The sequence below is a fragment of the Deltaproteobacteria bacterium GWA2_45_12 genome (assembly GCA_001797365.1).
In the GTDB taxonomy this organism is placed as follows: domain Bacteria; phylum UBA10199; class UBA10199; order UBA10199; family UBA10199; genus UBA10199.
Genome location: MGPH01000034.1, coordinates 1 through 41,274, shown reverse-complemented (window position 1 = coordinate 41,274; position 41,274 = coordinate 1). Strand labels below are relative to the sequence as shown.

Here is a 41,274-nt window from a genome sequence, read left to right as displayed (position 1 = left end):
GACAGGGGAGCATAATACTCTAGTTGCTTGCGGGGTGGAACTGAAAGGTTCCCATGAAATACATCATCCTATTATGGATTGCCACTGTCAGTTTGGTTTTGTCCCCCGTTTTGGCAAAAGCTGAATCCACAACATCACAACCTCAATCTTATTTAACTCAAGACACATTCTGTTACCCCGCACTTGATGCGAGGCCTAACATGGCGCCAAGCGAGCAAGAAAGCTTAAATGCCAACAACTGCACTCAAGAAAATCCAACTCTCATAGCCCGCAGCGGATGTTGCTCATGGCACGGCGGTGTTTGTGGCTGCGATGCAGCCTCGGATCGGATTGTATGTTGTGACGGAACTTTGAGTCCGTCGTGTACTTGTGGGGGGTATTAACAATAAGGAGGGTAATATGGTTACAAATGACGAACTGAAGAGTAACCCCATGCATTTATTTAAAGCTTTTAGGTGTCTTGATCATACTCACGATTTTTTAAATGGATCATTTTGGATGGGAAATATTAATTACTATAAAAAAATTGAAGATGCTACTCGCCAAGACATCACAGAAGGTGAATCCTGTTATAAAAAGTATACTGCAAAAGCAACAGAAAACATTGTTAATAGAAATACCCAGCCTGGTTATATTAATTGTACAGCCAATATATTAAATCCTATTCATCTTCTGTGTTGTTCAAGTCCAGAAGTAGATTTGGAATTTTTAAAAAAGAAGTTTGGTATCTATGTGGTTCGAATCAATAACCCAGAACAATTGCTGATCGATTTAAATAATTTCTTCAGCCATGGAAACTTAAAAACCGTTGGTCCAATATCTTTAAAGAAAGTGGAATACACTAAAGGTAATATCTTGCCGGCAGATCCAGAAGATGAAACGAAGTTAATATACACACAAAAATCGCCAAAATTTAAACCTGAATCAGAGTTTCGATTTATAGTCACCCTAGATCATAAAATGAAACGGGAGGATTTTTTAAAAATCATTTTAAACAAAAGATTAGATTACGTGGAACAGGTATGATGCCGAGTGAAATAACTCCCCCCTGCCCCCCTCTTATTTTAAGAGGGGGTAGAAGAAAGGGAGAAAAATCAGTTTTTTCTCTCTTATCCCCCCTCTTAGAATAAGAGGGGGTTAGGGGAAGTTACTTTCCGTATTTAGTTTTTGCCAAATTGTTTCCAAAACAACATCCATGTCCTCCAAAACTTGGTTATTCCAAAAGCGGATCACATCAATGTTATTTTCTTTTAAGTATTGTGTTCGAACTTTGTCATAAAGCTCTGCAGCTAAATGCTGGCTACCATCTAGCTCAATAGCCAAGCGCTTCTCGGAGCAGTAGAAATCCAAAATATAAGGCCCACAACTGTACTGTCGAAAAAATTTAAAACCATCCAATCGTTTATTTCTTAATTGTTGCCACATTTTGGCTTCGGCATCGGTCTGATCTTTCCGCAATTTACGGCGGAAGGGTTTTAGAGATGGATCGTTGGTTAGATGGGGCATAGATGCCGAGTGGGATAACTCCCCGTTTTTATCTCCACCCTCACCACTTTATTTTTTTCATCCACATGCACCACCTTTTGCTTTATCTGGGCGGCGTCTTCGCGGGGGATTTGTTCGAGTGAAAGAATGATGACCTGATCTCCTGGTTTAAAAAGCAGGGCAGGGCAGCCGTTCAGGCAAATCTCCCCGGAACCGGATTTTCCGGGAATGGCATAAGTTTCCCAGTGCGCGGCATTGGCCATGCTGTTGATGTGAAGAAGTTGGAAAGGGGCAATGTCGGCGGCTTTCATCAAAAGAGGATCGATGGTAATGCTGCCTTCATAATCAAGCCTTGCCTGGGTTACATGAACACGATGAAGTTTTCCCGTACAAACGGTGATTGACATAGAACCTCCTTTCCGTAAAATTGCCCTTTATCATTATTAACCTCAAGGAGAAAAACTCATGCTCATTCATAAAAAAATTCTTGTTTTAATCGCTTCGTTGTCTTTTTCGCTTATGGCCCATGCAACTTCAACCCCTGTCGCTGACGCCACTAAAACTTACACGCTCACCCAGCTCCATCAGGTGGTCTCCAATCACAAAGAATGTTCGGCTTTTTATAAAGAATTGAAGCAGCTCACAAAAAACCCCGTAACCTTGCAATTCACTCCGGCTTCCAAATCACAAATAGCAGCCCAAGACTCTTCAGGGCAGATAAACAATCATAGCCATTCCATCATGAATCAAGAAGTAAACGGGGGCATTGTCAACCGGACCATTTCAGGAAATTTTACAATGAAGGACCAGCAAATAGATTATGTGGCTGCCATTTCGGCCAATCTTAATAACCCCGATCACAAATATATTTATCCCATTCTCTTGGCCAGCCACAATGCCCAGTGCTATTACACGGCTTTGGTCAACCCCAGTGATGAAACCGTGGCAGCCTTTAAAAAGAGTATCCAGGCAGGACATGCCGCCAAGGGAACTGATATCCATCAAAAGTAACTCATGCACTATCGAAGAGCAAACGATGCCGATTTCGAAAAAATTTTTGAACTTCAAAATAAAAACCTGTTGTCAGCCATAAACCCATCGGAGCGTTCTGATGGGTTTCTTGCCACCGTGTTCACCATTGAACAATTCAGGGAAATGAATGATGCCCTTTGCGTTGTCGTTGCCGTGAAAGGGAAAAAAGTCTGTGGCTATATTTGCACCAGCCCACCTGACTTCTTCAAAAAATTCCCGCTCCAAAAAGCCATGCTTGAACGTTGCTCCCAAATTTCCCACAAAAATAAACCCCTATCGTCCTATCAAACTTTTGTGGCAAACCCCATTTGCATTGATAAAAGTTTTAGGGGAACCGGGGTCTATTTGGGGCTATGCAACAAGGTGCTCGAGTTCATTCCAAAAACCTACCAATTGGCCGTAGGTCTCATATCACCCGAAAATAAGAGACATTTAAAGGCCATCCGGCAGGGTAAAATGGAAGCTGTCGATCAATTTCAATTTGAAGAAAAAACATACCTTTTATTTGCCCGTTTTTTCTAAAAAGGGCCCCTCTTTACCCTTCAAATTCTTGTTGTTGTGGGCTTTAAGGTCTGATAGGGGGAAATGCCCTTTTAGAAAGAGGTTTACTTTATGAAAGCAGGAATCAAAAAATTGTCCGGAACAAAGAAAAAAATAACTATTGAAGCGGATGTGGCTGAAGTAGACCACGCCTTTGAAGAAGCCCTGAAAGTAGTTAGCAAACAAGCCAATATCAAGGGGTTTCGCAAAGGGAAAATTCCCAAGAATGTTTTACAAACCTATTATCCGGGTGAAATTCTGCGCGAAGCTGTCAATCATTTGGTCAATCACACCTACCCCAAAGCCCTGGACGAACACAAATTATCCCCCGTTCTTGAACCCCATTTTCATATTGAAAAACCCATGGAAGAGGGCAAAAAATTTGAATACGAGGTTGAAGTTGAAATTAAACCCGAATTTGACCTTAAAGATTATAAAGGCATCAAGCTAAAGAAACGAAAGACCGAAATAAACCCCAAGGATATCGAACAAGAACTCAGCCGCATCCAGGAAGCCAAGGCCGAACTAAAACCGGCGAATAAGGAAAGTGTATTGCAAGATGGTTTGGTGGCCACAATCGATTTTTTCGGCACCATTGATGGCAAGCCCTTTGAAGGCTCCGAAGCCAAAAGCTATCTTTTTGAATATGGCAAGGGCCACTTCCTAAAAGATTTTGAAGCCCACATCAAGGGGGCCAAAGAAGGAGAAGAAAAAACTTTCGACCTTACCTTCCCTTCCGACTATTTTGCCGAAGCCCTCAAAGGTAAAATAGCCGCCTTCAAAGTAAAAGTGGTGGCGTTGCACGAAAAACTCCTGCCCAAATTGGATGACGAACTTGCCAAAGACCTTGGCAAAGAAAGTTTGGAGGCCATCAAAACCGAGGTAACGACCTTTTTGACCAAACGAAAGGAACGGGAAATCCGTCAGGAATATGCTAAAGACGTCATGGATCTTTTGGGAAAGGAATACAAGTTTGACGTACCGGAAGGGCTTATTGATGCCGAAGTAAAAGCCGGCAAAAAAGACAAAAATGAAGTAGAAAAAAACTTAAGACTTCAATTTGTCTTGCAGGAAATTTCGGTGAAAGAAAAAGACAACATCAAAATTGATCCTAAAGACGTTGAAGAACGGTTTCATTCGCTTTCGCACATGTATCGTCAGCCGGTGGATGTCATCAAAAAATATTACACCGAAAATAAAATGCTTCCACAGCTTGTAAGCCAGATTCTGCTGGAGAAAACTCTTGATTTTGTGATCGACAACGCTACACTCAAAGAATGATTAAAACACCTGAAACGCTCAACACTCTCATCCCCATGGTCATTGAAAACACGCATCGTGGGGAGCGCGCTTACGATATTTATTCCCGCCTGCTTAAAGACCGCATCGTTTTTATCGGCACCGCCATTGATGACAACGTCGCCAATCTGCTTATTGCCCAATTACTTTTTTTGGAATCAGACGATCCCGAAAAAGACATCTTTATATATATCAATTCACCAGGGGGTTCTGTCACAGCGGGGTTGGCTATTTATGACACCATGCAGTACATTCGTCCCGATGTGGCCACTTTTTGCATGGGGCAATGCGCCAGCATGGCTGCCCTTCTTCTTTCAGCCGGAACCATAGGTAAACGTTATGCGCTTCCCCACTCGCGCATTCTGATCCATCAACCCTTGGGTGGCGTTCAGGGTCAGGCAACCGATATTGACATTCAAGCCAAGGAAATTTTGCGTTTAAAAGAAGCCCTCAACCAGATTTTAGCCAAACACACCAAACAGTCCATCAAACGTATCCAAATGGATACCGAACGTGATTATTTTATGTCTGGACCCGAAGCAAAAGAGTATGGAATAATAGACGAAGTTGTAGAGTATCGCGGCAAAGACAAAAAAGTAAAATGACGCGTTCCGTCACACTGTTTCCGGGCTTTTCCCGGAAATGGGAAAAAGAAGGAAAACAAAAAAGTGGCAAAAATCTTTAACGAATCGATGAATCTTTCATGTTCTTTTTGTGGAAAGTCGCAAAGAGAAGTAAAAAAACTCATTGCCGGCCCCACGGTCTATATTTGCGATGAATGTATTGACTTGTGCAACGACATCATTGCCGAAGAAACTGTTAAACAAGAACGCTTAAAGGCCCGTTCGTCGATCCCCAAACCAAAAGAAATCAAAAACATTCTGGATGAATATGTCATTGGTCAGGAACACGCCAAAAAAATTCTTTCTGTAGCCGTGCACAACCACTACAAGCGGATTGAATCCTCCTCAATTTCCAAAGATGTCGAACTTCAAAAATCCAACATCCTTCTCATTGGGCCCACAGGTTCCGGCAAAACCCTTCTGGCCCAAACATTGGCCAAAATTCTTAATGTCCCCTTCACCATTGTGGATGCCACAACGCTTACTGAAGCAGGTTATGTGGGGGAAGACGTCGAAAACATCATCTTAAATCTGTTGCAAGCGGCTGATTTTGACAAAACCAAGGCCGAAAGAGGTATTGTCTACATTGATGAAATCGACAAAATTTCGCGTAAATCCGAAAACCCTTCCATTACCCGTGATGTTTCAGGGGAAGGGGTGCAACAGGCCCTGCTAAAAATTATTGAAGGAACCGTGGCCAATGTCCCCCCCAAGGGCGGTCGAAAACATCCCCAGCAAGATTTTATCCAGGTAGACACCACAAATATTCTTTTTATTTGCGGGGGCGCTTTCTGTAATTTGGAAAATATCATTGAAAGACGTTTCAACCAGAAAAGTATCGGGTTCGGGGCCACCATCAAGTCTAAAAACGAAAAAAAAATTGGTGAGATCTTAAAAGAAGTTGAAACGGAAGATCTTCTGAAGTTTGGACTTATTCCTGAATTTGTCGGCCGTCTTCCCGTTATTGCCACTTTGTCTGAATTAGATGAGGCGGCTCTTATCGACATTCTTGTAAAACCCAAAAATGCCTTAAGCAAACAGTATCAACGCTTGTTTGATTTTGAAAAAGTAAAGCTTACCTTGACTGCCAAGGCCCTGGAAGCCGTCGCTTCAGAAGCCATCAAGAAAAAATCGGGGGCCCGTGGCTTAAGAGCCATTTTGGAGAACATTATGCTCGACATTATGTATGAGATCCCTTCGCAGGAAAACGTGGAAGAAATCATCATTAACGAAGACACCGTTTTGAAAAAAGCCGAACCCATCATTATTTACCAGAAAAAAGCCGAGTCGGCTTAAGATTCATTGGATTGTCTTGACAAGCTTCTGAAAGCCACTAGGATAACCTCTGTTTATACCCCTTTTCATGAGGAAAACCACATGGATGAAACAAGATTTTTCGATAAAGGCCCGGGCATCAAACAGGTTCCCCTTCTTCCTTTAAGGGATATTATTATATTCCCCCACATGGTTGTTCCGCTTTTTGTGGGCCGCGAAAAGTCTATTAGTGCGCTTGAAGAGGCCATGAATACCGAAAAGGACATTCTTTTGGTGGCCCAAATCAACGCCAAAACCAACGATCCAAAACCAGACGACATCTTTAAAGTGGGCACCTTGGGCACCATCATCCAAATGCTGCGCCTGCCCGACGGCACAGTAAAAGTTTTAGTCGAAGGAAAAAAACGGGCCCGTATTCTGCGTTATACCGGCATGGAAACTTATTTCACGGTTGAAGTGGAAGAAATTTTAGAAGATCGCAACATTAATATTGAAGTCGAAGCGCTCATGCGTTCCTTAAAGGCCACTTTTGAAACCTATGTAAAGCTCAATAAACGCATTCCCCCTGAAATGCTGGCCTCCGTTGCTGTTATTGATGACCCTGCCCGCTTGGCGGATACAATTGTGGCCCATCTTCACCTAAAACTTTTGGATAAACAAAAAATCCTGGAAATCGATTCGCCCAAAGAACGTTTGGAAAAGCTCTATGGCCTGATGCAGGCAGAAATTGAAATTTTACAGGTTGAAAAGAAGATCCGTACGCGCGTCAAAAAGCAGATGGAGAAGACGCAAAAAGAATACTATCTCAATGAACAGATGCAAGCCATTCAAAAGGAACTTGGCGAGCGCGATGAATTCAAAACCGAAATTCAAGAACTTGAAGAAAAACTTAAAAAGAAAAAACTGACCACTGAAGGCATGGAAAAATGCCGCAAAGAAATCAAAAAACTGAAAATGATGTCCCCCATGTCGGCGGAAGCCACTGTGGTTCGTAATTATATCGATTGGATTTTGGTCCTGCCATGGGATGAACGAAAAGAAGAAAAACATGAAATTAAAGATGCCGAAAAAATCCTTGAAGAAGATCATTACGGTCTGGACAAAGCCAAGGGCCGCATCATTGAATATCTTGCCGTCAACAAACTTGTCGGCAAAATGAAGGGCCCCATCCTTTGTTTGGTTGGCCCTCCGGGCGTTGGTAAAACATCATTGGCCCGTTCCATTGCCCGCGCAACTGGACGTGATTTTGTACGGCTTTCCCTTGGGGGCGTCAGGGATGAAGCAGAAATCCGTGGTCATCGTCGCACTTATATTGGCGCCATGCCTGGAAAGATTATCCAATCACTGAAAAAAGCCGGTTCCAGCAACCCTGTTTTCCTCTTGGACGAAGTAGACAAGATGAGCATGGATTTCCGTGGCGATCCATCAGCCGCTTTGCTCGAAGTTCTTGACCCTGAACAAAACAATGTCTTTAACGACCATTATCTTGATTTGGACTATGATCTTTCAAACATCATGTTCATCACCACAGCCAACACGCTGCAGTCAATTCCGAGCCCACTTCAAGACCGTATGGAAATCATCCGTATCCCGGGCTATACCGAAGACGAAAAACTGACCATTGCCCAAAAATATCTCATTAAAAAGCAGCGCGAGGCCAACGGCTTAAAAGAAGAAGACATCCAATTTGCCGATTCGGGCCTTAAAATGATTGTCCGGCGTTACACCAAAGAAGCGGGCGTGCGCAATTTAGAACGCGAAATCGCCACTGTTTGCCGCAAAGTCGCCAAGGAAATTGCCGAAAATCCCACAGAAACTCGTTTGAAAAAAGTGGCCACAGCCAAAAACATACCCAACTTCCTGGGCATTCCCAAATTTCGTTACGGTGTCATGGAAGAAAAAGACGAAGTGGGAATTACCACGGGGTTGGCCTGGACCGAAGTGGGGGGAGAACTTCTTTCAACCGAAGTTACCGTACTTCCCGGCAAAGGGAAGCTTACCATCACCGGCAAATTAGGGGATGTCATGCAAGAATCGGCACAGGCCGCCATGAGTTATGTCCGTTCACGCGCCCTCCAATTTGGTCTGGATCGCGATTTCTACCAGAAGGTGGATATTCACATTCACGTGCCCGAAGGGGCCATCCCCAAAGACGGGCCATCGGCAGGGATTACCATGGCCACCACCATTACTTCGGCCTTGTTACGCATTCCTGTGCGTAAAGACATTGCCATGACGGGTGAAATTACCCTGCGTGGAAAGGTGCTTCCCATTGGTGGTTTGAAAGAAAAATTATTGGCCGCTCATCGTGGGCAAATCAGAACCATCATCATCCCGAAAGAAAACGAAAAAGACTTAAAAGATGTTCCTAAAAAGATTTTAAGTACTCTTCACATTATTTGTGCAGACCACATGGATGAAGTCTTAAAAGCCGCGCTTAAAGTGGATAGTCAGGACCGTATTTTTAAGAATAAAGATTTCAACATTGTCATGGAAGAAATCTATTCCAAAAAACCTCCCGTTGTTGAAACCAAGCCCCAAACTGAAATCGTGGCGCATTAACCATCCAAAATAACGGCGCAACCTTTTATAAAAAATGCCGAAATAATGCGGTAATCCATCATGTACCGCATTCATCCAAGATTTGGCGTGGGGTCTTCCCCCGCTTTACGACCTTTAACGGGTTTAAGAATCCCGACAGTTGCCACCACACGCCCTGCCATCAGGAAGGCCCTGCCCACCCATGTTTCCTCTTATCGCAAGGCATCGCCCCAACACTTACGACAAATCATTGATGGAGGGGAAAGTGAACCCATTGTGGAAATGAAGGACTATGATTTAGAACACCTTAACACGGGCCTGCACTCGGGAATTTTTCCTCCCGGATTTTTCGGCCTTCCAAACCCGCAAGAATGCTTTGTTAAAAAAATAAAAAGGAAAGTAAGTGGAACGCAAATTCTGAACATGCAAGCCTACCTTACTTTGCAAAGGGCTAAGTTGAAGGGTTGGGCTCAAAAATTTCTGGACCAACGAAAAACTGCCGGCATTTCTGAGCGACCAAAAATTTATTTCCTTGCCTCCGGGGATGGCCTTGAAATTGACTTGCCATGGTTTACCCTTTATTTCGACGTTTACCTGATAGATCAAAATGCCGAAGGATACGAAAAGCTCGTTCAATCCATGAGCAGGCATCATTCCGATAGGCTCAAAAATCTTCATTTCATACAGCGCAATTTCATTGTGGGAATGAAGCAAAGACTTGAACCCGGAGATTGTGAATCTTTGATTCATAATCCTGTTTCCTTACGATTTTTAAGGCCGGATGAAAATGCAGACTTGATTGTTTATCATTTTGGATTAAGGCCCGTGGCCAATTCAATAGAAGACGCTTTAAGAAACGTCCATCCTTTAACCATACCGCCCACAAGTGACCCTCTATGGGACCAGGTTTCAGGCCTGAACATGTGCTTTCAACTTAAAGCTCTTATCCAACTGGCTCAAAGCGGCGCCAGGGTTTTTGTAACCACCGACACTCTTTTGGTCACGGGAAATCCCCGTGATGGATATGATCTTCATCCCCTACTTTTTGACGCTGCTGGGAACCCCGCCCCTTCTGTAAAAACTATCCTTGGCAACCCTAAAGATGTTGGCATTGAAGAATACCCTTTTCTAGCCGTAGGACTCCCTCATGACCATGCCCATGTTGAAACACTTATTCTTTCACCGGCTGGGAAAACGTTCTATTCCCTTGTTCGGGATTTTCCTCCGGATGGTTTTGAGCTTCTTGATTGGGCAGAAATGGACAATGCCATTGGAGTCGCCGCTCAAGCCGAAGATTCTCACCAATGGTATGACCATTGCCAACAAAACCAAGGGGGCATATGCGCCACCCTCATGCCCTGGCTTGAAGGGCAAAAAGCAAAAAATGGCAAATACCCCACAGTGGAATTTTTAGGTGCCGGTGTCACCGCTGACATTCCTCTTGAAGAGATTAAAGCCCCGTTTCACCTGGTCGACTACAATGAATGCGCCTTAAAATTAGCCTACGATAAAATCAGGGGCAAAACTCACCAACAGCAGAATCTTCATGTAAAAGATTTATTGGGCGGGGCCATGTTTGAAGTCTTAAGGCGTCTGAAAGAATTTTTGAAAATTCCCCATCCATCCTTTGAACAAAGGATTCAATTTTTGTTGGAAGCAAGCCGTGTGGTTTATGAATATAGCGTTCCTCCCATTGCCGAGGAAACAAGGGCCATTGTCTCTTCGATGGTTTTAAGCCAACTAGGAACGTTTCTAAAAAGGTCTTTCATACCGGCAACGGGTCTTGCCATCCCTCAAGCGCACATACGCAACAAGGCTTTCAATATTTTTGATGGCATTTCTCTCCATAAACATTGGGAACAAGTTCTCAATTTCCTAAAACGAGGGGGTACTTTTGTTTATGTAGCTACCGATAGCATGACCACTTTCAATGAGACTCCTGTCCCGCTTCTTTACAACCCCCGAGGGAATGCCGTTACCCTTCGTAATCTCGTGGAACCACTTTCATCTACGGTTAGGGTGACCCCCATTCCCCCCTGGGTATGGGACTATACCCCTGAGGAAACTCGTATTATCGAGGCTTACGCTCTGGCTTCACCAGCAGATATTGATCTTGCCGCCATGGAAGAAGCTATCCAACAATCAATGGGGAGTGCCTGGTTAGTCCTTGCCAACCCAGATACCTTTGAAGAAATAAGTTGTGTCCTTTGCGCGATGGGGAATAACCCGGATTTGGGAAATGATTCTGATGGCCCTGCGCCCATTGGTTTTCGTGAAAGATGTCAACTAATTTTAGGCCCCCTTATGAATGTTTTGGGCCGGTTTGTTTGAATGTTTTCCAAAATTTTTTAAAGGTACTTCTTAAACCAACCCATCATCGCCTCGGCGGCGGAGGGTCTTGACAAAGCCAAGGCTTGCATCCTACGCCAACGAGCGTAAGGGATAAAAACAAAAAGATTCCCATGACAAAAATAAAAAAATCCACTTATTGACAAGAACACACACAACTGATGAAAGGAAAACTTTCTTTATGGGCACCTCTAAAAACTGTTACAGAGTGACCCTTCGAGAGCCTCAGGGTGTCCCAACTAAGCTATAGTGGACATGGTGAGGTTCTCGAACCATGAACTCGAGTTTTTAGAGGTACCCTTATGCCAATGACCCAAAAAGAGGCCCAGGAAATGGGAAAAACTGAAGAAGAACTTTGGCAAAGAACACATGCCGCCATTTTAAAAGAGATCCATCAAACTTCAAGTGATCTAAGAGCAGACCGCATAACCGCCCGTGACCTCACCAGCCAGATTGTGGCCGCCCGCAGGGATGAAGACAAAGCCGCCTTGGCCAGTGACGAAGCTGTCGCCCATGGGTTGGCTCGTTTAAGAGAACACAAATCAAATGACCTGGAATCTTTGGCCGAACAACCCTACTTTGCGCGGGTCATCACAGACGAGGAAGATCGCACCATCGAATTTAAACTGGGGACGGCCAGTTTTCCCGCCGAACGCATTATTGACTGGCGTAAAGCTCCCATCAGCAAACTTTATTATGATTATCGCGAAGGTGAAGAATTTGCGGAAACCATTCAAGGTCAGGAGCATTATGGCACCATCCGTCTAAGACGCGCCTATCAAGGTGTGGAAAATGAACTCCATCGAATTGAAACCACGCAAGGGGTCATCACCAAAACAAAAAGTGGCTGGGAAATCAAATCACAAACCCAGGCCCTTTCACGAACCGAAGATCATGATGGGCATCTTCCGCCCATTCTTTCGCTGATCACTTCCGAGCAATTTGCCCTCATCACCAAAAATGCACAAAAGCCTATTGTCATTCAGGGTATTGCCGGTAGCGGCAAAACCACCGTCGCCCTGCATCGGCTGGCCTGGTTGCTTCACGAGGACAATAGCGATGCTCGCGCTAAAAATTGTTTGGTCGTCATGTTTAACCGTTCTCTTAAAGCCTATGTCGAAACCACTCTGCCTGAACTTAAAATCCCCGGCGTTCAAATTCGCACCTTTTCACAATGGATTGGTGAACTGACCACGGACCTTTTAGGCCCGCGACCCGTGGGATCGTTTGAAAAAAGTCGTGAGCTGGAACTTTTTAAATCATCCCGTCAGTGTTTAAAACTTCTTTTGGAATATATTTCAAAAAACCCCCATCAAGAAAACAAAAGTTTCATTGACGACCTGTTTGGTTTTTATGCGAGCTTGGTTAAACAAGACATTCTCTGGCGACGATGGAATTTGGTGCAATCCCAACTCAAGGAACAGGTGGAGAAAAAAATCTGTGATCATCAAGATGATGCCCTGCTCCTTCATTTGATTTATGCCGAACACGGTTATTACCCTGGCAAATCATCCAAAAGCCTGGGCATGTGTGACCATATTGTCATCGATGAAGCCCAAGACTTCGGCAGTGTTGAAATTCGCGCCCTCTTAAATGCGTTGGATGTTGATCGCACTGTCACCATTGTGGGGGATATGGCCCAAAAAATTGTGGTGGGAAGGGATTTTGGCGGATGGGATGAACTCTTAAAAGACGCCGGATTCACGGATACCATGCCCATTTCGCTGACAGTTTCTTTTCGTTCGACAAAAGAGATCATGGAAATTGCCGAACATTTGCGCGGGCAAAAATTTTCTGAAAAAGAAAACACGTCTTCGGGCCGTCGCGGAGCCATCCCCACCTTTCAACGCGTTGAAAACCCGACCTTGCTCGCACAACGTGTCAGCCAGTGGATTGACGCCAGGAACAAGGACAGTGCCAAGGCGCTCTCCGCCATCATTTGCCGCTGGCCAAAGCAGGCAGTGCAATTGGTGGAAGATTTGCGCAAACTGGGTTTTAATTCTGTGCGTTTGGGACACCGGGAAAAATTTGATTTCTCCCCCGGCATTACCGTGACCAATGTGCATCAGGTAAAAGGTCTTGAGTTCCGAAATGTTTTGATTGTGGAGCCTTCCGAAGAAAATTACAAAGCCGCAAGTGAGGAAGAACAAAACCTGCTGTATGTGGCTGTGACACGTGCTGAGGAGCGGCTGGATTTTATCGGCGTTCAGAAACCAAGCTCTTTATTGCCACCGCTGACCCGTCCATAAAACAGACGCCGACCGTCTCGTTTTCGGACGGTTGAAAAAAACCAACCATTACTTTTCAACTATTTATCTCTGGCATTGAAATTGCTTAGCCATGGGCTGGAGGTTTTTATGCTTATTCCCCACCACGGAGGATACCGCAAGTTGCGCAGCTTTCAATGCGCACAAGCCGTTTACGATGCCACCGTTCTTTTTTGTAAGCGTTTCATTAACAAATTTTCGCGGACGCACGACCAAATGGTCCAAGCCGCACGGAGCGGCGTGCAAAATATAGCCGAGGGCAGCATGGCTTCGGCAACTTCGAAAAAAACCGAACTTAAATTAACCAATGTCGCCCGCGCCAGCCTGGAGGAGCTCTTGCTCGACTACGAAGACTTCTTGCGCCAACAGCGCCTACCCCTTTGGCCAAAAGATTCGCCCAAAGCGCTGGTCGTCCGACAAAAGCTTCGGTCAGACCTGTCGGACCTGTCAGACGCGTCGGACGAGTCAGACATGTCCGACCCCGAACATGCGGCCAACACACTTATTTGCTTAATACACCAAGCCAGTTATTTATTGGGGCGACAATTACGCACTTTAGAAGAACAATTTTTAAAAGAAGGCGGGTTTACAGAAAAGCTTTACAAAGTAAGAAGCCGCTTAAGGTAATTGCGCTTTAATTTTTTCATAATGCGCCACGGTGTCGCAAATAATATCCCGTACCGACTTCACCTTGTCGATCAAGCCCACACCCTGGCCCGCAGAGTAAACGGTCTTGTAAGAAGCCTTTGACTTGGGGTTTCCAAAAAGAGAGCGCGCCGCGCGGGAAAGGGCGATCCATTTTTTAATCTTTGGGCTTTTAGAAGCGATCTCCTCAATCAAGCTTTTATCCAGGTCAAGTTTCTGAAGCGCGGGCGTCAAAATGAAATTTCCCGGGAATCCATCCACCTTGTCGGTGCTGATAATATCTTCGCAACGGGCGGAGACAATCGTCTGCTTGTAAGCCTCATCCACCTCGGCCTCAAAGCTGGCAATAAAACGCGTTCCCATGTAAATGGCCGAGGCTCCAAGCCCAAACGCAGCCACCATCCCAGCCCCGTCCACAATGCTCCCCGCGGCTACTACCGGTAATTTTGTTTCGCGAACCAAATAGGGAATCAGCGCAAACGCCGAAATATCCCCCGCATGCCCACCGGCACCACTCCCCACGGCAATCAGCCCATCCGCCCCGCTGTCAGCCACTTTTTTCGCGTGCTCCAAATTGACGACATCGCAATACACTCTCGTCCCCGTCTGATGGGCGAGCTTGATGATTTCCTTGGGGCTCCCCAGCGAAGTGATCAAGAGAGGGACTTTTTCTTCGAGACACACATCCATTTGCTCGCTTTGAAACTTGTTTGATTTCTGAACGATGATGTTCACGCCAAAAGGGCCATCCGTCGATTTCTTGATTTGCTGAACCGCTTTCCTAAACTCCGTAGTGGGCCGGTAATTTAGCGCAGGAAAAGACCCCACCCCTCCAGCATTGCAAACAGCCGTCACCAGTTTGGTGGTGCTTACCAAAAACATGGGGGCCGCGATAATGGGGTATTTAACGTTAAATTGTTTTGTGAATGCTGTTTCGATTTTGATTTTTTTTTGGGTCATGGAAAAATTTATTCAGGAACCGATGCCAACCTCGGCACAAGCTGCCTTAAAACAGGGGCCACGAAATCACCAACAAATACTGAAGAACCATCCAATAAAGGACCGTTATAAATTTGGCTAAATGACACCCAAGGGACCGCCCCTTCTACTCTGCGATCCGCATTTTGAAAAATCAAAACGACACGCGAACTTCTATCGGGGCTTTCAAACTCACCTCCAACTAAAACATATGGTTTGTCCCCCAGGATAATCGCCGTGCCCTTCAGCAACCACATGCCACGTATCTGTACCTACAGGTTCTCCAAATGAAACAGGATTCCATGTGCCACCCAAAGGTTTTCTCATAGCTACAAGCCGCTCAAAATCTTCACGCAATTGTTGTGCCGATGGAAGACCACGAGGATTTCTGAATACCTTATGCTTGGGAAGAAGGGGAATATGGGGCAGCCCATGAAGGGTAGGCCGAGCCGCATTTAAATATCTAACCAAAGGTGTATAAGGCATAAGGCCACGACTTATCGGGTGTATCTTATTTGTCAATAATTTATTAGAAACTTGTCATCAATCCTCTAGTTCCCATGCCCCATTTTTCAACACAAACCGGCGAATCGCCTCTACACAATTTTACAGATTTTGAGTGTCAATATTTTTGATCAATGGTATGCCCCCAGGGCAAGCCCTGGACCCAAGATTCCGTGGCAAGGCGCGCATCCTGCGCCAACGAGCGTAGGGGATAAAAAGCTCATCCAGCTTGTATTTGCGGGCGATTTTGATTCTAAGCGGCTAAAATTATTATTGATTTAGAATCAACCCTTGACTAAAAAATAGATTGGCGGACAATAATTCTCCAGCAGGAAATAGTTTATTTTTAACTTTAGGAAAAGAGGTATGTTTATGCAATCTACCAAAGAATTATTGGATGGTGGGAATAAGATGGTCCTTATTGTTGACGATGAGGATGATGTCCGTCTATTGTTACGCAAAACCTTAACAAAAAAAGGGTATCAAGTTCAAGAGGCGGCTTCCGTGGAAAAGGCTTTGGAATTTGTAAAGCAAAAGGTTCCTCATCTTATTATTTTGGATTTGGGTTTCAAAAAGGCCAGTGGGTTGGCCTTGCTTGAAAATATTAAAGACTATGTTGGTGAAGGAAAAGAGCCCCCTCCCATTGTGGTTTTAAGTGGCTATAGCGACCCCGAGGTTGTGAATTTCGCTTCCGAGCTTGGTGCTGAAAGTTTTATTGAAAAACCTTTTGATGTCACGCAGGTGGTGTCACAAGTGCAAGAATTACTTCATTGAATACAAAAGTTCTCATTATTGATGACGAAGAAGATTTGGCCCGCATTACCTCCAAGTGGATTCGGTCGGGGGGGTATGATGTTGTCTGCTACCATGAGGGGAAAGGGGCTGTTGAAAAAGTCAAGGAACTCAAGCCCCATCTTATTTTACTCGATGTGATCTTGCCCGATATTTCCGGTATTGAAATATGCAAGGTACTTCAACAAGACAAACAACTTAAAGAAATCCCCATTCTCTTTTTTACTTCATCCCGGCCTGGTGAAACAGAAAATTTGGAAAGTTTGGGAGCTCAGGGTGTTGTCTACAAGCCCTACGAACCACACGACTTGCTCAAAACCATCAAGCAGACGCTGACAAATTTTGCGGAAATGTGATTGAAAAAGTAGAGCCATTCCCAGGTTGACTTTGAACAGTAATTTTTCCACGATGTTGTTCAAGAATAAGCCGGCAAACGGCAAGTCCTATTCCAGAGCCGCCTGTTTTCCAGATGCCACGGGTGATGGCCTGATTGAACATTTCAAAAATCCTGTTCTGATCTTCCTTATCTATCCCGATTCCGTTATCTTTGACCTCGATACAAAGGATGCCGTCGGTTTTTTTAAGTGAAATAATAATTTTGCCACCACTTTCAGTGAACTTGATGGCGTTACTTAGCAGATTGAGGATGACCTGTTTGAGCCTGTCTTCATCGCAGGAACTAAAAAGAGGTGTTTGTGGCAAAATTGTTTCCAGGATCAATCCCTTTTCAAGGATGGCATGCTTCATCGATTGACAAGCCTCATTGACGAGTTCGTTTAAATTAATGTTGGCAAAATCCATTTCCATCTTGCCGGCTTCCAATCGCGTGTAATCCAAAACGTTACTGATAAGACGTGCCAAACGGTCGATGTTTTTCTGGGCGATTAAAAGGGTTTCGCGTTGTTCATCATTAACAGGGCCATCAATGCCGGCCAAAAGCATATCGATACCTGCTTTCATGGAAGAAAGAGGGGTTCTCAATTCATGGGAGACCATCGAAACAAAGGATGATTTTAATTGATTGGCCCTTTTTAAATCCTCATTGGCTTTTTTAACTTTTTCTTCGGCATTTTTTCTTTCGGTAATGTCGATGATGGAGCTTAGGACAAAAACGCCTTCTTCAGTGACCAAAGGCTTCAGCCCTATTTCTACCGGAAATTCTGTGCCATCTTTTCGTTTACCGAACAAATCACGGCCGGCCCCCATCTGACGATCTTGCGGTTCCTGCATGAATTGACTGCGGTAATGAACATGATTTGAATGAAACCTTTGCGGGACAAGGGTTTCAATTGATTGCCCCGCCAGTTCATTCTGGGAATACAGGAACATTTTTTCAATCTGGGTGTTCATGAGAACGATTTTACCGGTATGATCAACCATGATTAATCCGTTGGGTGCGGCCTGGAAGGTAAGACGGAACTTTTCTTCGCTCTTTTTAAGTTCTTCGGTGCGCAATTTTACTCTTAGATCCAATTCGTCTTTTATCTTTCTGAGATCTTCATGGGCTTGTTCCGTTTTTTTCTTTTCAATTAAGACATCTTCAACAACACTTAAGGCGGCCTGACGTGACTTGATGAGTTGTTCATTCCTTTCTTTAAGTTCCTGGGTTCTTTTTGCCACCTTCTCTTCCAGATTAAACTGAATATTCATGAGCTGTTCGGCCATGATTCTAAGCGATTCGGCCATTTTTTTCATTTCCGGACCCGAGACATCTTCCCATAAATTTGTGATTGCTTCGAAATTACCATTGCGGATTTGCTCAATGGCCGTCTGCAATAATTTAATCGATTTGCAAACGGGGTTAAGCAGGTACAAATTCAAGCTGGTGATGATGACGATTAAAGCGATGGTAAGGGCAACCCACCTGTACTTGTCATTTATGGGAAAATAATAATCGGCCATAAGCCAGGATATGCCAAAGAGGATGGGAATGGTGATCAAGAAAACCAGAATAAATCGTATGCGCAAAGACATCATGGTTATGATTCAATTTTATAAGGTTCGGGTTGATTGAATTTTCGACAAAGATCGTTGACTTCGGCTTTTAATTCGAGAATACGCTCTTCGCGGCCCATCATGGCCAGGTTGAATCGTTCCAGTTCGCGGTTGGCACTGTCGAGTTCGAAGGCTTTCTTGTTGGCTTCCTCGGCTATTTTTTGAAGTTTCAGGTTTATTTTTTCAAAATGGGCAGGGGTGGGAATGGCCATGGCCTTTGGTAACAAGGGCCATAAAATAATGGCCGTTGTCAACGAAACGAGGGCGGTAAAAGCCTTGACCAGACCCTCAATGCGATAGGCAGCGCTCCATGTTGTCCACACATCCATGATATGAGTTGTGCCGCAGGCAAGAATGAAAATGGCAAAGAGGAGAAAGATTAAACGAAAAGGAATGTCCTTACGTTTAACGAGAAAGCAAACAAGGGCAAGGGGGATGGAATAGTAGGCCAAAAAAATGACAACATCGGAGATAACGTGCAGCCATAAGATTTCAGGCTCCCAAAAATAGCAATGCCCGTGAGGCATGAAATCACCCTGAAAAATATTTTTGAAGAAAGAAATCATAAATTCTCCAAAGCAAATATGAACTTTTTAAGACTATGAACCCATCCGCCAAGAGCTGTCAAGAGGAGGTGTTTCATTTAAGAAAAATCCTATTGTCATAACCTTTTTAAAGATTTACTCATCATTTTTTTATCCCATGCCGAGGTGGCGGAACTGGCAGACGCGCTGGACTTAGAATCCAGTAGGGTAACCTGTGCGGGTTCAATTCCCGCCCTCGGCACATATCGAATGCGGAATGCGGATTTCGGAATGCGGAATCAAGAGTCAAAATTTTTTTGAGTGTGGCTGCTTTCTTCACCTAGTCCGAAGATGGGCCTTCTTCACCTTCATCATAATGGAACCCGGGTTTCTTTTTGGGATCGTGGGGTTTTTCTTCGTGGGCGATTGCTTTTTTGGCGTTGATCTCGATGTTTTTGATGATGTCGTTCTTTCTGGAATTCACCGTTTCTTTTGTGCCCGAAAGGATTTCGGCTTCACGGTCTTTTTTTAAGTTCTTATCATTCATAAAAGCCTCCTCGTTTCAAATGAAGCTCCCTTATTTTGAAGATGGCAAGCTAAATTTATTTGTGGTTTAAGAGGTTTATGACCACTCCTTTCCAAGACCTGTTGCCAAACCGGATCTGTGATGCTCTTAGCCATCAGGGGTATCAACCTACCGGGCAACTTTTTCAGCTTAACAGCTACGAAAACCGTGTTTATCAGGTTCATCTCGAAGGAAATGTTTCTCCCCTTATTGCCAAATTTTATCGTCCTGGCCGCTGGAAGGAAGAAACCCTTGTTGATGAACATAAAGTGCTTATAGCCTTGGCCGAAGCCGAGGTTCCAGTGGTGCGGCCCGTAAGCTTGGCCCAATCAAAGGGTTTCCCAAGTTTGGGTTTTGATGGGCCTTATTATTATTGTTTGTATCCGAAGTTTGGGGGGCATGAACAAGCCGAGCTTTCGAATGAAAATCTCCGGTGGCTCGGGCGTCTGTTGGGGCGCTTGCATAATATTACTCATTCCTTAAATGTGAAAAATAGACTCCATCTTACTGCAGAAACCTATGGTTGGCGCTCTTTGGATTCTATTTTGGACAAACCCCATGCCCCTGAAAGTTTGCGGGACTCCCTTGAAGATGTCATTTCCCAATGTTTAGAAAAAATAGAGCCGCTTTTCACGCAGGACTGGAAACCCTTTGCCGTGCATGGCGATTGCCATTTTGGAAACATTTTGTGGAACAAGGATGGCCCCACACTCGTTGACTTTGACGACATGGTGGTGGCGCCCGCGATTCAAGACATCTGGATGTTGTTTTTTGGCGACGAAGACGAACAGCGGGAACAGAAGAAGAATTTTTTTGAAGGTTATGAGATGTTCCGCTCTTTCGACCATGCTTCTTTCATCCTGACGGAACCCCTTCGCACGCTTCGTATGATCCGCCATGCCGCGTGGATCGGCGAGCGCTTTGAGGAGGAGATCTTCAAACGCGCTTTTCCTTACTATGCGGAGACGAGGTATTGGCAGGATTTTCTGCTTTCGATAAAGGAGCAGTATTCTTCCCTCCGCTCTTTTTAAATCCATTTAAAAATTTTATTATAAATTAACTTTATGATTTTATTATATTAAAATAATGTATTTACAAAGTAAATATATTAAGTAATATAGATACTCTGATGAGAACGATCCAAGAAAATTTTAAAAATATTTTTGGTCAATTAAATGAGTTTATCGATGCCTTCAATGAAGAGGCCCATGGAATGGGGTCTCCCTCGATTCCAAAGCAGACGGTTCAGATCGTAGGGCAAACGGCCTTGCTTTTGGCTGATTTACCCTTTCCGGTGACGGCCACTATGGACTTGGATGTGGTTTCTCCCTTAAATTATATCGTGCAGAAAAGATTATCAGAGCTTCTCTTGAATGAAGGCATGCGGTTAGAAAATGACGGGCATCTTATTTGGATGCCGCAAGAAACATTGTATCAAAAGATTCTGGATTTTCCATCGGTAGAGGTTTTTATTGCCTTACCCGAAGCGGTCATGGCTTCGAAATTGAAATTTCATAGGCTTAAAGACCAAAAACTTATTCAGACCTATTTGAAATTCTTCCCGGAAAAAGAAGAAGAGATCCGAATCCAATCAAAAAAATAAGACCATGAATCCAACAACTCAACATGTGCTCGAAAGATTGAATTATGAAAAGGTTCTCTTGACCTCGGGTGTGATTCCTCGCCGGAAGAGGGTCACACTCGATGAGATATTCAATGCCGCCTTAGAGGAGCCGCGCATTTATGAGGTTCTCCCAGCGATCCTCATGTATAGGCCGCAGGTCATCCATCGGCAGGATCGTGACCGTAAAAAATATCCGGAATTGGCAAAAGCGATGAAGAACTTTTTCAATCCCGAAAAATTACCTCAAAGTTTTTATGGCGTGGACATGCAGGACTGTTTGAAAACGGCGCTTCGTTATAGGCAGTTTCTAAGCGAGAATGCATCCAAACGAAAATCCCGCACTTTAACCCTGCGTTTGGGCATAGAAGACCTGGAAAGGTTGAAAAGGCTGACTCAGAGGCTGCATACCAAGGGGGTCTCCGAGACAATCCGTCTGCTAGCGAGGGAAAAAGAAGGGGCTTCCTCTTAAAAAAGAGTGGAAGTTTTCCTTGGGTTTCGCCACAATTTTTTAGGATTTGTAAAATTATGGTCACTGAGCGGAGTCGAAGTGATGGCCCCTCGACTCCGCTCGGGGACCTAGCCTATGGCCCTCTCCCCGCAAAAATTCCGTAAGCAACTCCTTTGTTGGTATCAATCCCAAAAGCGGGATCTTCCTTGGAGAAAATTTAAGGATCCTTATGCCATCTGGCTTTCCGAAATCATGCTTCAGCAGACGACGGTGGCGACAGTGATTCCCTATTACAACCGTTTTTTAAGGAAATTTCCGACTTTAAAATCCGTGGCCCAAGCTCCCATCGAAGAACTCCTCAAATTATGGGCGGGTCTGGGATATTATCGTCGTATTCGTCACTTTCATGAGTCAGCCCAAAAGATTTTTCATCAGCATGACGGAAAAATTCCATCCACAAAAGAGGCACTAAAAAATTTGAAGGGGCTTGGGGAATATACGGCCTCTGCTATTGCCAGCATTGCTTTTGGTGAGCCTGTAGCGGTGGTTGACGGAAATGTCATTCGTGTCATGGCTCGTTTGTTTGCCATTCATGAAAGTGTGGATTCCTTAAATGTACAGAAAAATATTGCGATCAAGGCCCAGAAACTTCTAGATAAAAATAATCCGGGAGATTTTAACCAGGCCATGATGGAGCTGGGGGCCACGGTATGTACCCCTTCCAATCCCAAATGTCTTTTATGCCCCGTATTGAAGGGGTGTGCCGCTTTTAAAGAAGGCAGGCCAGAGAGTTATCCTGTTAAAGGGAAAAAGATGGCTTATGTTAAGGAACATTCGATGGCTCTGGTTGTTGAACATGAAGGATGTTTTTTAATGCGGCAACGTACCAAGAAGGAAATTATGGAAGGTTTGTGGGAAGTCCCCACGCAGGTTTGTGAGGGGGCTCCGTCTTTGAAGGCGGTAAAGCAATGGATAGAAGACTTAAACCTTCCACTCAATTTTGAACCAGCACTGATGCGGCCCGTGTCCCATGCCATTATGAATAGACGCATGCAGATCAGACCATTTAAACTTGTTTTGTCAAACCGCCCCAAAAATCTTGTCAAAGATTGGCATTGGGTTTCTGTATGGCAGAAAAACGAGTTACCCCTTTCTACGGTGACCAAAAAGATTTTAAAAGACATTTAGATTTTTTTTAAAACAGATATTGACACACCGAGCGCCGTTTTTTAGCTTTTCTTGTCTGTTTAAAATATATGGAAGTCTTTCAACCAAAAAAAGAGGTTTTGTCCAAAGAAGGGTTTCTTGGGTTTTCCCATCCAGGGAAAGAGTTCAGGTTTGATCGGGTGCGTCTTATTTCAGAGCTTTTGGCTTTGGGACATTCCAAAATAACCCAGTCTATTGCCGAGCTTGTGGCCACGGAGGTTGAAAAAGAAATTTCACGATGCAAGATCGAGTTTTTATCTTTGGAATTGGTGAGTGAATTGGTGGCCTTTCAACTTCATGAACTGGGGCTTGTTCGTTTAAAAAATAGTCCGGTCCTCCATGCGGCTCAAAACGAAAACAACCCCTTTCCCGAAAAAGACGAATCCTTAAACCCCGATCTCTTGGCGGTGATGGCCTTGCAAAAAGAAAGTGTGCAAATGGCCCCTGAAAAAGCGCCATTAAAATCTGTGCGTATTGTGCCCGAATTTGGTGAAGAGGGGACCCAGTATCTTTTACAGCACGTTTTGTTGGCTAACGGGCAGAACGCGGTGCGTGAAACCGTGCAGGAATGTTTTTTGCGTGTGGCTCGGTGTGTTGCTGAAGGAGAAGCCCGTTATCAGCCGATCTCTGTGTTACAGGAAATAGAAGACAAGTTCTATGCGATGATGGCAAGGGGAGAGTTCTTGCCAGAGATAAGCGTTCTTCAAAATGCGGGGAAGCCGGGAAGTATTCTTATTTCGTCTTTTAGTTTTTCAGTGGATAATTCCATTGATTCTGTTTTTGAAACGATGAAGGAAGCGGCCTTTGTCCATCAAAATGGAGGAATGTGCAGTTTTAATTTTTCACAGCTTTATCCCAAAGAAAATGGCTTGTCTCCCCAAGGGTTTTTGAACATTTATCATTCTGTTACCAGCTCATTTTTTAACAAACATCCTGTTTCTGCTGCTTTTTTGCCGGTGGATCATCCCGATATTGTCGAACTTGTTAAAGCAGTCTCTCAAAAACATTCCACAAATTTGAGACTAACAGTGGGGCTTCAAGATTCTTTTTTTCAAGAGTTAAATCGTGATGGCCCTTGGCCCCTGGTTCATTCCCAGTCAGGCAAACCGGTTAAAATGACAAAAGCCAGGGATCTTTTAGCCGTGTTTGTTGATGCCATCTTATCCGGAGCAAAATTAGATTTTGTTTTTATGGATAAGTTTAACTCTCTAAACCCCGTTGCTTCTTTTGGTTCTTACCAAACCGTGGGCGTAGAGGGGGATGTCCCCTTGCTTCATCATGAAGCTGTTCCTTGTGGAGCCATTAATCTTTCAAAATTTGTATTAGAAGGCCAGTTTTCTTGGGATGCTTTGGCGGAAACTTTGTTTTTGGGAATCAGATTTATGGATAATATTTTGGAAGTGGCTTCCTATCCGCGGCCAGAGTTTAAAAACACAGCTTCTGCTTTCAGAAAAATTTCTTTGGGACTTGCCGGCTTTGCCGATGTGTTCTCAGGTCTGGATATCCCTTACGATTCCCAGGAAGCCGTTGATTTGGCAAGCCAGATCATGTCTTTTGTACAACGTAAATCACAGGAAGCTTCTGTCAGATTAGCCAGTCACAGGGGCGTTTTCCAAAAATTTACGGATTCATGGTATGTGCATCATGGGCTTAAGCGGCGTCACAGTTTGATTACCAATCTTTTTTGCACGGATGCACTGGCCTCCATTTGGGGATGCACTCCCGGTTTGGAAGCTCAAGTGCCTATGGCTTCTCTTCAAGGGCAGTTGGCCTTGCAAGCGGCTGTTGAAGAGCATGTGGAAGGGTTGGTGTATAAAAAAATTCTTTTTGATGAAAGTACAAAACCGGAAGACCTTGTTTTTGCCTTGTTGCAGGCCCATCGTTATGGCTTGCGGCATTTGTGTTTTGCCAAGCAGGAAACTCAAAAATGGTTTGTTCGTTCGATAAAGAAAATTGTGGATGACCAAATGGGCTTTTCAAAAGAATATTCCTACTTTGATGTCCCCGAAGATGGAACTTATTAATTTGGTCTTAGCACGAAGACGACTTCGTCGGGATAAACATAGCCCAAAACCTCACGAGCTTTGTGCTCCAGGTTTTTTTTGTCATGAAGGGACGTTATTTCCTGAGTGAGTTTGAGGTTTTCTTCAAGGATGGATTTGTTTTTCTCCTCTAAGGTTGTTTTTCTCTGCCTTAATTCCATCAAACGGCTTAAACCATCCTCACTTCCAAAGGTTGCAGACATAAATCCGCAAAAAATGACCACAGCCAAAATATAAAAAATAAGATTCGAATCTTTTTTGCTGATGAGTTTCAATTTTTCCTGCCTGCAAAATAAAGAGAGTATAAGCTAAAAAATACTTAATAATATACAGGTGGTTATAGGGAAATAAAAGAGAAACTTCAAAAAATTGAAAAATACATCCTTGGAGAACCTTAAGGCACGCCGCTTTTTGTAAGGGCAATTCATGAATTGCCCTTATTACAACAATTCCGTCTGTCCTTTATTAATAAAGGGTACCTGCAAATGTTCAAAAGCCAGCCTTGTGGCTGTGCGTCCCCGAGGGCCACGGTTGACAAAACCCTGCTGAATCAAAAAAGGTTCATAAACATCTTCGATCGTGTCTCTTTCTTCATTAATGGCGGAAGCGATCGCCTCCACGCCTACGGGCCCCCCATCAAATTTCTGGATGATCGTTCTTAAAATCTTTCGGTCCATGGCATCAAAACCTTGTTTGTCCACCTCGAGCATTTCAAGGGCCTGGGAGGCAATGGGGGAAGAGATGATTCCTTTCCCTTTCACTTGAGCAAAATCACGCACGCGACGTAGTAAACGATTGGCGATGCGGGGTGTGCCACGTGAGCGCTTGGCGATTTCACGGGTCCCTTCGTTTTCCATGGGAACTTCCAAGATATTTGCTGAGCGTCGGAGAATTTGTTCCAAATCTTTCGGGTTATAAAAATCCAAGCGCTCCACAATCCCAAACCGGTCGCGAAGAGGGGATGTGAGTAAGCCTGCGCGCGTTGTGGCTCCCACCAAGGTAAATCGAGGGATATCCAGTTTGATGGAGCGGGCAGAAGGTCCCTGACCGATCAGGATATCCAATTTAAAATCTTCCATGGCCGGGTAGAGGATTTCTTCCACCATCGGGTTTAAACGATGGATTTCGTCGATGAATAAAACCGAATTGGGTTCAAGATTGGTGAGGATGGCCGCCAGATCGCCGGCCCTTTCAATCACGGGGCCGGAGGTTGACTTGATCGGCGCTTCCATCGCATTGGCAATAATATTGGCCAGCGACGTTTTTCCCAATCCCGGAGGCCCGCAGAAAAGGCAGTGATCCAGAGTCTCTTTGCGCTGCCGGGCGGCTTGGATGAAAATTTTTAATTTTTCTTTGATATTGGCCTGGCCGACAAATTCATCCAAACTTTTTGGGCGCAGTGAGAGATCGAGATGCAGCTCGTCATCTAATGTGTTGGGAATGATATTTGAATTTTCTCTGTTGATCATGATTCTTTCTCGTTCCCACGCTCCTGCGTGGGAACGCAAGTTCCCGACGCTCCTGCGTCATCCCCATCCCCTACATCTTCGACAATTCTCCTAAAGACACTCTCAGCAATTCTTCCACTCTCGCCCCCGCATGGTGCTTCACCTTCCCCAAAGCTTGCTCCGCAATATTCCGCTGATACCCCAAATTCATCAACGCCGAGAGCGCTTCATCATAAGTTTTTCCAGGAGAAACGTGCCCTTTCCCAAAAGAAGTCACATCCAGCTTAATCGTATCCGCCATTTTAAAAACCTTATCTTTGAGCTCCACAATCAGTCTCTCCGCCGTTTTCTTGCCAATGCCGCTGATGCCCGTGAGCTTGGCCAAGTTCTCGTCGATCAACGCCTGGATCAATTCAAAACTGGTAAGCCCCGAGAGCACCTGCATGGCGAGCTTTGGCCCAATGCCGCTGACACTGAGCAAATTTTTAAAAAGATGCTTCTCACTGGAATCTAAAAATCCAAAAAGGACGAAGCTTGTCTCGGTGATGTGTGTGTGGATGAGAAGTGCGACTCCTTCTCCGAGTTCCGGTAATTTCTGAAAACAAGTTTTCGAAACAAACACCTCATAGCCCACGCCATTCACGTTGATGATGAGTCCTTCGAGGTTTTTTTGGGAAATCTTTCCTTCAAGCTGGGCAATCATGCGGGCTAGTCTAGCACCCAAGCCTTGGGCGGCAAGGGGAAATTTTGGGAGCAACCTTAGGAAGTAAAAGGCGATAAAGACCCTACAAAATTATGTTTCCCCTTGTCAGAAATTCGAATGCCCTGCCTTTTACTCATTTCGTGCCCGTGCGAGTTGGACCTCGTTCTTTAGCCACTGGACTTAGAAGAACCGTTGCGTCTTCTCCGTTTGGCAAGCCTCTATCCTGCCCGGTTTCTGTAAAAGCAGTGCCCTTTGGAGAGTCTCCGCTTAGCGGAGCTCGTCCTTATGCTGTTGGTTTGCCTGGGGAACAGCAGCAATTGGAAAACTTAGGGGTGATCATGGGAGGAAGTCTTATTGCTGGAGAAGAAAGGGGATGGGTTCATCCTGCTTTAAAAAGTCATGATATGGTTTTTATGAATGATGGAGTGAATCAGTCTATTACCTCCAGTGGCCCACAGCGTTTATCCCGAGATGATCTAACCGCTCGGGGATTCACCGATCCCGATGCCATTTTGGCGGCCACGGGAGGGTACAAAGACATTGTGGATGCGGCTTTCCTCGTTAAAAGCCGTACAGATGCAGTGCCTTCGATGGAACTTTTGCTGATCCTAGCTCATTGTCAACAGAGCGTCTTGCCTATTAATGATAAGTCCCAGGCTAATTGGCTCAAGGAAGCTGTCATTTTACTTCAAAAAGGAGTCCCCCTTGGACATCTGAGAGGAGTTATATTCCGTGGCGGTTTTGAGCATGTAATGGAAGCTGGAATTTCGAGTGAGTTTTATGCCTTTGTGGATGCCCTCCAAAGTCATATCAGTGGTAATCGTCGGGAGCATTGGATGAAGGTATTTGATGTCCTGCAGAGAATGATCATCGATATCAACCGGTTGATACAGTCAGATTATCTGACCGCAGATAAAAAAATTAGCTACCAGGATGTGGTAGGCCTGATGCAAGGGCTTAAAGAAGCTCAAGTTGGGAAAGACCATTGGCCCCTCGTGATTTCTTATCTTTGGAGTCAATACACTGTGAGTGAGGTTTCTTGTCCCCAAGTAGGAGAGTCCCTCCATCCGTTTGATCTCTCCCTTGTCTTGGAGGCTATCCTCCTCCAAAGAGAAACGAGGAATCCCTTCGAAATTATTTTTCGTCGATTGAGTTTGAGTAAGGAGTTTGGAGTAGAAATTGCCGATGCGGTTCTCAATTTTAATTTATCTTTGGAGCATGATCGCGGTTTGGCTTCAAAAATGCGGGAAAAGGGAATTGAAGCTGTGGTAGAAGACCCAAATCTTACCCAGGAGAGTCCAGAGAGTAAAACTCAGGACAAGGCCCCTTCCCCCGAAATTCCGCCTTTGATATTGGATCTTCGTGCCGATGGCAGAAAATTGGATTGGGCGAGACATCGTAAATTTTTCTATCAGGACAAGGGGGACCACGTTGTTGTTGAATTTATTCTTGATGAAACGTCGCTTGTGATTGATGAGATTCAATACGATCCGGATAATATTCCTGGTTGGCAACAACAATCTCTTCAATGGGTTGAGGGTTTAGCGAAAGGGAGGGGTTACAAGCGAATCTTTTTAAACACGCCGTTCAATCTTTTTGGTCGCTTACTTCCTCGAGGTTCCGTTAAAAACCTCGATCGCGTTTATCGCCAAGTGCCTCAGGCAGAAGGCTGGAAACTTGTATGTGAAGACAGTTTACCGGATAGGATTCGTGGTGGTGGATCTTTAAGAGGTCGATATTATTGGGTGAAGGATTTGGTTGGGTAATGATTCTTTTAAAAATTTATTTTTGACACTCCCCTCCAAAGAGAGTAAATTTAAATTAAATTTAAATTGCCTATGAAATCCGATTTTAACCAAGATATCATCCCCGTTACCGAGCTTATGCATGAGGCGGGTAAGGTGATTAAGAAGATACGGCAGACACGAAGGCCGGTTCTAATCACTCAAAATGGCCGTGCGGCTATGGTTTGCATGGACGTTGAAGAATATCAGCAACAGATGAAGAAGTTGGAGTTCATTGACGCCATCCTTTTGGGCGAAAAAGCCTTCTCCCAGGGCGATTTTTTGGAATGGAAGGATTTCGAGGCTAAGTTTGATAAAATCTGATGAAGAGAAAAGTCCTCCTTTCAAATCCTGCACAAAAAGACATCGAACAGATCATCCGGTATGTTCGCCTGGACAAAGCCTTGGCTGCAGAGAAACTGAAAGCCTTGTTCAAAAATAAAATCAAATCCCTTGAAAATTTTGCAGAAAGGGGCCGAAAGGTTCCAGAACTTAAAGGAACCTTGTTTGCAGATTACCGGGAGCTCATCGTAAATCCCTGCCGGATCGTTTACAAAATCCATCAAAAAGAAGTTCGAATTCTGAGAGTGTTGCACTCCAAAAGAATTTTCAGATTGTTTTCGTAATGTTCGATCACCCATTTTTAGATTTTTCCTGCATCGGCCTTCCATTTGTTTTTCCGATCTATACCTCGGAAAAACATTGAAAACTTATAATATCCTGTTATTATTTGATTTATGGACAGGATTTTCCCAAAAAATCTCACTGAAAACCTTAAAAATTCCCATGGTTTAATCCAGGTTCTTACGGGTTCCAGGCAAGTGGGGAAAACAACGGCGGTGTCTCGTTTTTTTGATCCGGCCACTACCCTTTACGCGAGCGCTGATTTGCCCACGCCTCCTACAACTGATTTTATTGTTCAGCAATGGACAAAGGCCCGCGAAATATCTTCCTCGGAAAGGACGCTCGTTCTTGATGAAGTGCAAAAAATTCCGCGTTGGTCGGAAGTCGTTAAAAAGATGTGGGATGAGGACAAAAGAAACCAAACGATGCTTCGTGTTTGTCTTTTGGGGAGTTCTGCTATTTTGATTGAAAAAGGTTTGTCCGAGAGCTTGACGGGGCGTTTTGAAATGAATTTTTTTCCTCATTGGACTTATGAAGAATGCCACAAAGTGTTTCGGGCAAGCCTTGAGGATTATGTCTGGATGGGAGGCTATCCGAAGGCCTATGATTTTGCCAAGGATCCCGAACGCCTCGACCATTACCTTCAAAACAGTATCATTGAGCCCTCGTTGGGGCGCGATATTTTGTCACTGCATGCTGTGGATAAACCGGCTCTCCTTCGGCAATTATTTTGGTATGTGTCCCGCTTGCCGGCGCATATCGTCAGTTTTCAAAAAATTTTGGATCATCTTCAGGGAAATGGGAATACGGCTACCTTGGTTCACTATGCGGAGCTTCTTTCCCAGGCCTTTCTTGTTTGCCCCATCTACAAATATTCCATCCAACCTCACCGAACCAAAAAATCGCTCCCCAAATGGCTTCTTCCCAACCCCGGCCTTGTGGAAGCTTCGGTGAGGCGTGAAGGGCTTAAAAATTTTACTTTCGAAAATCTTATTGGATCCCATCTTTTGAATCTTCTTTTTGGAAAGACAAATTGGGAGCTTTGTTATTGGAAGGAACAGAATGATGAGATCGATTACGTGATTACCCATCACAATGAACCCATTTTGGCGCTTGAGGTTAAAAGTGGTCGGCAAAAAAAGATTCCTCATAAACTTTTACTTAAAAAAGCAAATCTGGCTTGTCCCTTCATGGTCATTGGTCAAGAGGAAGCTCATCCATTGATGAGTACTCAATCGATTGATGATATTCTCAATTTAGTTTGATTTTTCTAGGATCGGCCTCAAGCTATTGGCCACACACACCGCCACCGCCAAGGCATCCGACGCGTTTTCTTCGGCGATTTGGGGGAGTTTTAAGAGGAGTTTGATCATCTGCTGTACTTGGGTTTTTTCGGCCCGCCCGTAGCCGACCACGGCTTTTTTCACCTCGAGGGGCGAGATCTCGTGCACTTCCAATCCATTCATTTGGGCGGCGAGAATCACGATGCCGCGCGTATGCGCGAGCTTGACCGTGCTCTGCACATTCTTCGCGTAGAAAATATCTTCGATGGCTAAAATTGTTGGATGAAATTGGCTAATGAGTTTTTGAACGGATTTGAAAATGTGCTCGAGCTTTCCAGGGAGGGTTTCGATTTTCTGGCAGTCGATGATGCCGTTATCAATATGGATTACCTGGCCCGATTTTTTTTTAATCAGACCGTAACCGGCAATGCGTGTGCCTGGGTCGATGCCTAGGATGATCATTGTTGGAATGGGCGCAGCAAGCAGCGCCCCTACGAGATTTTTTCCATTACATCTGCAGGGATATCAAAATTAGCGTACACTTTCTGGATATCGTCGTGATCTTCTAACGCTTCCATTAAGGCCAGCATTTTGGTGGCTTCTTCCAAATTCAGTTTGATGGTGTTTTCGGGGATCATGGCGATTTCAGCATGTGTGGGGTTTAGCCCTGCTTTGGCAAGAGCCTCTTTTACTTTTTCAAAATGCTGGGGGTCGGTTTCGACATCAAAAGTATCGTCGGCGTCTTTAATATCTTCAGCTCCGGCTTCCAGGGCGGTTTCCATCAACTTTTCTTCAGAGATTGTTTTTTTATCAAAGGAGAGTATGCCCTTTTTCTTAAAACCCCAGGAAACTGATCCTGCCTCACCCAGGTTCCCCCCTTTTTTGGACAGGATATTTCTTATTTCAGAGACGGTGCGATTTTTATTGTCTGTTAGCGATTCAATAATCAAGGCAACTCCTGCGGGGCCATAACCTTCGTACATGATTTCTTCGTAGTTTACCCCTTCCAGTTCCCCCGTTCCTTTTTTAATGGCGCGCTCAATATTGTCGTTGGGCATGCTTTGCGAGCGTGCACCGGCAATGGCGGTGCGGAGCCGGGGGTTTCCATTCGGATCGTCCCCGCCCATGCGGGCCGCGACGGTGATTTCTTTAATGAGTTTGGTGAAAAGCTGGCCGCGCTTGGCATCCGTTGCGCCTTTCTTGCGTTTAATGGTGGCCCATTTTGAATGTCCGGACATGATTGGCTCCTTCTAATGAGGCCAGTGGATTAACACAGCCCCAAAGCCTTTGCCAATCTCAATTTTGGGAGTGAAGCAGGGCTCTTAACCGATCCGGATAATTGGTAATAATGGCGCCTAGGGACTTGGAAAGCCAAGGGGTAAGTTCAGGTTTAATACTGTCTTTGTTATCCACATCCCACAGCCAAGTTCTTCTTTCCAGTTTACCAAATTGCTCCAGATGACTTTGTTTAAGCCAAAAAAGGGGGAGGTTCATGGTTTGAGGGTTGGCGCGAGCGATCCAGAAGTTTTGTTGTGTCGTCCTGTTTTTGGGCCAGATCAAATAGCCGCGTTTGATTTCGGGGGCCATTTTTTTGAAACGGATGAGATGGAGGGGATTGAAGGAGGAAATGTAAACCTGTTCGATCATTTTGAAATCTTTGATGAGTTTTAAGACGGCTTGTTCAATCCCATTGGTACGCAACCCCGTGGATTTGATTTCTACATTGATCACGGAAAATTTTTTGCCGAAGGCATCAAAAAAATAGGCCAATGTGGGAATTTTTTCTCCCTCGCCAAAATCCAGGGTTTTCAGTGTTTTTAGATTCTGTTTTTGAGTGATTAATTTCTGACCTGTCAGTCGGAAAAGTTCTTCGTCGTGAGTGATGATCACGTGCCCATCGGTTGTTAAAAAAACATCCAATTCAACACCATCAGCCCCAAGCGTTTCCGCCAAGGCAAAGGCCTTCATTGTATTTTCAGGAGCGTATCCAGAGGCACCACGATGGGCGAGAATGAAGGGTTTCATAATGAGTAAATCAGACACGACAGGGCATGAAGCGCTGCCGTTTCCGACCTTAAAATGAAGGGCCCCAGCCCCACACAATGATATCCCGATGCTTTTGCCAGACTTATCTCATGGTCGTCCCATCCTCCTTCGGGGCCAATCCATATTGAAAAAGGAGGAGGGGGTCTTTTTTTAAAGGCGGCTTTTAGGGGTTCCGGGGAACCTTTTTCACAGGCAAAAAAATTGATTTTTGTTGAAGAAGAATCCAGGGCTTTTTGGAAAGGAACCGAAGGGAAAATTTTTAAGGGAGTAATTCTTCCACACTGTTTTTGTGCTTCTTCGGCTATTTTTTGGATTCGATTCCATTTTGACTCCGACAATTCTTGCCGGACTGAATTTTGGGTGATAACCAAATGCACCGCTTCGACATTCAACTCCACCGCTTTTTGAATCACCCATTCCATTTTTTCGCTCTTGAGTAATGCCAGATACAAATGAATCGGATAGGGGGATGAAGGCGCTGGGATTTCTTGAAGGATATTCAGCTTTACCTCTTTGCCAATGGAGGCCACTTGAGCTTCAAAAAGTTTTCCATCCGGGGAGCTGATCCGGACACGTTCCCCTTCTTTGGCACGCAAGACACGGCTTAGATGATGGGCATTTTCCCCTGTGAGGAGAACGGTTTTATCTTGGATGTCGGTAGTGGGAATGAGGAATGTTTGCATATTAGGTAAGGGCGGCTTGCAAGCCGCCCTTACAATTAAGTTTTCTTTTAGAAAAGTTAAGGCTAACCTAACAAAAACCATGGCTGAAGATAAAGACCAATTTATTGTGGGGGTGGATTTGGGAGGTACGTATGTGCGTGCCGGTTTGGTTGATCGTATGGGGGAAATAACCCAAATGTCAAAACGGGCTGTGGATGAAATTCGCTCACAAAAAGCCGTTGTTGATCTGCTGATGGAACTTATGGGGACATTTCCCAAGGAAAAAGTGGCGGCGATTTCGCTGGGTGTCCCCGGCATTGTCAATGCGGCTATGGGTGTGGTGCATGCCTCTCCCCATTTTTCTGAGTGGAAGGATTTTGCCCTTCAGAAAGAAATCTTCAAAAACTTGAAAAAATCCGTGTTCATCGATAACGACGCCAATCGGATTGCCTTGGGAGAGCATTGGAAAGGCGCCGCACAGGAATGGGATACATTTTTAATGCTTACCCTGGGGACGGGTATCGGAGGGGCCATCATTATTAATTCACAGATTTTTCACGGCACGCACGGATTTACCGGCGAATTCGGGCATATCGTTGTTGAAGCATCGGGGCCTTCCTGTCCTTGTGGAGGCCGGGGATGCCTGGAAACTTTTGCTTCGGGCTCTGGGTTGGTGAGAAATTTGAAAGAAGTTTTTGAAAGTGACGAGGATTCTTTGGAGCTAAAGCCCATCGCCTCTTTGCTGGGCCAAGAAAGCTCCACAATAGTGGCAGGCCTTGCCAGCCAGGCCGAAAAAGGAAATCTTTTGGCCCGGGACATGTTCTTGAGGTTTGGCTATTATTTGGGTATTGGACTTGCCTCCCTTGTGAGTGCAACAGGCATCCAAAAAATTATTCTGGGAGGGGGCATCTCAGCATCATCCGGCCTTTTCTTAAATGAATGCCGCCAGGAAATGAAAAACCGCCTTTATGCCAAAACTTTTGAAGGGGTTGAAATCAGATTGGCCAAGCTGGGAGATAGGGCAGGCATTTTAGGTTCCGGCTTAGTTGCCCTCCAACATCTGAAGAAGTGAGGTGTATTCCTGTTTTTCCGCCGTTAGAAATCCTTTCAACCGCAAATCAGAGAGAGGTTTTGATCCGCGCTGGTTTAGCAAGCCAGCGATGATCTGTTTGCGTGTGAGTTCCTGCATAAAACCAAAGCTGACAACGGGGGATGAAGGAAGCGTAATTGAGGTGTGAATTTTTTTCAAATTTTTGACCCAGGGCAGAGAAATTTTTTCAAGCGATTGTGTGTCATGGGAATCCAAAAGCGCTAAGGCTTTTAACTCACCGGAGCTGATTCGCTTCAAGGTTGTCAAAATGCCATAGCTGGGTTTTATTTTTAGGTGAACTCCCGCGGGTAATGAAATATTTTTAAGGATGATCTTTTCAAAAAAAATTTGACCCAAAGGTTCCGGGCACCAGACATCATAAGTGCCAGGGGAAAGCGCTCCCGCATGGGAAAAAAGAGTGTATTCATTGGTGCCTCCTGATCCCAGGGTTTCTGTTTTGGCCAGTATTTCCATGGGGACCGTATTTTGTTCTTGAAGGTAGAATGCCAAACTTACAATTCCCATTTGAGGTTTGGTTTCACGGATTGTTTCCAAGGCCTCGTCAGCCTCTTCAAAATATTTCCCAACAAAATGCATGCCGGTTTTTTTTGAGAGGTCGTTTAAAAAGGCCTCAATAAAAGGATGGGCATCGGCATCAGAGCCTTCGCCACCGGGGTAGATAAAAAGAAAGGAGAGAGGTTTTGTTTGGGCGAACAGATGGGGAGTGCTCAAAGAAAAATAAAAAATGAGGCAAATAAAAATCCCCCTGTGTCCCCCTTTAATAAAGGGGGAAAAGAAGGGGGATTTGATCCTGCCATTCTTATTCTTTAACCCGGGTGACATAATCTCCCGATTCGGTTTTGATGGTGATTTTATCGCCCACTTCAATGAATTGGGGCACTTTAACGATTAAACCTGTCTCAATTTTGGCATTTTTGTAGCTTGAGGTGGCTGTTGCGGATTTCATGTTGGGTTCGGCTTCAATGACTTTAAAGCTTAAAGTTTGCGGGAACACCAGACCTACGGGTGTTGAGTCATGGAATGTCACATTCACCAAGCCTTCGGGTATTAAATAAAAGACATTGTTGCCCAAAAATTCTTTGTTGATTTGGATTTGCTCGTAATTTTCCATGTCCATGAAATGGTAGCCGCCGTCGTCATTATAGAGGAACTGCATGGATTTTTCGCGGAGGTCAACTTTTTCTAAAGTTTCTGTTGAAGAAAAGCGGAATTCTTTTTGGGTTCCATTTTTCAAATTGCGCATTTTAGCCTGGATGAAGGCACGCAAATTTCCGGGGGTTTTATGAACGGACTCAAGGCATTGCCACAAGAAACCATCCTTGTCGATGACCATGCCCGGACGAAGTTGACTGGCTTGAATTGACATAAGTTTGGGCGTTTTAACAGGAGGAGGGGAATTGTCAAGAGCTATATCCCCTTAAACCATTGAATAAACCTGGGGATTCCCGCTTCCAGTGGGATTTGGGGGTTATATCCCAAAATCTGGCGTGCCTTGCTTATGTCGGCATAAGTAATGGGCACATCACCGGGTTGTACGGGTTTGAAATCGAGTTTGGCTTTCTTGCCAGAGGCTTTTTCCAACAAATGAATCAAATCGAGAACGCTGGTGGTGGCAGATTCCCCTAAGTTGAAAATTTCGTATTTGGGTTGGGATGAGTTTTGAGTGATCCAATCAAGGCTTTTCATGACTCCTTCAATAATGTCATCCACATAAGTAAAATCACGACGAAAACTTCCGTCCCCCAAAATGGGAATGGACTTCCCTTCGTACATAAGCTCTGTAAATTTTCGTATGGCCAAATCGGGACGCTGGCGGGGGCCATAGACGGTGAAAAAACGCAAACAGGCAAAATTCATTTTATAAAGTTTATGATAGACATGGCATTGTAATTCATTGGCTCGTTTTGTTTGGGCATAAGGGGAATAGGGGAGATTGACCGGATCCGATTCGGCAAACGGAACCTTTGTATTAAGACCATAGACCGAAGAGGAAGACCCAAAAATAAAGTGATGAATTCCTGCCTGGCGGGAGGCTTCCAACAAAACAGTCGTTCCCAAGCCGTTGACGGTTTCATAGAGAATGGGGTCTTCGATGGAAGGTCTTACCCCGGCCATGGCGGCCAGATGAATGATGCCATCCGGTTTTTCTTTTTTGATGAGGGGGACTATGAAATCTTCGTTACAAATATCTCCTTGGTGGCATTCAAATTTTCCTTTAAGTTTTTTTGCTGTGGCTTCAATTTCACTCAAGTTTTTTCTTTTAAGAGCGGGGTCATAGAAATTGTTTAAATTATCGATGCCGATAATGCTGTGTCCCTTGCCAAGAAGGGCTTCGGCCAAATGGGACCCGATAAAACCTGCAGCGCCGGTGAGGAGTATTTTCATATTATTATCCCCTCTCCCTTGAGGGGAGAGGGTTAGGGAGAGGGTGATGATCGGGGCCACCCTCCCCTTAATCCCCTCCCCTCAAGGGAGGGGAATTGTGCATACATATAAATCCCTACATATAAAATCCATTGTCTGGGTGCAATGGATTTGATAACCCACTTAAATATGCCGAAAACAAAAACACTTGATCTCTCTATTATTGTCCCCTTTTTAAATGAAGAGGAAAACCTGGGGGAACTTTATCAGAATCTTGGAAGTGTTCTTCCTCCTCTGGGGCTTTCTTACGAGATTTTGCTTATTGATGATGGCTCTACCGACAAAAGTTTTGAGATCACCCAAAATCTGGCCAAAAAGGATTCCCATGTCAAAGTGATCCGCTTTACCCGTAATTTTGGACAAACGGCGGCGATGCAGGCCGGGTTTAAAGAAGCTTCCGGCCGTGTTTATATTACTTTGGATGCTGACAACCAAAATGACCCAAGGGATATTGGCAAGCTTTTGGAAAAAATGAAGGAAGGTTACGGGGTCGTTTCAGGATGGCGTAAAAATCGTCAGGACAAGTTTTTTTCTAGAAAGCTTCCTTCCAAAATGGCTAATTGGCTTATTTCAAAGGCCACGGGAGTGGCACTAAAGGATTATGGATGCACACTTAAAGCCTATGATGCCCGGTTTGTGGATGCCTTCACCCTTTATGGGGAAATGCACCGGTTTATTCCTGCCTATTGTTGTTATGCGGGGGCCAAAATCACGGAAATCCCGGTGAATCATTTGGCACGTACCAAGGGAGTTTCCAAATATGGTATGTCACGCATTGTGAAAGTGTTGCTCGATTTGTTTACGGTGAAATTTTTGGGCTCTTTTTTCACAAAACCCCTTTATCTTTTTGGCGGGCTTGGATTTAGTTTGAATGGTTTGGCCGTGTTGGCAGCCGGTTTTGTCTTGTATCAAAAATTTTATCACGATGTTTATGCCCACAGAAATCCTGTTTTGCTTTTGGCCGTTTTTTTATCGGTACTGGGGATGATGCTTATCATGATGGGGCTTATCGCTGAACTTCTTATGCGTACTTATCACGAATCCCAGGGAAAGACGGTGTATCTGATTCAGGAGAAGGTTAACTTTTAGAAAATCGAAATTCGAAGCACGAAATACGAAACAAATTCGAACATAAAAAATTCAAAATTTAAGCACTTGAATTTGGCATTTAAATATTGTTTCGAATTTCGACATTTGAATTTCGAATTTTTCTTATGTGCGGTATTTCCGGAATTCTCCACAAAAACAACAAGCCTGTTTCCCTTGAAATTTTGCAAAAAATGAATCGCACCCTTGCCCACCGTGGGCCGGATGATGAAGGGTATTTTGTCAAAGGCCCAGTGGGGTTGGCGCAGCGGCGTCTGGCCATTATCGATTTGTCCTCTGGTGGGCACCAACCCATGACCTCACCCGATGGCCGTTTTACCATTACCTTTAACGGAGAAATTTATAATTTTATCGAGCTTAAAGCCGGGTTAGAAAAAAAAGGGGTCCTCTTTTCCACGCGTTCTGATACCGAAGTGCTACTTCAACTTTACATTGCCGAGGGGAAATCCTGTTTATCCAAACTCAATGGCATGTTTGCCTTTTGCATTTGGGACGAACGCGATAAAAAACTTTTTGCGGCGCGCGATCGCATGGGGAAGAAGCCATTTTATTATTGGGATACGCCTGCTCATTTTGCCTTTGCCTCCGAGCCGAAGGCTTTTCGGCCCCATCCCGATTTTGCAAATCAGTTGGATGACGGGGCTCTTCAGCATTATTTTCAATATGAGTATGTCCCGGCGCCTTTTTCCATTTTTAAGGGGGTAAAAAAACTTCCCCAGGCCCATTTTTTGGAATGGGATGGGCATGGAATTACGATTGCTCCCTACTGGAATATTCCTCTTGGAAACCCTGTCTGTGAAGATGAAAATTCCATTGCCCCCAAACTTTTAGACCTTCTTGATAGCGCGGTGGAGGCAAGGTTAGTCAGTGATGTGCCCCTTGGGGTTTTTCTTTCGGGAGGAATCGATTCGTCTGCTGTTGTGGGATTGATGGCCCGCCATCATCCGGGAAAAGATATCAAAACTTTCTCCATTGGTTTTGAGGAAAAGTCTTTTGACGAAACTTCTTATGCGCGTCTTGTGGCCAAAAAATTTGGCACCGATCACCATGAACAAATTTTAACACCGCATAAGATGATTGAGATTCTTCCTAATGTACTTTCCGTGTTAGATGAACCTTTTGCCGATTACTCAATCATCCCTACTTATCTGCTCTCCGCTTTTACTCGTAACCATGTCACGGTGGCCTTGGGAGGGGATGGGGGTGATGAGCTTTTTGCGGGTTACCCCACTTTTTTTGCAGGGCATGTTGCCCAGTGGTTTTGGAAGCTGCCATCGGCACTTCAAAAAATAATTGTTGGGGCCGGAAATGCCCTGCCTGTTTCGGATAAGGACATGAGTTTTGAATTTAAATTGAAGCAGTTTCTCTACGGAGCCTCGTTCCCGCCCGTGATCCGCAATCAGGTTTGGTTGGGGGCGTTTCATCAAGGGGAGCAGGAGAGATTGTTCGTAGGGGCGGGGTTGCCGTGCCCTGGGCGGGGGAACCCCGCCCCTACGAATCCATTGGATCTGGTTGTCGAAACCATGCGCCATTGTCCTTCGGTTCATCCCGGGGAACGCATGCTCTACTTCTACCAAAAATTTTATTTGTGTGATGACATCCTTGTCAAAGCCGATCGCGCCTCGATGGCGCATTCCCTTGAAGTTCGTGCCCCCTTTTTGGACGTCAATGTTGTGGAATATGCTTCACGTATTCCTTACAACCTGAAACTTAAAGGGACAAAAACAAAATATATTTTGAAAAAGGCCCTGGAAAAAATCCTCCCCTCCGAAATTCTCTATCGCCCTAAAAAAGGTTTTGGGATTCCCATTTCCCTTTGGCTTAAAACGGAGTTGAAACAAGAAATGTTGCGGGTGTTAGATCCCCAAAAAATTCGCAAAAACGGGTTGTTTAATCCTGAATTTATTACCCGTTTGGTCAAAGACCATCTGGATGGCAAGAAAAATAACCGCAAACAGCTTTTTTCCCTGCTTATGTTCCAATGGTGGAGGGAGAGGTATTTGGAGTTCTCAAACTGACCCGGTACGACCTTGGGCTTGAACTTGTGTTTGGGAATATAAAAGCTCAGCCGGGATTTTTTTGAATTCTTGCCAAAAACGTTCCATCAAAAGCTGATGCCCGATGGTGATGCGCAAAAATCCATCCATGTTGGTAAGTCCGCTTCTTATAAAGACATCGTGTTTTTCAAGAAAACGGGCAACCTCCAAAGGCTTGGCTACTTCAACAAAAAGATAGTTGGCCATGGTGTCTACCACAAAAAGTCCCAAATTTTTCAGCTTGGGGGTAATCCATTCACGCGCTGTTTTTATTTCAAAGACGGAACGCTCGGTGTATTCGACATCATCTAAGGCTGCGCAAGCGGCTACTTGAGTGAGCGAATTGATTTTGCCCAGACGAACCTTGTTGATGGGGGCCATGGTTTCTGGTTGGGCCAGAAGATAGCCACAACGAAGTCCCGCCAACCCAAAAGCCTTGGAAAAAGATCGTGAAATAATCAAATGGGGATGATTTTTTATGAGGCAAGCAACAGTTGCATTGCAAAATTCAAAATAAGCTTCATCGACAATGACCAGGCTTTTGGACGCCGTTTTCAAAAGGGTTTCGATGTTTTCCTTGGAATAAAGACTTTGGGTCAAGGGATTTACAATATAAATAATTTTTGCTTTTTCTGTGATTGCTTCGATAAGTTTATCTATAGAGGGCAGCGTTAAAGTATCCCCAAAAACAGGCTTGATAGTTGCATCGCAGGCTTGGGCATACACTCGAAAATGATCGTAAGTGGGCATGGCAATCACTACTTCGTCACCGGGTTCTAGGTAAGCTTTGCAAATGGTTTCCAACCCATGGTCTGATCCGTTAAATGTTTGAATAAATGAAGTTGGATATTTGACGTATTCAGCCAGTTTCTCATGCAAAGTTGTGCATGAAATATCGGGATACCAATTTAAGGGATATTTTTGAACAAACTCGACAAGGACGGCACTGACTCGGGGAGAGGGCGTTATACTTAATTCGTTGGAATCAAGCTTCATCACCTTGGTGGAGTGCTCAAAGAGATAGCTCGTGTTTTTCCCGCTAATGTAGGGAACGAGTTTTTCAACCGATTTTTTTGCCCTGACCATTAGTTGAGAACCTTCCTAGACTAAAATCCTTTTTTAAATAAGTAAGGAAGGTCCCTATATTGCTTTTTTTATTCTCTTTGGCAAATTGAATTTATTCTGCGTTGGTTAGCCTAGGACACGAGTCTTGGTTTGGGCGATGTCAAATTTTTAGTTGAAATTATCTGACAGCTCTGCATTTTTTTCATATCAAGCAGCCTTTTTTATCTCTTTCATCTGTTGCTGTTGA

41 protein-coding genes, 1 tRNA gene and 1 pseudogene are annotated in these 41,274 nt (G+C 44.6%); 25 read left to right on the top strand and 18 right to left on the bottom strand.

Annotated elements, in window-relative coordinates:
- Positions 1–399 precede the first annotated feature (399 nt).
- Complete coding sequence (locus A2048_06895) at positions 400–1,026, top strand: hypothetical protein (protein ID OGP09092.1); 627 nt, start codon at positions 400–402, stop codon at positions 1,024–1,026.
- 111 nt (positions 1,027–1,137) lie between these two features.
- Here the strand turns inward: A2048_06895 and A2048_06890 are convergent, their stop codons facing one another.
- Both A2048_06890 and A2048_06885 read right to left on the bottom strand, forming a co-directional pair.
- Positions 1,138–1,506 carry a DNA-cytosine methyltransferase gene (locus A2048_06890; GenBank protein ID OGP09091.1) on the bottom strand — a complete coding sequence of 123 codons (369 nt, stop codon included), beginning with the start codon at positions 1,504–1,506 and terminating at the stop codon, positions 1,138–1,140.
- A complete protein-coding gene (locus A2048_06885) occupies positions 1,494–1,892 on the bottom strand; it encodes an aspartate 1-decarboxylase (protein OGP09090.1) in 399 nt (132 codons plus the stop codon). Before A2048_06885 ends, A2048_06890 begins: the two co-directional genes overlap by 13 nt.
- A 58-nt stretch (positions 1,893–1,950) precedes the next feature.
- Here A2048_06885 and A2048_06880 point away from each other — a divergent pair, with 58 nt between their 5' ends.
- The 9 genes and pseudogenes from A2048_06880 (at position 1,951) to A2048_06840 (ending at position 14,038) form a co-directional block, all read left to right on the top strand.
- Positions 1,951–2,496 carry a hypothetical protein gene (locus A2048_06880; protein OGP09089.1) on the top strand — a complete coding sequence of 182 codons (546 nt, stop codon included), beginning with the start codon at positions 1,951–1,953 and terminating at the stop codon, positions 2,494–2,496.
- 3 nt (positions 2,497–2,499) lie between these two features.
- A complete protein-coding gene (locus tag A2048_06875; GenBank protein ID OGP09088.1) occupies positions 2,500–3,039 on the top strand; it encodes a hypothetical protein in 540 nt (179 codons plus the stop codon).
- Between the two features lie 90 nt (positions 3,040–3,129).
- Complete coding sequence (locus A2048_06870) at positions 3,130–4,338, top strand: trigger factor (GenBank protein ID OGP09087.1); 1,209 nt, start codon at positions 3,130–3,132, stop codon at positions 4,336–4,338.
- Complete coding sequence (locus tag A2048_06865) at positions 4,335–4,961, top strand: ATP-dependent Clp endopeptidase, proteolytic subunit ClpP (GenBank protein ID OGP09086.1); 627 nt, start codon at positions 4,335–4,337, stop codon at positions 4,959–4,961. The genes A2048_06870 and A2048_06865 overlap by 4 nt, the downstream gene beginning before the upstream one ends.
- Positions 4,962–5,048: 87 nt before the next feature.
- Positions 5,049–6,275 (top strand): ATP-dependent protease ATP-binding subunit ClpX, encoded by a 1,227-nt coding sequence (locus tag A2048_06860; protein OGP09085.1) that lies wholly within the window; start codon positions 5,049–5,051, stop codon positions 6,273–6,275.
- A gap of 81 nt (positions 6,276–6,356) precedes the next feature.
- Positions 6,357–8,702 (top strand): annotated as a pseudogene (locus A2048_06855) (endopeptidase La).
- Positions 8,703–8,876: 174 nt separating this feature from the next.
- Positions 8,877–11,126 carry a hypothetical protein gene (locus A2048_06850; protein ID OGP09084.1) on the top strand — a complete coding sequence of 750 codons (2,250 nt, stop codon included), beginning with the start codon at positions 8,877–8,879 and terminating at the stop codon, positions 11,124–11,126.
- Between the two features lie 320 nt (positions 11,127–11,446).
- Entirely contained in the window at positions 11,447–13,393 is a 1,947-nt protein-coding gene (locus tag A2048_06845; GenBank protein OGP09083.1) for a hypothetical protein, read from the top strand.
- A 108-nt stretch (positions 13,394–13,501) separates the two neighbouring features.
- Positions 13,502–14,038: a four helix bundle protein gene (locus A2048_06840; protein ID OGP09095.1), complete on the top strand. Its 537-nt coding sequence runs from the start codon at positions 13,502–13,504 to the stop codon at positions 14,036–14,038.
- Here the strand turns inward: A2048_06840 and A2048_06835 are convergent.
- Together A2048_06835 and A2048_06830 are read right to left on the bottom strand one after the other, a co-directional pair.
- Complete coding sequence (locus A2048_06835) at positions 14,030–15,016, bottom strand: hypothetical protein (protein OGP09082.1); 987 nt, start codon at positions 15,014–15,016, stop codon at positions 14,030–14,032. The two genes, A2048_06840 and A2048_06835, sit on opposite strands and share 9 nt — an antisense overlap.
- An 8-nt stretch (positions 15,017–15,024) precedes the next feature.
- On the bottom strand, positions 15,025–15,291 hold the full coding sequence (locus tag A2048_06830) for a hypothetical protein (protein ID OGP09081.1): 267 nt from the start codon (positions 15,289–15,291) through the stop codon (positions 15,025–15,027).
- A 619-nt stretch (positions 15,292–15,910) separates the two neighbouring features.
- Here A2048_06830 and A2048_06825 point away from each other — a divergent pair.
- Both A2048_06825 and A2048_06820 read left to right on the top strand, forming a co-directional pair.
- Positions 15,911–16,312, top strand: coding sequence for a hypothetical protein (locus tag A2048_06825; GenBank protein ID OGP09080.1), 402 nt, complete (start codon positions 15,911–15,913; stop codon positions 16,310–16,312).
- Entirely contained in the window at positions 16,309–16,686 is a 378-nt protein-coding gene (locus tag A2048_06820; GenBank protein OGP09079.1) for a hypothetical protein, read from the top strand. Before A2048_06825 ends, A2048_06820 begins: the two co-directional genes overlap by 4 nt.
- On the opposite strand, the gene A2048_06815 is transcribed toward A2048_06820, so the two are convergent.
- Complete coding sequence (locus A2048_06815; protein ID OGP09078.1) at positions 16,652–18,307, bottom strand: hypothetical protein; 1,656 nt, start codon at positions 18,305–18,307, stop codon at positions 16,652–16,654. The two genes, A2048_06820 and A2048_06815, sit on opposite strands and share 35 nt — an antisense overlap.
- Positions 18,308–18,309: 2 nt before the next feature.
- Positions 18,310–18,891, bottom strand: coding sequence for a hypothetical protein (locus A2048_06810; GenBank protein ID OGP09077.1), 582 nt, complete (start codon positions 18,889–18,891; stop codon positions 18,310–18,312).
- A gap of 138 nt (positions 18,892–19,029) precedes the next feature.
- Between A2048_06810 and A2048_06805 the strand changes: the two genes are divergently transcribed.
- Positions 19,030–19,111 (top strand) — tRNA-Leu (locus A2048_06805).
- Positions 19,112–19,189: 78 nt separating this feature from the next.
- On the opposite strand, the gene A2048_06800 is transcribed toward A2048_06805, so the two are convergent.
- A complete protein-coding gene (locus A2048_06800; GenBank protein OGP09076.1) occupies positions 19,190–19,396 on the bottom strand; it encodes a hypothetical protein in 207 nt (68 codons plus the stop codon).
- A 77-nt stretch (positions 19,397–19,473) separates the two neighbouring features.
- On the opposite strand from A2048_06800, the gene A2048_06795 reads away from it, so the two are divergent.
- The 5 genes from A2048_06795 to A2048_06775 all read left to right on the top strand — a co-directional run bounded on the left by A2048_06795 (position 19,474) and on the right by A2048_06775 (position 24,716).
- Complete coding sequence (locus A2048_06795; protein ID OGP09075.1) at positions 19,474–20,445, top strand: stress response serine/threonine protein kinase YihE; 972 nt, start codon at positions 19,474–19,476, stop codon at positions 20,443–20,445.
- A gap of 98 nt (positions 20,446–20,543) precedes the next feature.
- Entirely contained in the window at positions 20,544–21,017 is a 474-nt protein-coding gene (locus A2048_06790) for a hypothetical protein (protein ID OGP09074.1), read from the top strand.
- A gap of 4 nt (positions 21,018–21,021) precedes the next feature.
- Positions 21,022–21,507: a hypothetical protein gene (locus tag A2048_06785; protein ID OGP09073.1), complete on the top strand. Its 486-nt coding sequence runs from the start codon at positions 21,022–21,024 to the stop codon at positions 21,505–21,507.
- Between the two features lie 114 nt (positions 21,508–21,621).
- Entirely contained in the window at positions 21,622–22,674 is a 1,053-nt protein-coding gene (locus A2048_06780; GenBank protein OGP09072.1) for an A/G-specific adenine glycosylase, read from the top strand.
- A 68-nt stretch (positions 22,675–22,742) separates the two neighbouring features.
- On the top strand, positions 22,743–24,716 hold the full coding sequence (locus A2048_06775) for a hypothetical protein (protein OGP09071.1): 1,974 nt from the start codon (positions 22,743–22,745) through the stop codon (positions 24,714–24,716).
- Here the strand turns inward: A2048_06775 and A2048_06770 are convergent.
- From A2048_06770 to A2048_06760, 3 genes are all read right to left on the bottom strand, one after another.
- Positions 24,713–25,009, bottom strand: a complete 297-nt coding sequence (locus tag A2048_06770; protein OGP09070.1) for a hypothetical protein — start codon at positions 25,007–25,009, stop codon at positions 24,713–24,715. The two genes, A2048_06775 and A2048_06770, sit on opposite strands and share 4 nt — an antisense overlap.
- A gap of 165 nt (positions 25,010–25,174) precedes the next feature.
- Complete coding sequence (locus A2048_06765; GenBank protein OGP09069.1) at positions 25,175–26,203, bottom strand: Holliday junction DNA helicase RuvB; 1,029 nt, start codon at positions 26,201–26,203, stop codon at positions 25,175–25,177.
- 70 nt (positions 26,204–26,273) lie between these two features.
- Positions 26,274–26,885 (bottom strand): Holliday junction DNA helicase RuvA, encoded by a 612-nt coding sequence (locus A2048_06760; protein ID OGP09094.1) that lies wholly within the window; start codon positions 26,883–26,885, stop codon positions 26,274–26,276.
- Positions 26,886–26,977: 92 nt separating this feature from the next.
- On the opposite strand from A2048_06760, the gene A2048_06755 reads away from it, so the two are divergent.
- From A2048_06755 to A2048_06740, 4 genes are all read left to right on the top strand, one after another.
- Positions 26,978–28,651, top strand: coding sequence for a hypothetical protein (locus A2048_06755; protein ID OGP09068.1), 1,674 nt, complete (start codon positions 26,978–26,980; stop codon positions 28,649–28,651).
- Positions 28,652–28,723: 72 nt separating this feature from the next.
- On the top strand, positions 28,724–28,993 hold the full coding sequence (locus A2048_06750) for a hypothetical protein (protein OGP09067.1): 270 nt from the start codon (positions 28,724–28,726) through the stop codon (positions 28,991–28,993).
- Positions 28,993–29,295 (top strand): hypothetical protein, encoded by a 303-nt coding sequence (locus A2048_06745; protein ID OGP09066.1) that lies wholly within the window; start codon positions 28,993–28,995, stop codon positions 29,293–29,295. Before A2048_06750 ends, A2048_06745 begins: the two co-directional genes overlap by 1 nt.
- Before the next feature lie 111 nt (positions 29,296–29,406).
- Positions 29,407–30,558: a hypothetical protein gene (locus A2048_06740; GenBank protein ID OGP09065.1), complete on the top strand. Its 1,152-nt coding sequence runs from the start codon at positions 29,407–29,409 to the stop codon at positions 30,556–30,558.
- Here the strand turns inward: A2048_06740 and A2048_06735 are convergent.
- From A2048_06735 to A2048_06720, 4 genes are read right to left on the bottom strand one after another with little or no spacing between them, the layout of a single operon-like run.
- Positions 30,550–31,038 (bottom strand): crossover junction endodeoxyribonuclease RuvC, encoded by a 489-nt coding sequence (locus A2048_06735; protein OGP09064.1) that lies wholly within the window; start codon positions 31,036–31,038, stop codon positions 30,550–30,552. The genes A2048_06740 and A2048_06735 overlap by 9 nt on opposite strands.
- Before the next feature lie 29 nt (positions 31,039–31,067).
- On the bottom strand, positions 31,068–31,814 hold the full coding sequence (locus A2048_06730) for a transcriptional regulator (protein OGP09063.1): 747 nt from the start codon (positions 31,812–31,814) through the stop codon (positions 31,068–31,070).
- 58 nt (positions 31,815–31,872) lie between these two features.
- The gene (locus A2048_06725) at positions 31,873–32,619 is read right to left on the bottom strand and encodes a hypothetical protein (protein ID OGP09062.1); all 747 of its coding nucleotides are present in this window, start codon (positions 32,617–32,619) and stop codon (positions 31,873–31,875) included.
- Positions 32,598–33,305 carry a hypothetical protein gene (locus tag A2048_06720; protein ID OGP09061.1) on the bottom strand — a complete coding sequence of 236 codons (708 nt, stop codon included), beginning with the start codon at positions 33,303–33,305 and terminating at the stop codon, positions 32,598–32,600. Before A2048_06720 ends, A2048_06725 begins: the two co-directional genes overlap by 22 nt.
- Here A2048_06720 and A2048_06715 point away from each other — a divergent pair.
- Entirely contained in the window at positions 33,289–34,356 is a 1,068-nt protein-coding gene (locus A2048_06715) for a hypothetical protein (GenBank protein OGP09060.1), read from the top strand. The two genes, A2048_06720 and A2048_06715, sit on opposite strands and share 17 nt — an antisense overlap.
- On the opposite strand, the gene A2048_06710 is transcribed toward A2048_06715, so the two are convergent.
- From A2048_06710 to A2048_06700, 3 genes are read right to left on the bottom strand one after another with little or no spacing between them, the layout of a single operon-like run.
- Complete coding sequence (locus tag A2048_06710) at positions 34,327–35,217, bottom strand: hypothetical protein (GenBank protein OGP09059.1); 891 nt, start codon at positions 35,215–35,217, stop codon at positions 34,327–34,329. The genes A2048_06715 and A2048_06710 overlap by 30 nt on opposite strands.
- On the bottom strand, positions 35,195–35,761 hold the full coding sequence (locus tag A2048_06705) for an elongation factor P (protein OGP09058.1): 567 nt from the start codon (positions 35,759–35,761) through the stop codon (positions 35,195–35,197). The genes A2048_06710 and A2048_06705 overlap by 23 nt, the downstream gene beginning before the upstream one ends.
- A 41-nt stretch (positions 35,762–35,802) precedes the next feature.
- Complete coding sequence (locus tag A2048_06700) at positions 35,803–36,780, bottom strand: epimerase (protein ID OGP09057.1); 978 nt, start codon at positions 36,778–36,780, stop codon at positions 35,803–35,805.
- A 168-nt stretch (positions 36,781–36,948) separates the two neighbouring features.
- Between A2048_06700 and A2048_06695 the strand changes: the two genes are divergently transcribed.
- Positions 36,949–37,908: a glycosyl transferase gene (locus A2048_06695; protein OGP09093.1), complete on the top strand. Its 960-nt coding sequence runs from the start codon at positions 36,949–36,951 to the stop codon at positions 37,906–37,908.
- Between the two features lie 125 nt (positions 37,909–38,033).
- A complete protein-coding gene (locus A2048_06690) occupies positions 38,034–39,944 on the top strand; it encodes an asparagine synthase (glutamine-hydrolyzing) (protein OGP09056.1) in 1,911 nt (636 codons plus the stop codon).
- Here the strand turns inward: A2048_06690 and A2048_06685 are convergent.
- A complete protein-coding gene (locus tag A2048_06685; protein OGP09055.1) occupies positions 39,936–41,048 on the bottom strand; it encodes a hypothetical protein in 1,113 nt (370 codons plus the stop codon). The genes A2048_06690 and A2048_06685 overlap by 9 nt on opposite strands.
- Between the last annotated feature and the right edge of the window lie 226 nt (positions 41,049–41,274).

Bases quoted from the DNA above. Each gene is read 5' to 3' on its own strand.
- A2048_06895 (OGP09092.1), top strand. From the start codon at position 400: ATGGTTACAAATGACGAACTGAAGAGTAACCCCATGCATTTATTTAAA.
- A2048_06890 (OGP09091.1), bottom strand. From the start codon at position 1,506: ATGCCCCATCTAACCAACGATCCATCTCTAAAACCCTTCCGCCGTAAA.
- A2048_06885 (OGP09090.1), bottom strand. From the start codon at position 1,892: ATGTCAATCACCGTTTGTACGGGAAAACTTCATCGTGTTCATGTAACC.
- A2048_06880 (OGP09089.1), top strand. From the start codon at position 1,951: ATGCTCATTCATAAAAAAATTCTTGTTTTAATCGCTTCGTTGTCTTTT.
- A2048_06875 (OGP09088.1), top strand. From the start codon at position 2,500: ATGCACTATCGAAGAGCAAACGATGCCGATTTCGAAAAAATTTTTGAA.
- A2048_06870 (OGP09087.1), top strand. From the start codon at position 3,130: ATGAAAGCAGGAATCAAAAAATTGTCCGGAACAAAGAAAAAAATAACT.
- A2048_06865 (OGP09086.1), top strand. From the start codon at position 4,335: ATGATTAAAACACCTGAAACGCTCAACACTCTCATCCCCATGGTCATT.
- A2048_06860 (OGP09085.1), top strand. From the start codon at position 5,049: ATGAATCTTTCATGTTCTTTTTGTGGAAAGTCGCAAAGAGAAGTAAAA.
- A2048_06850 (OGP09084.1), top strand. From the start codon at position 8,877: ATGTACCGCATTCATCCAAGATTTGGCGTGGGGTCTTCCCCCGCTTTA.
- A2048_06845 (OGP09083.1), top strand. From the start codon at position 11,447: ATGCCAATGACCCAAAAAGAGGCCCAGGAAATGGGAAAAACTGAAGAA.
- A2048_06840 (OGP09095.1), top strand. From the start codon at position 13,502: ATGCTTATTCCCCACCACGGAGGATACCGCAAGTTGCGCAGCTTTCAA.
- A2048_06835 (OGP09082.1), bottom strand. From the start codon at position 15,016: ATGACCCAAAAAAAAATCAAAATCGAAACAGCATTCACAAAACAATTT.
- A2048_06830 (OGP09081.1), bottom strand. From the start codon at position 15,291: ATGTGGTTGCTGAAGGGCACGGCGATTATCCTGGGGGACAAACCATAT.
- A2048_06825 (OGP09080.1), top strand. From the start codon at position 15,911: ATGCAATCTACCAAAGAATTATTGGATGGTGGGAATAAGATGGTCCTT.
- A2048_06815 (OGP09078.1), bottom strand. From the start codon at position 18,307: ATGATGTCTTTGCGCATACGATTTATTCTGGTTTTCTTGATCACCATT.
- A2048_06810 (OGP09077.1), bottom strand. From the start codon at position 18,891: ATGATTTCTTTCTTCAAAAATATTTTTCAGGGTGATTTCATGCCTCAC.
- A2048_06800 (OGP09076.1), bottom strand. From the start codon at position 19,396: ATGAATGATAAGAACTTAAAAAAAGACCGTGAAGCCGAAATCCTTTCG.
- A2048_06795 (OGP09075.1), top strand. From the start codon at position 19,474: ATGACCACTCCTTTCCAAGACCTGTTGCCAAACCGGATCTGTGATGCT.
- A2048_06790 (OGP09074.1), top strand. From the start codon at position 20,544: ATGAGAACGATCCAAGAAAATTTTAAAAATATTTTTGGTCAATTAAAT.
- A2048_06785 (OGP09073.1), top strand. From the start codon at position 21,022: ATGAATCCAACAACTCAACATGTGCTCGAAAGATTGAATTATGAAAAG.
- A2048_06780 (OGP09072.1), top strand. From the start codon at position 21,622: ATGGCCCTCTCCCCGCAAAAATTCCGTAAGCAACTCCTTTGTTGGTAT.
- A2048_06775 (OGP09071.1), top strand. From the start codon at position 22,743: ATGGAAGTCTTTCAACCAAAAAAAGAGGTTTTGTCCAAAGAAGGGTTT.
- A2048_06765 (OGP09069.1), bottom strand. From the start codon at position 26,203: ATGATCAACAGAGAAAATTCAAATATCATTCCCAACACATTAGATGAC.
- A2048_06760 (OGP09094.1), bottom strand. From the start codon at position 26,885: ATGATTGCCCAGCTTGAAGGAAAGATTTCCCAAAAAAACCTCGAAGGA.
- A2048_06755 (OGP09068.1), top strand. From the start codon at position 26,978: ATGTTTCCCCTTGTCAGAAATTCGAATGCCCTGCCTTTTACTCATTTC.
- A2048_06750 (OGP09067.1), top strand. From the start codon at position 28,724: ATGAAATCCGATTTTAACCAAGATATCATCCCCGTTACCGAGCTTATG.
- A2048_06745 (OGP09066.1), top strand. From the start codon at position 28,993: ATGAAGAGAAAAGTCCTCCTTTCAAATCCTGCACAAAAAGACATCGAA.
- A2048_06740 (OGP09065.1), top strand. From the start codon at position 29,407: ATGGACAGGATTTTCCCAAAAAATCTCACTGAAAACCTTAAAAATTCC.
- A2048_06735 (OGP09064.1), bottom strand. From the start codon at position 31,038: ATGATCATCCTAGGCATCGACCCAGGCACACGCATTGCCGGTTACGGT.
- A2048_06730 (OGP09063.1), bottom strand. From the start codon at position 31,814: ATGTCCGGACATTCAAAATGGGCCACCATTAAACGCAAGAAAGGCGCA.
- A2048_06715 (OGP09060.1), top strand. From the start codon at position 33,289: ATGAGGAATGTTTGCATATTAGGTAAGGGCGGCTTGCAAGCCGCCCTT.
- A2048_06720 (OGP09061.1), bottom strand. From the start codon at position 33,305: ATGCAAACATTCCTCATTCCCACTACCGACATCCAAGATAAAACCGTT.
- A2048_06710 (OGP09059.1), bottom strand. From the start codon at position 35,217: ATGTCACCCGGGTTAAAGAATAAGAATGGCAGGATCAAATCCCCCTTC.
- A2048_06705 (OGP09058.1), bottom strand. From the start codon at position 35,761: ATGTCAATTCAAGCCAGTCAACTTCGTCCGGGCATGGTCATCGACAAG.
- A2048_06700 (OGP09057.1), bottom strand. From the start codon at position 36,780: ATGAAAATACTCCTCACCGGCGCTGCAGGTTTTATCGGGTCCCATTTG.
- A2048_06695 (OGP09093.1), top strand. From the start codon at position 36,949: ATGCCGAAAACAAAAACACTTGATCTCTCTATTATTGTCCCCTTTTTA.
- A2048_06690 (OGP09056.1), top strand. From the start codon at position 38,034: ATGTGCGGTATTTCCGGAATTCTCCACAAAAACAACAAGCCTGTTTCC.
- A2048_06685 (OGP09055.1), bottom strand. From the start codon at position 41,048: ATGGTCAGGGCAAAAAAATCGGTTGAAAAACTCGTTCCCTACATTAGC.